Origin of the sequence: Psychrobacillus faecigallinarum (assembly GCF_014836595.1) — a bacterium.
Classification (GTDB): Bacteria; Bacillota; Bacilli; order Bacillales_A; family Planococcaceae; genus Psychrobacillus; species Psychrobacillus faecigallinarum.
Genome location: NZ_JACSQO010000010.1, coordinates 1 through 57,671 on the forward strand (window position 1 = coordinate 1; position 57,671 = coordinate 57,671).

General features: G+C 36.9%; 62 protein-coding genes, 1 rRNA gene, 1 pseudogene and 3 riboswitches. Of the genes and pseudogenes, 21 read left to right on the top strand and 43 right to left on the bottom strand.

Annotation, left to right across the window (positions count from 1 at the left end):
* Positions 1-75: ribosomal RNA gene (locus tag H9650_RS16405) — 16S ribosomal RNA — on the bottom strand; the annotation flags it as partial.
* A gap of 608 nt (positions 76-683) precedes the next feature.
* Here H9650_RS16405 and H9650_RS16410 point away from each other — a divergent pair.
* Both H9650_RS16410 and H9650_RS16415 read left to right on the top strand, forming a co-directional pair.
* Positions 684-1,406 (top strand): MgtC/SapB family protein, encoded by a 723-nt coding sequence (locus H9650_RS16410; RefSeq protein ID WP_144538594.1) that lies wholly within the window; start codon positions 684-686, stop codon positions 1,404-1,406.
* Positions 1,407-1,422: 16 nt separating this feature from the next.
* On the top strand, positions 1,423-2,418 hold the full coding sequence (locus H9650_RS16415) for a cation diffusion facilitator family transporter (protein WP_191697668.1): 996 nt from the start codon (positions 1,423-1,425) through the stop codon (positions 2,416-2,418).
* Positions 2,419-2,570: 152 nt separating this feature from the next.
* On the opposite strand, the gene H9650_RS16420 is transcribed toward H9650_RS16415, so the two are convergent.
* The 4 genes from H9650_RS16420 to pruA form a co-directional block, all read right to left on the bottom strand.
* On the bottom strand, positions 2,571-3,734 hold the full coding sequence (locus H9650_RS16420) for an iron-containing alcohol dehydrogenase (RefSeq protein ID WP_191697669.1): 1,164 nt from the start codon (positions 3,732-3,734) through the stop codon (positions 2,571-2,573).
* 75 nt (positions 3,735-3,809) lie between these two features.
* A complete protein-coding gene (locus H9650_RS16425; RefSeq protein ID WP_144538597.1) occupies positions 3,810-5,054 on the bottom strand; it encodes a Glu/Leu/Phe/Val family dehydrogenase in 1,245 nt (414 codons plus the stop codon).
* A gap of 83 nt (positions 5,055-5,137) precedes the next feature.
* Positions 5,138-6,331: an ornithine--oxo-acid transaminase gene (locus tag H9650_RS16430; protein ID WP_144538598.1), complete on the bottom strand. Its 1,194-nt coding sequence runs from the start codon at positions 6,329-6,331 to the stop codon at positions 5,138-5,140.
* A gap of 76 nt (positions 6,332-6,407) precedes the next feature.
* Positions 6,408-7,952 carry an L-glutamate gamma-semialdehyde dehydrogenase gene (pruA, locus tag H9650_RS16435; RefSeq protein WP_144538599.1) on the bottom strand — a complete coding sequence of 515 codons (1,545 nt, stop codon included), beginning with the start codon at positions 7,950-7,952 and terminating at the stop codon, positions 6,408-6,410.
* A 136-nt stretch (positions 7,953-8,088) separates the two neighbouring features.
* Between pruA and H9650_RS16440 the strand changes: the two genes are divergently transcribed.
* Positions 8,089-9,399 carry a sigma 54-interacting transcriptional regulator gene (locus H9650_RS16440; RefSeq protein WP_191697670.1) on the top strand — a complete coding sequence of 437 codons (1,311 nt, stop codon included), beginning with the start codon at positions 8,089-8,091 and terminating at the stop codon, positions 9,397-9,399.
* A gap of 58 nt (positions 9,400-9,457) precedes the next feature.
* On the opposite strand, the gene yugI is transcribed toward H9650_RS16440, so the two are convergent.
* The 3 genes from yugI to H9650_RS16455 form a co-directional block, all read right to left on the bottom strand.
* Positions 9,458-9,832, bottom strand: coding sequence for a S1 domain-containing post-transcriptional regulator GSP13 (yugI, locus tag H9650_RS16445; protein WP_151113365.1), 375 nt, complete (start codon positions 9,830-9,832; stop codon positions 9,458-9,460).
* Positions 9,833-9,934: 102 nt separating this feature from the next.
* Positions 9,935-11,134 (bottom strand): hypothetical protein, encoded by a 1,200-nt coding sequence (locus tag H9650_RS16450; RefSeq protein WP_191697671.1) that lies wholly within the window; start codon positions 11,132-11,134, stop codon positions 9,935-9,937.
* Positions 11,124-11,681, bottom strand: a complete 558-nt coding sequence (locus H9650_RS16455) for an RNA polymerase sigma factor (protein WP_191697672.1) — start codon at positions 11,679-11,681, stop codon at positions 11,124-11,126. The genes H9650_RS16450 and H9650_RS16455 overlap by 11 nt, the downstream gene beginning before the upstream one ends.
* A gap of 192 nt (positions 11,682-11,873) precedes the next feature.
* Here H9650_RS16455 and H9650_RS16460 point away from each other — a divergent pair, with 192 nt between their 5' ends.
* Positions 11,874-13,211, top strand: coding sequence for a sodium-dependent transporter (locus tag H9650_RS16460; RefSeq protein ID WP_144538604.1), 1,338 nt, complete (start codon positions 11,874-11,876; stop codon positions 13,209-13,211).
* A 132-nt stretch (positions 13,212-13,343) separates the two neighbouring features.
* Entirely contained in the window at positions 13,344-13,556 is a 213-nt protein-coding gene (locus H9650_RS16465) for a helix-turn-helix domain-containing protein (protein WP_144538605.1), read from the top strand.
* An 81-nt stretch (positions 13,557-13,637) separates the two neighbouring features.
* On the opposite strand, the gene H9650_RS16470 is transcribed toward H9650_RS16465, so the two are convergent.
* Positions 13,638-13,898: a DUF1871 family protein gene (locus H9650_RS16470; RefSeq protein ID WP_144538606.1), complete on the bottom strand. Its 261-nt coding sequence runs from the start codon at positions 13,896-13,898 to the stop codon at positions 13,638-13,640.
* 76 nt (positions 13,899-13,974) lie between these two features.
* On the opposite strand from H9650_RS16470, the gene H9650_RS16475 reads away from it, so the two are divergent.
* Complete coding sequence (locus H9650_RS16475; protein WP_225216135.1) at positions 13,975-15,141, top strand: MalY/PatB family protein; 1,167 nt, start codon at positions 13,975-13,977, stop codon at positions 15,139-15,141.
* A 48-nt stretch (positions 15,142-15,189) separates the two neighbouring features.
* Here H9650_RS16475 and H9650_RS16480 read toward each other — a convergent pair whose 3' ends face one another.
* Both H9650_RS16480 and H9650_RS16485 read right to left on the bottom strand, forming a co-directional pair.
* Positions 15,190-15,417, bottom strand: coding sequence for a hypothetical protein (locus tag H9650_RS16480; RefSeq protein ID WP_144538608.1), 228 nt, complete (start codon positions 15,415-15,417; stop codon positions 15,190-15,192).
* An 18-nt stretch (positions 15,418-15,435) separates the two neighbouring features.
* Positions 15,436-16,182 carry a peptidylprolyl isomerase gene (locus tag H9650_RS16485; protein ID WP_154310231.1) on the bottom strand — a complete coding sequence of 249 codons (747 nt, stop codon included), beginning with the start codon at positions 16,180-16,182 and terminating at the stop codon, positions 15,436-15,438.
* Between the two features lie 135 nt (positions 16,183-16,317).
* Here H9650_RS16485 and H9650_RS16490 point away from each other — a divergent pair, with 135 nt between their 5' ends.
* Positions 16,318-17,553, top strand: a complete 1,236-nt coding sequence (locus H9650_RS16490; RefSeq protein ID WP_151113355.1) for an MFS transporter — start codon at positions 16,318-16,320, stop codon at positions 17,551-17,553.
* A 154-nt stretch (positions 17,554-17,707) separates the two neighbouring features.
* Positions 17,708-19,567, top strand: coding sequence for a transglycosylase domain-containing protein (locus H9650_RS16495; RefSeq protein ID WP_144538611.1), 1,860 nt, complete (start codon positions 17,708-17,710; stop codon positions 19,565-19,567).
* Between the two features lie 172 nt (positions 19,568-19,739).
* On the opposite strand, the gene H9650_RS20810 is transcribed toward H9650_RS16495, so the two are convergent.
* On the bottom strand, positions 19,740-20,327 hold the full coding sequence (locus H9650_RS20810; protein WP_154310229.1) for a TetR/AcrR family transcriptional regulator: 588 nt from the start codon (positions 20,325-20,327) through the stop codon (positions 19,740-19,742).
* A 134-nt stretch (positions 20,328-20,461) separates the two neighbouring features.
* Positions 20,462-21,022 carry a DUF5366 family protein gene (locus H9650_RS16505; protein WP_144538613.1) on the bottom strand — a complete coding sequence of 187 codons (561 nt, stop codon included), beginning with the start codon at positions 21,020-21,022 and terminating at the stop codon, positions 20,462-20,464.
* Positions 21,023-21,322: 300 nt separating this feature from the next.
* On the opposite strand from H9650_RS16505, the gene H9650_RS16510 reads away from it, so the two are divergent.
* From H9650_RS16510 to mnhG, 7 genes are read left to right on the top strand one after another with little or no spacing between them, the layout of a single operon-like run.
* Entirely contained in the window at positions 21,323-23,755 is a 2,433-nt protein-coding gene (locus tag H9650_RS16510; RefSeq protein WP_154310226.1) for a Na+/H+ antiporter subunit A, read from the top strand.
* Positions 23,742-24,164: a Na(+)/H(+) antiporter subunit B gene (locus H9650_RS16515; RefSeq protein ID WP_144538615.1), complete on the top strand. Its 423-nt coding sequence runs from the start codon at positions 23,742-23,744 to the stop codon at positions 24,162-24,164. Before H9650_RS16510 ends, H9650_RS16515 begins: the two co-directional genes overlap by 14 nt.
* Entirely contained in the window at positions 24,164-24,505 is a 342-nt protein-coding gene (locus H9650_RS16520) for a Na(+)/H(+) antiporter subunit C (RefSeq protein WP_144538616.1), read from the top strand. Before H9650_RS16515 ends, H9650_RS16520 begins: the two co-directional genes overlap by 1 nt.
* Before the next feature lie 22 nt (positions 24,506-24,527).
* Positions 24,528-25,988, top strand: a complete 1,461-nt coding sequence (locus H9650_RS16525) for a Na+/H+ antiporter subunit D (RefSeq protein WP_404814915.1) — start codon at positions 24,528-24,530, stop codon at positions 25,986-25,988.
* Between the two features lies 1 nt (position 25,989).
* The gene (locus H9650_RS16530) at positions 25,990-26,469 is read left to right on the top strand and encodes a Na+/H+ antiporter subunit E (RefSeq protein ID WP_144538618.1); all 480 of its coding nucleotides are present in this window, start codon (positions 25,990-25,992) and stop codon (positions 26,467-26,469) included.
* A complete protein-coding gene (locus H9650_RS16535) occupies positions 26,466-26,747 on the top strand; it encodes a Na(+)/H(+) antiporter subunit F1 (RefSeq protein ID WP_144538619.1) in 282 nt (93 codons plus the stop codon). The genes H9650_RS16530 and H9650_RS16535 overlap by 4 nt, the downstream gene beginning before the upstream one ends.
* Positions 26,731-27,102 (top strand): monovalent cation/H(+) antiporter subunit G, encoded by a 372-nt coding sequence (mnhG, locus tag H9650_RS16540; protein WP_151113345.1) that lies wholly within the window; start codon positions 26,731-26,733, stop codon positions 27,100-27,102. Before H9650_RS16535 ends, mnhG begins: the two co-directional genes overlap by 17 nt.
* 599 nt (positions 27,103-27,701) lie before the next feature.
* Here the strand turns inward: mnhG and H9650_RS16545 are convergent.
* Positions 27,702-27,950: a hypothetical protein gene (locus H9650_RS16545; protein WP_144538621.1), complete on the bottom strand. Its 249-nt coding sequence runs from the start codon at positions 27,948-27,950 to the stop codon at positions 27,702-27,704.
* A gap of 59 nt (positions 27,951-28,009) precedes the next feature.
* Complete coding sequence (locus H9650_RS16550; protein ID WP_154310223.1) at positions 28,010-29,512, bottom strand: leucyl aminopeptidase; 1,503 nt, start codon at positions 29,510-29,512, stop codon at positions 28,010-28,012.
* Between the two features lie 123 nt (positions 29,513-29,635).
* Here H9650_RS16550 and H9650_RS16555 point away from each other — a divergent pair, with 123 nt between their 5' ends.
* Positions 29,636-30,112, top strand: a complete 477-nt coding sequence (locus H9650_RS16555; protein ID WP_144539156.1) for a divergent PAP2 family protein — start codon at positions 29,636-29,638, stop codon at positions 30,110-30,112.
* Between the two features lie 189 nt (positions 30,113-30,301).
* Here the strand turns inward: H9650_RS16555 and H9650_RS16560 are convergent, their stop codons facing one another.
* The 6 genes from H9650_RS16560 to H9650_RS16585 all read right to left on the bottom strand — a co-directional run bounded on the left by H9650_RS16560 (position 30,302) and on the right by H9650_RS16585 (position 34,554).
* Positions 30,302-30,712 (bottom strand): hypothetical protein, encoded by a 411-nt coding sequence (locus H9650_RS16560; protein ID WP_154310221.1) that lies wholly within the window; start codon positions 30,710-30,712, stop codon positions 30,302-30,304.
* A gap of 164 nt (positions 30,713-30,876) precedes the next feature.
* Entirely contained in the window at positions 30,877-31,206 is a 330-nt protein-coding gene (locus tag H9650_RS16565; protein ID WP_144538624.1) for a YuiB family protein, read from the bottom strand.
* A 78-nt stretch (positions 31,207-31,284) separates the two neighbouring features.
* Positions 31,285-31,422 carry a YuiA family protein gene (locus tag H9650_RS16570; protein WP_186318169.1) on the bottom strand — a complete coding sequence of 46 codons (138 nt, stop codon included), beginning with the start codon at positions 31,420-31,422 and terminating at the stop codon, positions 31,285-31,287.
* 251 nt (positions 31,423-31,673) lie between these two features.
* A complete protein-coding gene (locus tag H9650_RS16575; protein WP_404814916.1) occupies positions 31,674-32,177 on the bottom strand; it encodes an NUDIX domain-containing protein in 504 nt (167 codons plus the stop codon).
* A gap of 86 nt (positions 32,178-32,263) precedes the next feature.
* Complete coding sequence (locus H9650_RS16580; protein WP_144538626.1) at positions 32,264-33,475, bottom strand: NAD(P)/FAD-dependent oxidoreductase; 1,212 nt, start codon at positions 33,473-33,475, stop codon at positions 32,264-32,266.
* A gap of 716 nt (positions 33,476-34,191) precedes the next feature.
* On the bottom strand, positions 34,192-34,554 hold the full coding sequence (locus H9650_RS16585) for a HesB/IscA family protein (RefSeq protein ID WP_151113337.1): 363 nt from the start codon (positions 34,552-34,554) through the stop codon (positions 34,192-34,194).
* A 137-nt stretch (positions 34,555-34,691) separates the two neighbouring features.
* Between H9650_RS16585 and H9650_RS16590 the strand changes: the two genes are divergently transcribed.
* On the top strand, positions 34,692-35,363 hold the full coding sequence (locus tag H9650_RS16590) for a DUF2225 domain-containing protein (protein ID WP_191697673.1): 672 nt from the start codon (positions 34,692-34,694) through the stop codon (positions 35,361-35,363).
* A 44-nt stretch (positions 35,364-35,407) separates the two neighbouring features.
* Here H9650_RS16590 and H9650_RS16595 read toward each other — a convergent pair whose 3' ends face one another.
* On the bottom strand, positions 35,408-35,641 hold the full coding sequence (locus tag H9650_RS16595) for a NifU family protein (protein WP_144538629.1): 234 nt from the start codon (positions 35,639-35,641) through the stop codon (positions 35,408-35,410).
* A 357-nt stretch (positions 35,642-35,998) separates the two neighbouring features.
* Here H9650_RS16595 and H9650_RS16600 point away from each other — a divergent pair, with 357 nt between their 5' ends.
* Positions 35,999-36,538: a hypothetical protein gene (locus tag H9650_RS16600; protein WP_144538630.1), complete on the top strand. Its 540-nt coding sequence runs from the start codon at positions 35,999-36,001 to the stop codon at positions 36,536-36,538.
* A gap of 288 nt (positions 36,539-36,826) precedes the next feature.
* Here the strand turns inward: H9650_RS16600 and ribH are convergent, their stop codons facing one another.
* The 3 genes and pseudogenes from ribH to ribE all read right to left on the bottom strand — a co-directional run bounded on the left by ribH (position 36,827) and on the right by ribE (position 38,567).
* Complete coding sequence (ribH, locus tag H9650_RS16605) at positions 36,827-37,291, bottom strand: 6,7-dimethyl-8-ribityllumazine synthase (protein WP_154310218.1); 465 nt, start codon at positions 37,289-37,291, stop codon at positions 36,827-36,829.
* Positions 37,292-37,332: 41 nt separating this feature from the next.
* Positions 37,333-37,917: pseudogene (gene ribB, locus H9650_RS16610) on the bottom strand (3,4-dihydroxy-2-butanone-4-phosphate synthase); the annotation flags it as partial.
* Between the two features lie 14 nt (positions 37,918-37,931).
* Positions 37,932-38,567: a riboflavin synthase gene (gene ribE, locus H9650_RS16615; RefSeq protein WP_191697675.1), complete on the bottom strand. Its 636-nt coding sequence runs from the start codon at positions 38,565-38,567 to the stop codon at positions 37,932-37,934.
* 123 nt (positions 38,568-38,690) lie between these two features.
* Positions 38,691-38,828, bottom strand: a riboswitch (FMN riboswitch).
* 103 nt (positions 38,829-38,931) lie between these two features.
* Positions 38,932-39,069, bottom strand: a riboswitch (FMN riboswitch).
* Between the two features lie 258 nt (positions 39,070-39,327).
* Here ribE and H9650_RS16620 point away from each other — a divergent pair.
* Positions 39,328-39,654, top strand: coding sequence for a YuzD family protein (locus tag H9650_RS16620; protein WP_144538634.1), 327 nt, complete (start codon positions 39,328-39,330; stop codon positions 39,652-39,654).
* A 131-nt stretch (positions 39,655-39,785) separates the two neighbouring features.
* Here H9650_RS16620 and H9650_RS16625 read toward each other — a convergent pair whose 3' ends face one another.
* Positions 39,786-40,853 (bottom strand): NAD(P)/FAD-dependent oxidoreductase, encoded by a 1,068-nt coding sequence (locus H9650_RS16625; RefSeq protein WP_144538635.1) that lies wholly within the window; start codon positions 40,851-40,853, stop codon positions 39,786-39,788.
* Positions 40,854-40,981: 128 nt separating this feature from the next.
* On the opposite strand from H9650_RS16625, the gene H9650_RS16630 reads away from it, so the two are divergent.
* Complete coding sequence (locus H9650_RS16630) at positions 40,982-41,218, top strand: YuzB family protein (RefSeq protein ID WP_144538636.1); 237 nt, start codon at positions 40,982-40,984, stop codon at positions 41,216-41,218.
* Positions 41,219-41,416: 198 nt separating this feature from the next.
* Here H9650_RS16630 and H9650_RS16635 read toward each other — a convergent pair whose 3' ends face one another.
* Both H9650_RS16635 and H9650_RS16640 read right to left on the bottom strand, forming a co-directional pair.
* On the bottom strand, positions 41,417-42,181 hold the full coding sequence (locus tag H9650_RS16635; protein ID WP_154310212.1) for a TIGR01457 family HAD-type hydrolase: 765 nt from the start codon (positions 42,179-42,181) through the stop codon (positions 41,417-41,419).
* Positions 42,168-42,629, bottom strand: a complete 462-nt coding sequence (locus H9650_RS16640) for a DUF86 domain-containing protein (protein WP_191697677.1) — start codon at positions 42,627-42,629, stop codon at positions 42,168-42,170. Before H9650_RS16640 ends, H9650_RS16635 begins: the two co-directional genes overlap by 14 nt.
* 85 nt (positions 42,630-42,714) lie before the next feature.
* Here H9650_RS16640 and H9650_RS16645 point away from each other — a divergent pair, with 85 nt between their 5' ends.
* Positions 42,715-42,981: a DUF3055 domain-containing protein gene (locus H9650_RS16645; RefSeq protein ID WP_144538639.1), complete on the top strand. Its 267-nt coding sequence runs from the start codon at positions 42,715-42,717 to the stop codon at positions 42,979-42,981.
* A gap of 47 nt (positions 42,982-43,028) precedes the next feature.
* Here H9650_RS16645 and H9650_RS16650 read toward each other — a convergent pair whose 3' ends face one another.
* The 15 genes from H9650_RS16650 to H9650_RS16720 all read right to left on the bottom strand — a co-directional run bounded on the left by H9650_RS16650 (position 43,029) and on the right by H9650_RS16720 (position 57,490).
* Positions 43,029-43,370, bottom strand: coding sequence for a YutD family protein (locus H9650_RS16650; RefSeq protein WP_144538640.1), 342 nt, complete (start codon positions 43,368-43,370; stop codon positions 43,029-43,031).
* Between the two features lie 14 nt (positions 43,371-43,384).
* A complete protein-coding gene (lipA, locus tag H9650_RS16655; protein WP_144538641.1) occupies positions 43,385-44,320 on the bottom strand; it encodes a lipoyl synthase in 936 nt (311 codons plus the stop codon).
* 94 nt (positions 44,321-44,414) lie between these two features.
* Positions 44,415-45,977, bottom strand: a complete 1,563-nt coding sequence (locus H9650_RS16660) for a Na+/H+ antiporter NhaC family protein (protein ID WP_154310210.1) — start codon at positions 45,975-45,977, stop codon at positions 44,415-44,417.
* Positions 45,978-46,061: 84 nt separating this feature from the next.
* A riboswitch (Lysine riboswitch) is annotated at positions 46,062-46,244 on the bottom strand.
* Positions 46,245-46,294: 50 nt separating this feature from the next.
* A complete protein-coding gene (gene yunB, locus H9650_RS16665; protein WP_191697678.1) occupies positions 46,295-47,065 on the bottom strand; it encodes a sporulation protein YunB in 771 nt (256 codons plus the stop codon).
* A 42-nt stretch (positions 47,066-47,107) separates the two neighbouring features.
* Positions 47,108-48,481 carry a bifunctional metallophosphatase/5'-nucleotidase gene (locus tag H9650_RS16670; protein WP_191697679.1) on the bottom strand — a complete coding sequence of 458 codons (1,374 nt, stop codon included), beginning with the start codon at positions 48,479-48,481 and terminating at the stop codon, positions 47,108-47,110.
* A 45-nt stretch (positions 48,482-48,526) separates the two neighbouring features.
* The gene (locus H9650_RS16675) at positions 48,527-49,345 is read right to left on the bottom strand and encodes a sulfite exporter TauE/SafE family protein (RefSeq protein WP_151113314.1); all 819 of its coding nucleotides are present in this window, start codon (positions 49,343-49,345) and stop codon (positions 48,527-48,529) included.
* Positions 49,346-50,197 (bottom strand): DUF72 domain-containing protein, encoded by an 852-nt coding sequence (locus H9650_RS16680; RefSeq protein WP_191697680.1) that lies wholly within the window; start codon positions 50,195-50,197, stop codon positions 49,346-49,348.
* A gap of 442 nt (positions 50,198-50,639) precedes the next feature.
* Positions 50,640-50,909: a hypothetical protein gene (locus H9650_RS16685; RefSeq protein WP_225216136.1), complete on the bottom strand. Its 270-nt coding sequence runs from the start codon at positions 50,907-50,909 to the stop codon at positions 50,640-50,642.
* A 165-nt stretch (positions 50,910-51,074) separates the two neighbouring features.
* Positions 51,075-51,449 carry a hypothetical protein gene (locus H9650_RS16690; RefSeq protein WP_191697682.1) on the bottom strand — a complete coding sequence of 125 codons (375 nt, stop codon included), beginning with the start codon at positions 51,447-51,449 and terminating at the stop codon, positions 51,075-51,077.
* A gap of 354 nt (positions 51,450-51,803) precedes the next feature.
* Entirely contained in the window at positions 51,804-53,201 is a 1,398-nt protein-coding gene (gene sufB / locus H9650_RS16695; protein WP_144538648.1) for a Fe-S cluster assembly protein SufB, read from the bottom strand.
* A 21-nt stretch (positions 53,202-53,222) separates the two neighbouring features.
* Positions 53,223-53,657 (bottom strand): Fe-S cluster assembly sulfur transfer protein SufU, encoded by a 435-nt coding sequence (sufU, locus tag H9650_RS16700; RefSeq protein WP_144538649.1) that lies wholly within the window; start codon positions 53,655-53,657, stop codon positions 53,223-53,225.
* Entirely contained in the window at positions 53,647-54,879 is a 1,233-nt protein-coding gene (locus H9650_RS16705) for a cysteine desulfurase (RefSeq protein WP_144538650.1), read from the bottom strand. Before H9650_RS16705 ends, sufU begins: the two co-directional genes overlap by 11 nt.
* Positions 54,879-56,186, bottom strand: coding sequence for a Fe-S cluster assembly protein SufD (gene sufD / locus H9650_RS16710; RefSeq protein WP_154310200.1), 1,308 nt, complete (start codon positions 56,184-56,186; stop codon positions 54,879-54,881). The genes H9650_RS16705 and sufD overlap by 1 nt, the downstream gene beginning before the upstream one ends.
* 17 nt (positions 56,187-56,203) lie before the next feature.
* Positions 56,204-56,983: a Fe-S cluster assembly ATPase SufC gene (gene sufC, locus H9650_RS16715; RefSeq protein ID WP_144538652.1), complete on the bottom strand. Its 780-nt coding sequence runs from the start codon at positions 56,981-56,983 to the stop codon at positions 56,204-56,206.
* Between the two features lie 333 nt (positions 56,984-57,316).
* On the bottom strand, positions 57,317-57,490 hold the full coding sequence (locus tag H9650_RS16720) for a hypothetical protein (RefSeq protein ID WP_154310199.1): 174 nt from the start codon (positions 57,488-57,490) through the stop codon (positions 57,317-57,319).
* Between the last annotated feature and the right edge of the window lie 181 nt (positions 57,491-57,671).

A 57,671-nucleotide genomic window follows, 5' to 3' on the forward strand; every position in this document is an offset into this window, starting at 1 on the left:
CATCATTCGCTCGACTTGCATGTATTAGGCACGCCGCCAGCGTTCGTCCTGAGCCAGGATCAAACTCTCCATAATAGCTGGCTGGCGATACACAGCGCATTGCGTTGTCAGCTTCGCTTACTCGGTCAGTCACGTACGTTAGTACGCTCCTTCCCTCGCTCACTTGCTTCCTAGCACTGCACTACGTCTCGTCAGCCAGAAAAAATAGAACTAGTTTAAAAGCTCATTTTGTTTTGCTGGCATCATCATTAAATGATGTCAAAATTGTTTTTGCGTCAATCAAACCGAAGTTTGTTGAACGCTGTATTTCTTAACGTTTTGCATGTTCAGTTTTCAATGTTCATCGCGTCGTTTTGTTTTTGACGACTTTATTAGTATAACTCATTTCAGATTCGCTGTCAAACACTTTTTTTATTTTCTTTCAAGTAGTTTGTCGCTTGTTCCGAAGGACAAGTATTAATATACAACGTAGAGAAACAAAAAGCAATACCTTTTTTTATATTTAATATGATTTTTATTGAATTATTTAATAAAGGATAGTTTTAAATAGCTTTAGCCTTACTTACTATAATATTCTTCATTAATTCAGAACAGGGTGATATTAAATAGAAAAATGGGTATGTAAGTATAAGATTTAAATTTCCACATATTCTTTACTAACTTAATAGAAAGGAGGAACATCCTTGGACTGGGTTCCCTATTTAAATGGATATGGCGAGATATTAATAAAATTAAGTTTCGCGGCAATCCTAAGTTTAGTTATTGGGATTGAAAGAGAACTGAAGAAAAAACCCATTGGTCTAAAAACAAGTATCGTTATAGCCACATTTAGTTGCTTGCTCACATACATATCTATCGAATCGGCATATAAGGCTCATACTGGACACGACGGAGTCAATATAACCATGGATCCTTTACGGTTAGCAGCTCAAATTGTTAGCGGAATCGGTTTTTTAGGGGCCGGGGTTATCCTTCGTAAAGGAAATGATAGCATAAGTGGTCTAACAACAGCAGCCATGATTTGGGGAGCTGGGGGAATTGGGATTGCTGTGGGAGCAGGATTTTATTTGGAGGCATCCTTATCTGTTGTGATTGTACTAATAGGTATAGAAGTAATCCCTCCCCTCTTATCTAAAATAGGTCCAAAGCGATTAAGATCGAAAGAGTTATCATTGAAGGTAATTGTTTCAGAGCAAGAAAACATTTCTAAAATGTATTATCACTTAAAAGACCAAGGCTTTTATATTGATAGCATTCGAATAAAAGACATTCCATTAGAGAATGATGAAATCAAGCATGAGCTTCATATTCGTTTGTCTATACTTACTAAAAAGAATACGGTAGAATTTTATCATTCGATAGCAAATTTAGAATTTATCGAAACTCTTGAATTAGAATCTATTTAACAAAAGGAGTAATTATATGGGACAGTTTTTTACTTTATTAAAGGGTGGTAACAAACCATCCTTGATTGCAGCAATTGTAAATACAATAATAGCAGCATTAAAAGGCGGAGCATTTTTTCTAACTGGAAACGTAGCTATGTTTGCAGAAATGATGCATTCCATCGGGGATGCAGCTAACCAGTTTTTTGTGTTTATAGGATCAGCACTTTCTAAAAAGGCGCCAACTCCTAAGTTTCCAAATGGCTTTGGACGATTGGTCAATCTTGTTTGTTTAGGTGCAGTAATACTTGTAGGAATCCTCTCATATGAAACGATCAAAGAAGGATGGCATCATATCCAACATCCTGTAGCATCTGGAGGGCTTGCAATTAGTTTAACCGTTCTTGGGATTGCGATAATCCTTGAATTTGCGGTTTTATACAAAGCAGGAAAAGAAATCTTGCATGAAGTTGGCATAAAAGGATCTATTTTAGCTCCGCTTACTACGAGCTTTGCACATTTAAAAAGAGCAAAACCAGCTACAAAACTTGTATTTATGGAGGATTTAGTTGCAACTTCTGGTGGTATTTTAGCTTTTGTAGCAGTTCTGATCTCTCATTTCACAGGATTTTTACAAGCAGAAGGTATTGCTTCTATCCTTATCGGACTAATGATGTTTTACGTAGTAGGTAAAGTATTCTTAGATAATGCACGAGGCGCTCTTGGGGAAACAGATGAACAAATGCTCGTTCATATTGCGCATCTTGTTTCTGATGTAAAGGAAGTAAAAGATATTCAAGAGCTAGAGGTAATAAAAGAAGGAGAGTTTCTTCACGTTACTCTAGTAGCTGAAATAGACGCTTCGCTATCCTTTGCAACAGTAGATGATATTCATGATGTTTTAAAGGATTTAATACTAAGCCAACAAGGAGTATCCGATGTGACTATCTCCTTTGACGAGGACGACGGAGTTAAAACGTGGAATCATCATAAAGATTCAAAAACAGTTTTAAAAACAAATGACAAGAAATAAATCTTCCATTAAGTATTACTCTTTTATATAAGAGGTGGTATGTCAAGCTATGATTTAACATAATAAAGGCAAGAATGTTGGGTTAACAGCATTCTTGCCTTTTAAAATTCACTTTTTTATTGATGAAAAAAGATAAAAACTCAACCGCAGTCTTACAGACAAGCTGTTAATATAACTTTTGTATCTTCTGCATTTAACTTATTAAAATTGCCATACTCACCACGTGCCATTGCTTTTTCTACCATTAAGTCGATTTGTGAGTCATCAATTTTATAATCAGATAGGTTCACAGGTGCCCCTAACGAAGCCCAGAAAGAAGATAATCTTTCAATACCCTCTAAACCAATTTCCTCCGGCGTCTTACCTGAAGGATCCACATGGAAGACTTTAGTAGCAAGCTTTGCAAAGCGCTCTGGATTTACTTTAAGATTATGTCGCATCCATCTCGGGAAAATAATTGCCAATCCGCCTGCATGGGGAATGTCATACACAGCTGAGACAGCATGTTCAATGTTATGGCTCGCCCAATCACCGTTATAACCCATTTGTAGAAAACCATTTAAGCCTAGAGTTCCCGCAAATAGGATAGTTTCTCTTAATTCATAGTTTTCTAGGTCGGTAATTAGTTTAGGAGCAGCATCTATAACTGTACGTAGAGCGCCCTCAATCATTTCATCTTGAAGAGGTGTGTTAGTCGCGTTATGATAATATTGCTCAAACATATGAGACATCATATCAACAATCCCATAAACCGTTTGGTCTAGAGGAACTGTGAAAGTGTTCACTGGGTCTAATATAGAGAATTTAGGGAAAACTAGCGGGCTCCCCCAGCCGTATTTTTCTAACGTTTCTTCATTTGTAATTACCGAACCTGAGTTCATTTCGGAGCCAGTTGCGGCTAAAGTTAAAACAGTACCAAAAGGTAGTGCTTCTTCTGGGAAGGCTTTACGTGTAACTAAGTCCCATGGATCCCCATCATACTTAGCAGCAGCAACAATAAGCTTCGTGCAGTCTATTACAGACCCACCTCCGACTGCAAGTACTACTTCAATTCCTTCTGCCTTACAAAGATCTGCTCCTCGTTTTGCAGTAGATAGTCTTGGATTTGGCTCTACTCCTGACAGTTCAAAGATTTCCATACCTGCCTCATTTAAATAATTCATTACTTCGTCGTATAAACTATTTTTTTTAATGCTTCCGCCGCCGTATACTACCAATACCTTTTTACCGAATACAGAAAGCTCAGTAGGAAGCTTTGCTAGTTGACCTTTACCAAAAATCAGTTTGACCGGATTATAAAAAGAAAATGCATTCATATGTTAATCCCCTTTCTTTACCTTTTCATCATATAAAAAACCGCTTGTAAAATACAAGCGGTTCAACTTATCGGGTTATACCCATCCACGGAAGCGTGAAGCTTCAGCAGTTCTGCGTACACCAACCATATATGCAGCTAAACGCATATCGATATTACGAGTAGTAGCTACTTCATAAATATTCTCAAATGCATCTACCATTTTCTTCACTAACTTGTCGTTAACTTCTTCTTCTGTCCAGTAGTAGCCTTGGTTATTTTGTACCCACTCAAAGTAAGATACAGTTACCCCACCTGCACTAGCTAATACGTCAGGGACTAATAGGATTCCTCTTTCGTATAGAATTCTAGTAGCTTCTGAAGTAGTTGGACCATTTGCTGCTTCTACTACTATATTAGCTTTGATGTTGTGAGCATTATCAGAAGTAATTTGGTTTTCGATAGCAGCAGGCACTAAAATATCACAATCTAATTCTAATAATTCTTCATTAGAAATAGTATTTTCAAACAAAGTCGTTACAGTTCCAAAGCTATCACGGCGATCTAATAAATAATCTATATCTAAGCCATTAGGGTCATGTAAAGCACCGTAAGCATCAGAAATACCAATTACTTTTGCACCTTGATCGCTCAAGAACTTAGCAAGGAAGCTTCCTGCGTTTCCGAAACCTTGGATAACCACTCTAGCACCCATCATATCAATGCCGCGTTTCTTCGCTGCTTCATTAATAATAATAGTAACACCTTGTGCAGTTGCACGGTCACGACCTTGAGATCCACCAAGAACTAAAGGTTTACCCGTGATAAATCCTGGTGAGTTGAATTGGTCCATACGACTATATTCATCCATCATCCATGCCATAATTTGCGCATTTGTGAAAACGTCTGGAGCAGGGATATCTTTTGTTGGTCCGACAATTTGACTAATTGCACGAACATATCCACGACTTAGGCGTTCGATTTCTCCCATAGACATCTCACGTGGGTCACAAGCAACCCCACCTTTACCTCCACCATACGGAAGGTCAACAATTCCAGCTTTTAATGTCATCCACATAGAAAGTGCTTTCATTTCTTCAGGAGTTACGCCTGGGTGAAAACGAACTCCACCTTTTGTTGGTCCGACTGCATCGTTATGTTGGGAACGGTAACCAGTAAATACTTTAACAGTATTGTCATCCATTCTTACTGGAATTCTTACCTCTAACATACGAAGTGGTTCTTTTAACAAGTCATACATTGCATCGTCGTAGCCTAATTTTTGCAAAGCCTCTTTAATGACAGCCTGCGTTGATGTGAACAGGTTTAGATTTTCAGCCATTTATTATTTCGCCTCTTTAATTCATAATGATTTCATCGGAGATTATTGTAACACAATTCATTTACAAATTGGGAAACAATTAGTTAAATTGTAAATACTTTTTTAATTTTCTCAATTGACCAGTCAAGTTCCTCTTTTGTAATGATTAAAGGTGGTGCGAAACGGATAACTGTATCGTGAGTTTCTTTACATAATAATCCTAGTTCTTTTAGTTCTTCACAATAAGGTCTTGCTGCTTCAGTCAATTCCATACCGATAAACAAACCACGACCACGTACTTCTTTAATAGAAGGATGATTAATGTCTCTTAAAGCATCCATAAAATAATTTCCTAATTCTAATGAACGATCAGCAAGCTTCTCGTCAATCAACACGTCAAGTGCAGCAAGAGAAACAGCACAAGCCATAGGGTTACCACCGAAAGTAGAGCCATGTGAACCTGGATTAAATACTTCTAGAACATCACGGTTAGCTACTATACATGAGATAGGGAATACTCCTCCGCCTAGTGCTTTACCTAAGATGTACATATCCGGATCGATATCTTCCCATTCACATGCAAACATTTTACCTGTGCGGCATAATCCAGCTTGAATTTCATCTGCGATAAATAATACATTATTTTCTCGACATAATTCACGTGCAGCCTTCATAAATCCTTCTGGAGGAATAATGATTCCAGCTTCGCCTTGGATAGGTTCGATTAAGAATGCAGCTGTGTTTGGAGTAATTGCTTGCTTAAGTGCTTCAATATCCCCGTAAGGAATTAGTTTAATCCCTGGAAGCATTGGTCCGAATCCACGTTTGTATTCTGGGTCTGACGATAAAGAAACCGCTCCCATAGTTCTGCCGTGGAAGTTACCGTTACAAGCAATGATTTCTGCTTGATCATCAGCAACACCTTTTACATCATACGCCCATCTGCGAGCAGCCTTAAATGCTGTTTCTACAGCTTCAGCTCCTGTATTCATCGGTAAAACCATTTCTTTTTTCGTTAATTGACTTACTTTTTCATACCATGGACCTAACTGGTCGTTATGGAACGCACGAGAAGTTAAAGTAACACGATCTGCTTGGTCTTTTAACGCTTGAATAATTTTAGGATGACGATGTCCTTGGTTTACAGCTGAGTATGCAGATAGCATATCCATGTATTTATTACCCTCTGGATCCTTTACCCAAACACCTTCAGCTTCAGACACAACGATTGGTAGTGGATTGTAATTGTGTGCACCGTATTTTTCTGTTTGTTCAATTACTTTACTAGATACTGACATTCATTTTCCCCCTATTAAATGAAATGGCCAGACAAACCAGTTGTTTGGCCATTTCATAAGATTTGTTTAAAAAATATTAAAGCATTTCAGAAGTTGTTTTAGCTTGCATATGAAGTTGAATGTAGTCTGGTCCACCAGCTTTAGAGTCAGTTCCAGACATGTTGAATCCACCAAATGGTTGGTATCCAACGATAGCTCCAGTACATCCACGGTTGAAGTATAAGTTACCTACGTGGAAGTCTTCACGCGCTTTTTCTAAGTTCATGCGGTTATTAGTAATAACGGCACCCGTTAAACCATATTCCGTGTTGTTAGCAATTTCAATCGCTTCATCAAAATCTTTTGCTTTAGAAATACCAAGGATTGGTCCAAAAATTTCTTCTTGCATAATGCGAGAAGTTGGAGATAGATCTGCAAATACAGTAGGTTGAATGAAGTAACCTTTTGAATCGTCACCTTCTCCACCAGTGATTAAGCGACCTTCTTCTTTACCAACTGGGATATAGCTCATGATTTTTTTGAATGCAGAAGCATCGATTACTGGACCTACAAAATGCTCATCTTCGTCTGGAATACCTACAGTTAACTCATTCGTTAACTCTTTTACACGATCCACTACTTGGTCATATACATCTTCAAGGATTACAGCACGTGAACCAGCCGAGCATTTTTGTCCGCTAAAACCAAATGCTGATCGTACGATTGATTGAGCAGCTAATTCTAAATCAGCATCTTTATCTACAACGATTGTGTCTTTACCGCCCATTTCAAGAATTGTACGTTTAATCCAGATTTGCTTTTCAGCTAATTTAGCTGATTTTTCTACAATTCCTAAACCAACGTCACGAGATCCTGTAAAGCTGATTAAACGAGTACGTGGGTGTTCAACTAAGAAATCACCAATTTCAGCACCTGAACCAGGGATGAAGTTAACAACGCCCGCTGGCATTCCAGCTTCTTCTAGAACTTCTACAAACTTATAAGCAACAACAGGAGTAGTAGAAGCTGGTTTTAATAATACTGTATTACCAGCAACCATAGCTGCTACAGTAGTACCAGCCATGATAGCAAATGGGAAGTTCCAAGGAGAGATAACAACAGAAACTCCTAATGGAATATAGTCATAACGATTGTATTCACCTGGACGGCTTTCCACAGGTTGGCCTTCTTTAAGACGTAGCATTTGACGTCCATAATATTCTAAGAAGTCAATTCCTTCAGCAACCTCTACATCAGCTTCCACCCATGTTTTCCCTGCTTCTCTTGATAATAAAGCGGAGAATTCAAATTTACGGCGACGAATGATTGCCGCTGCTTTGAAAAGTACATCTGCGCGTACTTCTGGTTTTACTTTTTTCCATGTGTTGAATGTTTCATCAGCAATTTTAAGTGCTTTTTCTGCGATTTCTTGAGAAGCTTTTGATACTTTACCAATTACCTCTTCTTTTTTTGCTGGATTATAAGAAACAATTTTGCTTTCAGTAGTAATTCTTTCTCCACCAACGATTAATGGGAAATCTTGACCTAAATATGCGTCAACAATTTTATATCCTTCTTTTATTGCTTTTTTATTTTCTTCTTTTGAAAAATCTGTAAATGCTTCGTGTTTATAAGGTATCATGTAAATCCTCCTTTAAATGTTAGCGCAAAAAAAATTTGCACTACTAATACTACTTCACTTATAATAATGCAAAAGATTGTTGCGTTTTTCAAGTATAATTAACTAAAATGTTAAATATTTTTTTGAGGTGATTAATTTGACCAGTACTTTTAGTAAGTTGCTCCCCTTTTACAAATTCGCTACAGAGCAAGTCACTGTAGGCATTCATGCAATAGATTTAATGGGAAAAACGATTATATACAATGAAAAAATGAAAGAAATCGAAGGTTTGAATTCGATGGATGTAGAAGATCGTTCTATCCTAGAACTTTTTCAATTCGAACAACATGAAAGTACCTTATTAAAAGTTCTACATAGCGAAAAGCCAGTCCTAAGAGTAAAACAGACCTATTGGAGTAGGAATGGTCAAGAAATCACCACTATTAACGATACATATCCTGTTTTTGAAGATGGTGTCTTAATAGGGGCGATTGAATTTTCACGAGATATCACGGCTCTGGAAAAGCTATTATTTCAGCCTTTAAAGAGATATAACGAGGCAATCACACTTTCCTCTATCACAGCAGAATCTAAAATCATGAAGGACGTAAAGGAACGCTCAATAAAAGCAGCCAATGTACGAATGCCTATCCTGCTTATTGGAGAAGCTGGGACAGGAAAGGATTTAATAGCGGAAGCAATACATCATCAGCTTTCTCCACAAAACGAGCAATTTATAACGCTTTATTGTTATAGTGCGGACGATCAAATAATTTATAAATTCGAACAAGAAATAAAAAGCCTGCATAACTGCACTATATTTTGTGAAAGAATAGATTTATTATCCATCGATTTACAAAATAAATTATTTGAAATTTTAAAAGAAAATAGCTCTAACCACAATCTGTATATCGCTAGTATTGGAGAAGATCCGATTGACCTAGTTTATAATAACCAGTTGGTTAAAGAGCTATATTATTACTTTGCGTCTATTTCTATTAATATTCCGCCGCTTCGTGAACGAACAGAGGATATTATGCCCTTTATACATGATTACTTCCAGCGACATTTGAATCGGTACGCGTCTACTCTTGAAGACATAGATCCACAGGTAATAAAAGCTTTTAAAACCTATGACTGGCCAGGTAACTTAAAGGAATTGGAGCTTTTATTAGACGAAATCACTTCTATGATTACAACAGAGAGAACATTAAGTTTCGATATGCTGCCACTCCATTTCAAATTAAAAATTCAGGATATGGATGGATCAATGAAAAATGCCGAGGACTTTGTCATCTCTCCAGAGAGAGATATCCTTCCTCTAGACGAATACTTAAGAGAAGCGGAAACGTATTATTTACAAAAGGCTTTAGAAAAATACAATAACAATGTCACTAAAGCTGCGGAGGCATTGGGAATGAGTAGGCAGAATCTACAGTACCGATTACGTAAAATAAGAAAAGTTTAAATTTTACATGATAAAAAAAAGGTGGAGAAGGATATGATCCTTCTTCACCTTTCCTTTATTATTGGATGGATTGTTTAATCCACCCTGCTAGCTTTTCCTTCAATGTATTAAAGCCTTCTTCATCATGCTCATCGACACGAGCTTGAAGTGATTTACGTGGCTTATCATCACGTTTCGAAGAGGTTGGTTTTTCTTGAAGTTCTCGAATAGAAAGGCTTATTTTACTTGCTTCCTCATCTATTTCTAGAATTTTCACTTCTACTTCCTGACCAACAGTCAAAAACTCTCCTACTTCCTTAACATAGCCATATGTTATTTCTGATATGTGCACTAGACCTTGTGTTTGTTCATCCAGACTAACGAACGCACCATATGGTTGAATACCCGTCACTTTACCAGTAACCACATCTCCTACCTTAAATGTTTTTGTCATATTGCCGTCCTACTTTCTTATCTACGATATAGTCATGTTAAATTATAACATATCAGAAAGTATATGACCAAAAATCACTGAGGTGGCATGGAAGCATGCACTTTACCAATAACGAAGTGAATCATCAATATCACCGTAATCTAAAGCGTCCCAGCTATCTGAATTTGTCCAACCGCTGTTTTCAAATTCGTTTACTATCGGGTTTAATAAAATAAATATGTTGGAACTATTTGATTCACTGACAATATCCTTCCAAATATCTTGATACTCTTTATTTACAGCTCCACTAATGAATACAGGTTTTTCCTTAGTACCCTTTACAACAGCATAAAAAATTTCTGTATAGTATAACTTCAATAAACTCTTATCAATATATAAATCTGAACTGTTCCCTAGCAACATATCTAGGTGCATTAATATTGCTACCGAATCATTCAAGCTATAGGTTAATTCACCTCCATAAGTAAAAGGTTCCTTTTCGAGAATATAATTATATCCAACAAAAGATGGGGCTAATATATTTTTTAATACCGACAACTGTTCCTCATTCATTTTATATTTTATTTTGGTTTCTTCAGAGCTTTGGAAGAGATTTTCTTTTTTTAATGCTGCTAGTTGTTCATCAGTCATTTTGTCCTTTTTTCCAAAGTACTCCCTCAATTCTTTTACCTTACTAGAATAAGCATTAAAAAATTCAGCTGTATCTTCATCAGATACCTTTTGACCTTTACTTTTGACTTCCTGAATCATTTCAGATGGAAGATAGAGAGAATGGATTAATTCATCATATCTAATATTTAATGATTCACTATCAGAAAAGGATGGGACAGAATAGTATAACGAAAAACTACTTTCTTCTGTATAACGTATATATAGAGCATCTGTTTGTTGTATATAAGGCAATTCCGAAAATTCTTCCTCCGTAAGATGTAGCATTTCTCTCCGCTTTTCTCGTTCTTTCGAGTAATTGTTTTTTAGTCTATTAATAAACTCTTGAGAGGCGTCTGCTAATTGAACCTTGCCCTCTCCGTCAATATTTTCTAACTGAGTTGCTATAGAAGACGGTTTTTCGACCTGGAAGCTTGCTCCTATTAATCCAAAGACAAGAATTGCGGCAGCGCTAACAATCCAAGCAGTAACTCGTTGCCAATTAATATTTTTCTTTTGTGCAGAAATCATTTGTGATGCTGATTTTGGGTTTTCTATTTCTTTAAGTATGTGACTTGTGTTTAAAGAAGTAGGTAGTCGCTCATATGAATCTTTCAATAATTCCAAACGTACTTCCAGTTTTTTATCGTCCATGGTTTTCACCTCCACTAATTTGTAGAGCCGATTTCAAATGTCCCTTTGCTCGTAATAATCGAATTTTAATGGTAGACATTGGAACATTCAGTACATCTGCCATTTGTTCATAAGACATGTCATGAAAATAGAAAAGTATAATGGGATGGCGATATTTTTCATCTAATAATTGTATTGCTCCATGGAGCTCTCGATCCTCCTCAAAAACAAGGACCTTTTCCTCGGCAGACTTCATTATATAGTGGTCAGGCGATACTCCTTGAAGCCTTACCTCTTTTTGCGCTTCCTTCGTTTCCTTGCGGTAATAGTCTCTTGTTGCATTTAATGTAATTTTATATAACCAGGTTGTGAAACGCTCCTTTTGAAATTGATGAAGGAAACGATACAATTTTACAAACACTTCCTGTGTCACATCTGGTATATCTTGAACTCGCACTCCACATTGAAAGGCAAATTTTTCTACTGTTCGATGATGTAAGCGAATGAGTTCCCCGTATGCTTGCTGATCGCCCTGTTGTGCAAGTTCGATCAATTCGTTCTCAACCATTGCTCCACCCCGCTCTCTCTCTTTTGCTATAAGTGATACGAAAGATGCCAGCTAAATGTTACATCTATCTGTATACTTTTATCTTACTTGCACATATTAACAATTCACATTTATAGATTTAGCGTTTATTTTTCATTAACAAAATAGTATACTATCCCTTTAAAGCGTTAAAGCGTTGAAGGAGGAATACATATGAAAACTCGAGATCACTTCGGGTCGAAAATTGGATTTATATTGGCTGCGGCCGGAAGTGCCATTGGATTAGGGGCGATTTGGAAGTTTCCCTATATGGCAGGAACTAATGGTGGTGGCGTCTTTGTATTGCTCTTCATCCTATGTACACTTCTTATTGGATTACCAATTTTACTAGCTGAATTTATCATAGGAAGAAAGGGACAGGCAGATGCAGTAACTGGATTTAAAAAATTGGCACCTAAAAAGCCATGGTTTTTAATCGGATGGTCTGGCTTCTTCTTTTCGTTTATAATACTCTCATTTTATAGTGTAGTTGGTGGCTGGATTTTATCTTACTTGTTCCGTTCTATTACTCTTAGCTTAAACGGGAGTGCAGATAATTTCTATGAGGACTTATTTAATACGGTCATATCAAATCCTTGGGAAGTGTTAATTGGACAAGGAGTATTTATACTCTTAACTTTGTGGATTGTTTCAGGAGGCATCAAGGGAGGAATTGAGAAAGCTAGTAAGTGGATGATGCCCTTACTTCTCATCTTCTTTGTGGTTCTAGCCATACGTTCACTGACTCTTGATGGAGCTATTGAAGGAGTTAAGTTTTTATTAATACCGGATTGGTCTTATTTTACGTGGGAAACTGCCCTGCTTGCATTGGGTCAGGCATTCTTTTCTCTCAGTGTCGGTGTTTCTGGGATGATTACCTATGCATCCTACTTACCAAAGGGAACTAATTTAGGAAATTCGGCTCTTAGTGTTTCCTTACTGAATATAGGTATTTCTATCATGGCAGGTCTCGTAATATTCCCTGCAGTTTTCGCTTTGGGTTTTTCTCCAGACGCTGGTCCTGGATTAGTATTCATCATTCTACCAGCAGTGTTTGAACAAATTATTTTCGGGCAATTCTTTTTAATAATATTCTTTATCCTGTTATTATTTGCCACGTTAACGTCTTCCATCAGTATGTTAGAGATCGTTGTGTCCATTGGTATTAAGTCGAATTATGATCGAAGAAAACGTGCTGCTTGGATCTCGGGCTTTTTAATTTTCCTTGTTGGAATTCCAAGTGCTCTTTCTTTTGGTGTTCTTCAAGATATTAAAATCCTAGACTTGTCGATTTTTGATTTTGCTGATTTCCTGACTAGTAGCATTGGTTTACCTTTAGGGGCACTTTTTATATCAATTTTTGCTGGATTCCACTTCTCTAAAGATGACATTTCCAAGGAGATTGGTTCTAGAGCTGTTCTTTTAAACGGTTGGAGAATTATTGTACGCTATGCTGCACCAGTAGCAATTTTAATTGTATTTATTCAAGGGGTTATGAATGTTCTTAAATAGGACAAATATCCTTTAGGCTAGTAAATTAAAAATTGTACTTTTTCTGACAATACATTAAAACAGGTTCCAAAAAAAAATGTGCTATAATATGATATAAGATGTGAAGAATTTTTAAAGAGGTGGACAGAAATCATGAAAAAAGAATTGCATAAGCAGTTGCGACAACTAAGAGAAGAACGCAATATTTCTTTAGAAACACTTTCCTTAAAAACAAGAATCGGCGCTGGAAAATTGGAAGCGTACGAGTCTGGTAGTGAAATTCCTTCAACACAAACTATTTTAAAGCTATCTAACGCATTAGAAGTACCTGCATCCAACTTAATGGACGGCCTGCAAGAAGTGTAAAATAAAAGCTTTCGATTCATTGGAATCGAAAGCTTTTTCTTGTTATTACTCTTTTTATCTAGCATTATAGGAAGTGAGTAATTAAATAATACACTTCATTTCATATTTTAAAGCAATAAGTTTGTAAGAGATCTCCACGCATTTTTCTAGTGGAATCCATTGTTCAAAGGAATGCTCGTAAACTTCTTGAATTTTTCTAGCAAGCTCTGAAGGATGGTCGATATCGTGCAGAGAAGCTACAACATCGGCGATCTCTGTTTCGTAAGCATCAATTCCGAACTTGAAAGGATCCCACTCTTGAAGTAACCAAACTGCTTTTCTATTCATCTCTATAGTATCCATTATTTTTTCACCTTACTACTTTTATTAGTTAGGGTTATAATAACACAATAAGTTAAAAATGAAAGGGGATTTTATTTTGTCAGATTTTTCTACTATTTTTAATCGTCGTAACACTTTTTCCGTGAAATGGGATATGTTAAAACAAGTATATGCTATTGAGGATGATGCGGATGTACTTCCAATGTGGGTAGCAGATATGGATTTTAGTTTAGCACCAGTAATACAGCAAGCCATACATAAGCGTCTAGAGCATCCTGTTTTTGGATACTCAATTACCCCTGAAGCAGTGAAGGATGCATTATCTTCTTGGGTATATACTAAACACCAACTAGAAATAGAAAACGAATGGATTCTCTTACGTCATGGGGTTATTCCAGGAATGGCCGAAGTGGTTGAGGCTTTCTCAGAAATAGGAGATAAAGTACTTGTACACACTCCAATTTATCCTCCCTTTAAAGGTATACCGAATACTTTAGAAAGAGAGGTTGTTACTTGTCGCTTAAAGGAAAAAGGTAACTCCTTTGAATTGGATTGGGATGCTTTTGAAGAATGCTTACAGCAGGATATAAAAATATTTATACTTTGCAACCCACATAACCCAGGAGGAAAAGTGTGGAGCAAGGAAGATTTAACTAAGATGGCTTCACTATGTAAAATGCATAATGTATTAATACTTTCAGACGAGATACACTCAGATCTTGTCTTTAAACCAAATAAACATGTTCCTCTACTTGTTGCAGCAGAAGAAATCGATCATATTATTACTTTCTTTGCACCAACTAAAACGTTTAACTTAGCTGGAATTCAAGGTGCTGCTACCATCGTACCTAATGATGAATTGCGAAAAGCATTAGAAAATAGTGCTGCAAGACGTGGAGACATGGGACTGAATGTCTTCTCCTTAACTGCTATGCAAGCGGCATATGAACACGGAGCTCCATGGCTTGAAGAGTTAATAGATGTTATAGAAGGTAATATGGAGTATGTCATTAAACAATTATCAATTATAGAAGGCATTAAGATTTCTAAACCAGAAGGTAGTTATTTACTATGGATTGATTATCGTGGGACAGGCTTGAATGAGAAAGATATGATGAATCTATTATTAACTAAGGGAAAACTTGCATTAGAGCCTGGAACTAAATATGGAGAAGGCGGAGATGGATTCCTTCGAATGAACGTGGCATGTCCTAGAGCAACAGTAGAAGAAGGAGTTTCGAGATTCAAACATGCATTGTCCTAGCACTAGAGCAAAATAAGCTATGTACTAATATATAAAAAGAAGGTGCCTTCACTCAGAAGGCACCTTCTTTTCCATTTCTTCTTTTCTTGCTTGTAATACTCGTTCTTCTATTTCTTTCGCTTTTGCAGCGTCTCTAGCGGATTTCTTTTTAAACCAACGGAATAATAGCACACATAGAATAAATACTATTATAAACTCTAATACTACTGGTATATATTCGGTTTTATCCTCTGGAAAGTATAAATACAAAAAGCCTAATGAAAGAAAGTTTAACATAGTCTACACTTCCTAACTTTATTTTTGGATAACTTCTATAGACTGAATAAGGACATCTTCTACTGGTTTATCGTTTGCACCAGTTTCTACTTTAGCTATTTCATCGACTACATCCATACCTTCAATAACCTGTCCAAACACCGTATGTTTTTGATCTAAATGCGGTGTTCCGCCATTTTGTTCGTAAGCATTAATAATTTCCTCCGGCCATCCGCCTTTTCTAAGCTGTTCAACGATTCCTTCTTGTAGAGGAGCTTGGACGATAAAAAACTGACTTCCGTTAGTGTTCGGCTGACCCGTGTTCGCCATAGAAAGTGCACCTTTTAAATTGAATAGATTATTAGCAAATTCATCCTCGAATGATTCACCATAAATGCTTTCTCCTCCTGCTCCTGTCCCAGTAGGATCTCCGGTTTGAATCATAAAGTTTTCGATGACCCGATGGAAAATAACGCCTTCATAATATCCTTCTTCTGCTTTAGTTAAAAAGTTTTCCACTGTTTTTGGTGCTTCTTCTGGGAATAGTTTGATTTTTATCGTTCCTAAAGAAGTGTTCATTTGGACTAAAGCTTCATTTTCAGCAACTTCTGTTGAAAGTTGCGGATATGTGATTATTTCTCCCTCTTGTTGGGTATCAGTAGTAACAGCAGTTTCTTGTTCTGCTGTCTCTTTAGTAGCGTCTTTTTCTTTATCGGATGAGTCGCTTCCACAAGCTGTTATAAAAAGTAGTGTAAATAAATTCAATAAAATTATTTTTTTCAACATAATCACCCCAAAACAGTTTAACATAACTAAAAGTAGTTTTCAGTGACAAAGTTTCTAACAATCAACTTTCTTAGTCACCCGAAATGTTTTATACTAAAAGACAGTAGTATGCGACAAGAGAAAGAAGGGATTCCGATGAGCATACAAAAACGAAATTTTATAATCATGTGGTTTTCTATTTTTCTTGTATCCAGTACGATGACAATGATCATGCCTTTCCTTTCATTGTATATTAATACAATGGGTGACTTTACAGACGCCTATGTCCAAAAATGGGCAGGCCTTGTTTTTGGAGCAACCTTTGTATCAGCACTTATTATGTCGCCTATTTGGGGAAGAATAGCAGACAAGTATGGCTACAAACCAATCCTTGTCATAAATGGTTTTGGTATTGCCATAAGTGTCTTTTTAATGGGCTTTATCAACTCAGTCGAGGCATTTTTTGTCCTACGTTTATTCATGGGAGTAGTTACCGGCTTTATCCCTACCTCTTTAGCATTTATCAGCTCTCAAACACCAAAAGAAGTTGCTGGTAAAACAATGGGGACGTTACAAATGGGAAGCGTGTCTGGTACGTTATTCGGTCCTGTAATAGGTGGGTTTATGGCTGATACGTTTGGATTTCAATATACGTTCGTCATTACAGCAACTGCTGTATCTATAGCCGCATTCATGGTTATTTTAGGAATTAGAGAGATGCGACGAGTAAAACCCAAGGATGAGCATGAATATTCAAGAAAGATTGTTGTATCCGGCATTTTTCATCACCGATTAATGTTGAACGTGCTGATGATTAGTTCCCTTATTCAAATTGGGCTTTTTAGTATTCAGCCTCTTCTTTCTTTATACGTCTCTCACTTAACCGATTCAAATGAAGTTGCATTATTGGCAGGAATTACCTTCAGTGCGACAGGTGTAGGAAGTCTGTTATTTGCGAGAATATGGGGTAAGCTAGGAGATTCCATTGGATACGAAAAAGTTTTGTCTACTCTCTTACTAATTGCTTTTATATTTATCGTTCCACAAGCTTTTGTTACAGAGCTGTGGCAACTGATGGTGCTCCGCTTCCTATTTGGTATTGCATCCGGTGGTCTAATACCGATTACCACTGCCTTAATACGTCGGGAGGCGCCAATTGAAGTACAAGGCGAGTTAATGGGCTACAATACAAGCTTCCGATTCCTCGGTAATATCATTGGTCCAATGTTTGGGGGCTTTATTAGTGGTTTTATCGGTATTTCTTCGGTATTTTACGTTACTGGTGCCCTCTTCCTATTGGCATTCTTCATCATCTATTTCGCAAGTAAGAAACCAGTTCAAGATTTTGAAGAAGTGCTCCATGAAGAGGAACTCCATGCAAAAGCACACTGATTACCAAAAGACTTTCGAATTAATCAATTCGAAAGTCTTTTTTTGTAGCTTCCTGTAGATATTCACTAGGTGTTTACTTAGAAAAATTAGCACACTTTTCCAGCGAGATATGTGCTATTCTTTTATGGAGATAACTTGAACTGGAGTGCAAATTATGCGACAAGGTACTGGATTTATTATCATATTATTATGCTTTCCTCTCCTTTGGATTTTATATTCCTTTATCCATACTGAGGTGCTTTCAGCTGCTTCTTTTAATGATGACTTAGAACATTCTATTCAGCTTTCTAACCCTACAATAACTTCTCCAGTTGTCCTCTTAGATAAACAAGGTGAAATATTTTCTGAGGACTATGTGGAATGGAGAGAACCGATAGAGTTAGAAACTATTCCTCTATTTGTTCAGGAGCTATTTATACAGAGTGAGGATGTAGAATTTTATAATCATATTGGCTTTAATTTTACCGCAATCTTCCGAGCAGTTTTTGCAAATGCTTCTTCTCAGGAACGAGAACAAGGAGCTAGCACCATCACTCAGCAGCTAGTCCGCCTACGCTACTTGTCTACTGAAAAAACATATGAAAGAAAGCTAACAGAGTTGCTATATGCACATGAAATGGAAAAACAAACTACTAAAGAAGAAATACTAACTAATTATTTAAATGAGATTTACTTCAGCAACCAGGTATATGGAATTGGGGCAGCTGCCACCTTCTACTTCGGCCGCCCAATAGAAGAATTGAGGGAATCAGAGCTTGCCTTTATCAGTGCTATCCCGAATAATCCAACCATTTATAATCCACTCACTAACTTTGAAGCTACTAAAAAGAGACAAGAGCTTCTAATAGATGTCATGGTCAAAAATGGACGGCTCACTGCCGAGAATGGAGAAAAAATAAAGAAGGAATCAATTGTTCTTTCGACGAAGTTAAAAAAACAACTATACCCTGCCTATAGCACGTTTGTTTTACATGAGCTTGAAAACCTTATAGCACACAACGAGGGATTTAAAGAAAGAATCGCTAACTCACAAAATGAACAGCAAAGGCAATTCCTAGAAAGTGAATTAAAAACCCGTGTCAATGAAGTAATCGCTGGAGGGATAACTATCTCTACAGCTTTGGATCAATCTAAACAAGATTATGATGAACGTTACATTAATAGCCTTTTAAGCAAAACTCCAGAATTACAAGCTGCGTCTGTAGTGATTAACAATGAATCTAGAGAAATTGTAAGTGTATATGGAGGTAAGGATTATAGGAAAATGGATTTTCATCGCGCCTATCAGGCAGTTCGACAACCTGGCTCTGCCTTTAAGCCCTTGCTAGTATACGCTCCATTATTTGAGACAACTACTTATACTCCTGCCAACTCTGTTAATGCAGGTAAGTTATGTATTGGATCCTATTGCCCACAAAATTACGGAGGAGTAGTATATGGAGATGTGACGATTCAAGATGCATTTCGTTTAAGCCATAATACCCCTGCTGTAAGATTATTGGATAAGGTCGGTATTGAAAATGCTTTTGCAAGGTTATCTCCTTTTCAATTTGAATATATACAAAAAGAGGATTATACGTATTCTGCCGCACTAGGAGGATTAACACATGGCGTTACGATAGCAGAAATGGCAGATGCTTATACAAGCTTCATCAACGGAACATATAAACCAGTGCATTCAATAAGAAAAGTTGAAGACAAGCAAGGAAATGTTCTGTATCGATGGGATGAGGATTTTCAAGAAGCTTGGTCGTATAAGACAGCCCAAACGATGAGAGGTTTACTTCAACAGGTGGTCACAAACGGGACTGGAAAAGGAATTCATATTAACTCTTCGTACGTGGGAGCTAAGACAGGCACTACAAATGAATATTATGATTATTGGCTAGCCGGCCTTACAGACACTTATACCTCTGCAGTATGGATTGGATACGATAAACCTAAAAACATGAAATCTATAGAGTCTAACAAAATCCATCATCGTATTTTTAATCAAATTATGAAAACAGATTGAGCTGGGATTTAAGTAGTTTCGTAACACGTAAAAAGAAAAATTGCGACATGCAATTTCACTTTTTGCGTGTTATTTTTGAATTCATCGCCATCGCTCCGTACAACGGCTAGGAAATAGCTTACGAAAAACGAAGCCTTGAATTCTCTAAGGGAGTTTTGTTGTCCCTGCCTAGTCAGATCATTTTGATAAACTTCAATATTTTCCTGTATAAATGTGCGAGTTCTTCAGGCGTTTCACGTTCGTTTTGAGAGAGCCAATGCTCAACCAGTCCTAAAATGGATGATGAAGCAAACGCCGAAAGATAATCTGTTGGAATAGAAGAATCTATGGAGGATAAATCGGTAGCGTAATAGTTATCTTCAAACTGTTCGATAAAGAAGCTTTTTAAGCGAAGATGAAAGCCCGACGTATTGTTTTTAGATAATAGAACAATAAATTGTTCTTTGTACATTTCAATGTATCTAAATACCTCCATAGAAAAACCAGCGACCTCTAATAGTTGTTCCTTCTCCAGGCTGTCTTTTTTATTAATATTCGCAATATGTACTCGAAGCCCATCAAGAAGCTCAATCTCGACTTTTTCTAATAAATCATATTTATCGAGATAATGTAGATAGAAGGTTCCACGGTTAATGGAAGCATTAACTGTTATGTCTTTAATCGATATTTTCACAAATTCTTTCTCTTTAAGTAACTTGAGAAATACATCTTGAATTTTCTTCTTTGTACGAGAATTCATCTCATCAAAAACGTTTCCCACCTTCCATTCACCCCTCTCATATATTTTCTAGTATTTCTCTAATATACTGCACCCCGAAAGCTAATATTAAGCTTCTACTAGCTAAATGACTGTCTATAGCTTGCACATCTTGTAATCTCCTGTGAGTTAATAGGCTATAGGAAAGGCAGACTCGCGATAATTCCGTTATACAGCTTGATGACTACATATATGACTAAAGCTAAGAATAAGCTCCATACGATAATTTCAAACATGATTAGTCCTAATGTTCCTATCATGGACATAGAGTTGCTTAGTTTGAATACAACATAAATAAAATAAATAAAAGCAGTAGCTAAAAATATAAGAAGAAGAATTTTGATTGATTGGAAGCCTACTGCTGAAATGATAGCACCTGCAAAAAAAATAACATACCCACCGCGCGCTAGTGCCATTGTTTTTCCTTCAAAATCCTTAGAAAAGAATAGCATTCCTAATTCGTGAATAGTTTCTGCAATCAATTTTAACGCAGAAAAGAGCATGAAATAAATAAGGGCAAAAATAATTAGCACAAATAATCTTATCTCAAAATCAGAAAGAAACTCTTTCATCCCGCTATACACGCCAATGACTTTAAACAGATCGATTGCTTTAAACATTGTATACGTGGAAAAGCTCAAGCTAAATAAAATAATGGTTATCAATGGCAAAAAGCCAAATACATAAGGGTTTTTCATGATCGTTCCTCTAATCTTGATAAATTTGATTCTATAGTTCATATCGGAGTAAATTGGCCTTTTACAAGAGTCTATCATATAGATTTAACTTTTAACGCTAGTTACTAATAATTGATTTATAAATCTTGGCATAAATAAGCCTAACTTTTACTTTTTGGAGGACAAATTTAAGCACCCCTTTATTTGATTAAAAATGCATTTACTTATATATAGGAAGGAAGTGATAAGCCATGCAAACACATATTATTTGGGGTATAATTTTATTATATACTTAAATATATTGTCGGAAGGAGGATCCCTATGTCCATGGTTTTTGCAATATTCTTGCCTATTATTTTAGCTGTTTTTATACCTTTTTTGTATAAAAGAGCAAAAAGTATCCATACTGGATGGTTTGTCTTGATTGCCCCTGTTCTTTTGGTAATCTTTTATGCAATGTATATCCCATCGGTAATGGATGGAGAAACTTTTATTAACGAAATGCCTTGGATTCCATCACTTGATATTTCACTCGTCTCGTACATAGATGGCCTTAGCTTACTTTTTTCGTTATTAATAACCGGGATAGGATCTCTAGTCGTTCTTTACTCTATCTTCTATTTAGATAAGGATAAAGAAAAGCTAGGTAACTTTTACGTATACTTATTAATTTTTATGACTGCCATGTTGGGAGTTGTACAATCTGACCACTTAATCGGACTGTATTTCTTTTGGGAGTTAACTTCCATTTCATCATTCTTGCTCATTGGCTACTGGTATACGCGAGATCGTTCGCGTTTTGGTGCATTGAAGTCAATGATGATTACCGTCTTTGGTGGCTTAATGATGCTTGGTGGATTCTTATTATTAGGAATTATGGGGGAAAGCTTCTCCATTCGTGAGTTAATCGCACAAGCATCCTCTATTGCAGAGCACGACCTGTTCATATGGGCGTTAGTATTGGTACTTCTAGGGGCCTTTACAAAATCTGCTCAGTTTCCCTTCTACATTTGGCTACCCGATGCGATGGAAGCTCCAACACCTGTTAGCGCATATTTACATTCAGCAACTATGGTTAAAGCAGGACTATATTTAGTCGCAAGATTTACACCAATCTTTGCATTATCCGAGGTCTGGGTGTGGCTAGTAACAGGAGTCGGTATTCTCACTTTGTTCTGGGGATCTTTCTTCGCAGTAAAACAAACAGATTTGAAAGCAATTTTAGCCTTTTCAACGGTCAGCCAGCTTGGTTTGATCATGTCACTGCTTGGAATTGGTTCTATCGCCTATCATGTTACAGGCGATTTAGTGTCAACATACACAATTGCAACTTTTGCGGCAATATTCCATCTCCTAAACCATGCAACCTTTAAAGGTAGTTTGTTTATGATTGCTGGGATAGTTGATCATGAAACTGGTACACGAGATATCCGCAAGCTCGGTGGGTTAATGAGTTTAATGCCTATTAGCTTTACAATCGCAATGATCGGCAGTTTATCGATGGCTGGCGTACCGCTATTCAATGGCTTTTTGAGCAAAGAAATGTTTTTAGAAGCCACACTTTCCTTACAGCATTTTAACCTCTATGCAATGGATACTTGGTGGATTTTAATACCAGTAGTTGCATGGATTGCAAGCGTATTTACATTTGTATATAGCTTGTACTTTGTCTTACATACATTCCGAGGAAAGCACAAACCCGAGCTGCTTCCTAAAAAAGCACATGAAGCTCCAATTGGAATGCTCGTTTCACCAGGTATATTAGCAACATTAGTCATAGTTATTTTCTTTATACCAAATGTTTTTGGTAGTACTTTTATAAAGCCGGCAGTAGTTGCTATTCATCCAGGAGCCTATGCACTTCCTTCTGAGATAGGAGTCAAGATAAAAGCATGGCATGGATTTGATTCGCCCGCTCTATATATGACGTTAGGAATTTTCCTAGTCGGCTATCTTCTATATAAAACATTGCCAAAATGGAGTGTAGGTTATGAGAAGATGCCAGCTAAAGTTTCATTGAACGGTATTTATGATTGGTTAATGATGCTTTCAGAAGGTGGAGCTAATAGCGTTTCTTCTCTTTACATGAAGGGTTCTATTCGTTCTTACTTAATCTACATGTTCTCAGCTATTATCTTCCTGCTTGCTAGCACCATGTGGGTTAAGGATGCCTTTGTAATAGACTTTGATAATTTAGCACCTATCAAGTTCTTTGAAATACTTTTATCACTCATTGTTATTATTGGGACGATTACGATCCTAGTTACAAAATCCCGCCTTACAGCAATCATTGCTTTAGGAGCTGTAGGATATACTGTGGCTTTGTTCTACATCATTTTTAAAGCGCCTGATCTAGCTTTAACTCAGTTAGTAATAGAAACAGTTTCGGTTGCTCTATTCCTTGGAGCTTTTTATCACCTGCCAAAACTAAATAAGCACGAAAAAGGCAAGGAAGACCGTAAATTCCGTTTAACTAACTTTATCATTGCACTAGGTGTTGGAGTGATGGTTACATTAATAGCTATTTCCTCCCACTCTCAAAAATTAGTAACATCTATCTCTCAATACTATAAAGATACTGTATACACAGAAGCTGGCGGTGGAAATATTGTAAACGTTATCTTAGTTGATTATCGTGGATTTGATACTTTATTTGAAATCAGTGTACTAACTATTGCTTCTCTAGGCATCATAGGAATGATCACACTACGACTTGCTAAAAAGAAAGGAGATAGAAAAGTTGAAAACAAATGATTTAATTATTCAAACGACAACGAAAGTAGTCTTTTTCATCATCTTTCTATTCTCCATTCATATTTTTTTCGCAGGTCATTATACACCAGGAGGAGGATTTGTTGGTGGCCTATTAATGTCAAGTGCAATCGTCCTTCTTTTACTTGCATTCGATTTAAAAACAGTACAAGATATGCTACCTATAAACTATACGGTTGTAACAGCAATCGGGCTTATAATATCTTTAGCAACTGCAGCCGGGTCTATCTTTTTTAATGTTCCTTTCTTTACCCACGTATATGATTATTTCAATCTTCCCTTGTTAGGGAAAACGTCTATCCATACTGCAATGTTTTTTGATACCGGCGTATATCTTGTTGTAGTGGGAGTAACAATGACAATTATTCAAATGATAGGAGGAGATGAATAATGGAAATTATGATGTCCATTTTAATCGGCTTTCTATTTATGGCTGCAGTCTATTTAATCCTCTCTCGCAGCTTGCTTAGGATTATTATTGGAACGGGCTTACTGAGTCATGGGACACATTTGCTCCTACTAACCATGGGTGGACTTGGGGGAAAATCTGCTCCCGTATTAGCTGACGGAGTGACAGATTATGTCGATCCACTACCACAGGCTCTAATTTTAACCGCCATCGTTATTAGCTTTGGCGTAACGGCATTTTCACTTGTACTTGCCTATCGTACCTATAAAGAAGTCGGTACAGATAATATGGAACTTATGAAAGGAACTGAAGACAATGATTAACTTATTATTATTCCCAGTCCTCATCCCTTTCTTATTCGCTGCGGTTCTTTTATTATTTCCCAAGAAATTAAAAGCACAGCGAATAGTTACTATTATTGGATTGTTGTTAGCACTAGCATCTGCCTTTACATTGCTGTACAAAGTAAAGATAGATGGTGTACAAACCCTTACACTCGGGAGCTGGGCACCTCCATTTGGAATCACAATGGTTTCAGATATGTTCTCAGCGTTACTAGTAACTTCATCTCTAATCATTGCTCTATTTGTTATATGGTATAGCTTTTCTTACATGGATGAAGCTAGAGAAAAATCATTTTACTATCCAGCTATTCTATTTATGTTAACAGGAGTCAATGGTGCTTTTACAACGGGAGATATATTTAACTTATTTGTATTTTTTGAAGTATTATTAATGTCTTCCTATGTATTGATTGTTTTAGGTGGAGAAAGAATACAATTAAAAGAATCTATTAAATACATAATAGTCAATATTGTCTCTTCATCCCTATTTGTAATTACAGTAGGATACTTGTATTCAGTAGTTGGAACATTAAATATGGCCGATATCTCAGTTAAATTGGCCGAGCTTGGTGAGGTAGGAATTGTAACTGTAATTGCTGTGTTGTTTTTAATTGTTTTTGGTATTAAGGGTGGTATTTTTCCTCTCTTCTTCTGGTTACCAGGTTCTTATGCAGCACCCCCAGTTCCAATACTAGCCCTGTTCGGTGCACTTCTCACTAAAGTTGGAGTGTATGCGATTATGCGGACATACACGTTATTCTTTACGACAGATGTAGGTTTCACGCATGAGTTGCTTATGATTCTCGCGATAATTACCATCGTCGTTGGGTGTATTGGCGCGTTGGCTTACTTTGATTTAAAACAAATTATTATTTATAACATCGTCATTGCAGTAGGAGTTATATTGTTCGGTGCTTCTGTAATGAATGAAAATGGAATGATGGGTTCTGTATTTTATTTGATTCATGATATTTTGATAAAGGGAGCATTGTTCTTACTTATCGGTATTGTCATTAAAATTACAGGCACCTCCGATTTACGTAAAATGGGAGGTCTGATGAAAAAGTATCCTGTTTTAGCCTGGAGTTATTTGATTGCAGCATTTGGATTAGCTGGTATTCCACCCTTAAGTGGCTTCATCGGTAAAATGCTAATCGTACAAGGGGGCTTTGAAGGTGAATTACTCTGGCAGAGTGTTTTTATATTAGCTTCGAGTCTAATTGTCCTACTTTCGGCAATTCGAATTTTCATCTATGCTTTCTGGGGTGAGCCAAAAGGTGAATCTACTCTTTTAGGACCTAAATCATATCGACGACTGTTAACACCTACTATCGTTTTGGTAGCCATAACAGTATTCTATGGTGTTGGAGCAGAATTCTTAGTCCCATTTATGACGGATGCTTCTGATTTGTTGCTAGATCCTTCTATTTACGTCGATGCTGTATTTGAAGGGGTGAAATAATATGGCGTTTCAAATTTTGTTAAATGTTTTCATTGCCCTGACCTGGATGTTTTTATCGGTATCCTTTAAGCCTACTACCTTCATCGTGGGATATCTGCTAGGCTTACTAATGCTTTTCATACTAAGAAAATCCTTTAAATCACGGTTTTATATGGATCGAGTATGGGCGGTTATAAAATTGGCTGTCTTATTTTTAAAGGAGCTAATACTTTCTAACTTCTCGGTATTAAAGTTAATCGTAAAGCCTGAAATGCCCATCCGTCCTGCCATATTTGCCTTGGAAACGGTTTTAACCGAGGACTGGGAAATAACGTTGTTATCCAGCCTTATAACTTTAACACCTGGTACGGTAGTTATTGATGTTTCGGATGACAATAAAACGTTATATATTCATTCTATTGAGTTTAGTAATATTGACGAAGCGGTTAACTCCATACGCGATACTTTTGAGAAAGCAATTTTGGAGGTGAGTAGATCATGATAACTTTTTTATGGGTGATTGTCGTGTTAATAAGCGCCGCTTTACTAGGCTTCTTATACCGACTTGTAAAGGGTCCGACTACTCCCGATCGCGTAATAGCCTTAGATGCAATTGGAGTGGGTCTAATCTCTTTAATTGGTCTAATATCAATTCTGTTTGACACTCCATTCTTCTTAGAGGTCATTCTATTGTTAGCTGTTCTTTCCTTTATAGGAACAGTAGCGTTTTCTAAATTCACGGAGAAGGGAGAAATCATTCAACGTGACCGTAATAGCTAATATATTTATCGTAGGTACTATTTCCTTTGGAACTATTTTTATCTTGGTTACTGCAATTGGCTTGTTCCGACTACCAGACGTCTATACAAGAGCACATGCAGCTTCCAAGAGTGCTACACTTGGGGTTATGAGCATTTTAATAGGTGTGTTTCTTCACTTTTGGTTAATCGAGGGGACGTTTAATTCTCGTATTTTGCTTGGCATTCTGTTTCTTTTCATCACTGGACCTGTAGGTGGACACATGATGGGAAGAGCTGCCTATTACTCTGGTGTGGAATGCTGCGACCTCACAGTTCGAGATGATTTAGAAGAGGTAGTGGAAGAAAAAAGAAAGAACATGAAAATCAAAGTTTGATGCTAATTTACTTTAGTGTGTAGGCAGAGTGTTTTATCACTTTGTCTACACTTTTTTATTGGAAAAACTAATATCAAATGTCATTCGTACTTAAAATAACTGACACATTAGACAGGATTGCGTTTTTCAAAAGTAAATGGTTAGTTTTCTTCACTTACAATGAAAGGAATGAAGTACGATTAGGTCAAATAAAAAATTAGGTAAACATCTCAATATAAAAATTAATAATCGCAAAGTGAAAATTCTAAATTACAAAAGAAGCAGTCATTTTGACGAATATAAAAATCAAGAGATATTTACCATTTAATTAATAACGAAAATTTATAATGAAGTGCTAGATAACAAAGCTGTAAAAATAGAACTCAATGAAAAAGAAATTATAAATGCTGAATGGATATTATGTTTTAGACAGCCAAATATATATAGATTTACTTATAAGATAATTAATACAATATCGGTGAATAAATCAAACGGGGAATGCCAAAAAAATTGCATTCGATATTCTTCAGAAGGAAAATCAATATCAAAATTTAACAGAACCAAATTTAAAAAAAGCTATTACCTTCCCTGATATATCAAGGAATGGCAATAGCTCTTTTTTAGTAGTACGGGTAATACGGTGTAAAATTGTTGTAGTAAGGATACGGTTGGTATGGATATGGCTGATAAGGATAAGGTTGTCTGGCACCAAAGCCAACAATGGAAGAACCTAAAAGACCTCCTACAAAGCCTCCTAATAATGGCGCTCCAAAACCACCGAAACCTCCACCAAATCCACCATAGCCTCCATAGCCTCCTGGGCCACCCGGACCTCTACCTCCATAACCACCGCGTTGATATCTAGGCATAATGTTCCTCCTTTCAACACAGTGTATGCTATATGGGATAAGTGTCCTGTGCGTATACCCTACTCTTCTTCAGCCATTCTTTCGATAAGAGTAGCCAATGTTCGTACCATTACACCGGTACCACCTTTTGGTCCAAAATCATAGGCAGATTTAGAGTCAGATGTTCCAGCTATGTCTAAGTGAATCCATGGTGTTTCCTCCACGAACTCTCCAACAAAACCGCCTCCAAATATCATATGACCATCTCCTCCAGGAGAATTATTCAAGTCAGCCACATCACTCTTGCGGATACGTTTTTTATCGTTTTCTGTTAAAGGCAATCTCCATACAAACTCGCCAGTTTCTAAAGAGGATTCCATAAAGGTTTCAAAAAACTCCTCGTCATTTGTAAGTGCACCTGTCTTGTCATATCCAAGAGCTGTAATAACGCCACCTGTTAAAGTAGCAACGTCTACGATATAGTTAGCTCCTTGTTGTTTTGCATAAGTAACCGCATCTGCTAGAACAAGACGGCCTTCTGCATCCGTGTTTAAAATTTCAATTGTTTTTCCACTCATCGAAGTGATGACGTCATCAGGCTTGAAGGCATTACCAGAAATCATATTGTCTGTGGAAGGTATAACTGCAATAACATTTTTATTTGGACGAAGCTCTCCAATAATTTGCATTGCGCCTAATACTGCTGCAGCACCTCCCATATCGCCCTTCATCCCAACGATACCTGCCTTCGTTTTGAGAGAGTAACCACCTGTATCAAAAGTAATTCCTTTACCAACAAGTGCCACTACATCATCCCAGTTTTCTGTTGCCTGATATTTCAAAGCGATTAATCGCGGTTCTTCAACAGATCCTTGATTTACTGCAAGTAATGCTCCCATCCCAAGTTCTTCTATTTCTTTCTTACCTAAAATTTCTGTTTCAAAGCCATATGTTTCTCCAAGCTCTCTTGCATACTCACCTAGCTGTGTAGAAGTTAATACGTTTCCTGGTGTGTTTACTAAAATTCTTGCTTCATTTACTGCATCTGCATAAATACTTCCTACCTCAAAATAAGTAGCAGCTTCGTCCGGATCAGTGTCAGTTAATAGCTCGATGGCAGGTAAATAGTAATCAGGGACATTAGAGGATGTTTTGTAGCCTTCATAAACGAATGCACCCATTCCAATTCCTTCGGCTGCTAAATACGCTACATCGGCTTCTGTAGCTGTTTCTGATGTAAATGATGGTATCCAAACTGCTAAAGACTCTGGCTTACTCGAAAGAAGTTCTTTGCCTACTAAGCCAAATGCCTCACGAATGTTCTCTTGAGTTAACTTTTTGCGGTCACCAAGCCCGACAAAAAGAATTCTTTTTACAGTTTCCTGATTAGCAACTGGTACTTTTACTAGTTTTTTTAAATCTGATGAAATGTCTCCGCTTTTTACCCATTCTAGGATGTGGTCTCCAAAAGCATTTAACAATGCATCCCACTTCTCTGTGTTTTCAGGATGCTTTGGAATGCCCACCACTAGTGTTTCTGATTGCACTTCTTCGAATAATACTTCATTAGTATTTATAATCATTATTTTTCCCCCTAGATAATTTGGATACATTATCATTATATAGCAACAAGTTTGATTTTTCGAATAGTAGTAATATGTTATACTAGTACTAACTAAAGTTTTCCTTGAAAGGCTGTGTCTACTCTGACAATCCTCCAAAATACTCCATTACTAGCTGCTCTATTTTCTATTTTCTTTGCTCAGTTCGTGAAAATACCTATTCATTTTTTGGTCACCAAAAAGGTTGATTGGAAGTTATTTACTTCTACTGGTGGAATGCCTAGTTCCCACTCTGCGGCTGTAACTTCTCTTTGCACAGCTATTGCTTTTGAGACAGGTTTAGACTCACCTCTCTTTGCAGTTGCTACTGTATTTGCAGTTATAGTGATGTTCGATGCAACTGGTGTCAGATTCCAGGCTGGCCAGCAAGCCATTATTATCAATCAAATGCGTGTAGATTTTCAGGCATTTGTGGATCAGACAAAAGGTTGGGGACAAAAGAAAAGTGAAGAAAAGCTAGAAGAATTAAAAACGTTGCTTGGTCATAAACCAATAGAGGTATTTATGGGTGCCCTAACTGGGATTATGATATCTATCATTATTTACACCGTGATTTTATAGCTTTTTACAAGTTAAGAGTTAAATCAAATGTAGTTTATATATACATTCCTCTTGCCCACAACTACTGTGCATTATTCTCTAAATAACAGGTACTGTTAAACTTGTTTAGTATTTTATTATCTCTAGAAGCGTATTCGCCTTAAATCGAATGCGCTTCTTGTTTTTTCCTAATTGGACTCTATTTGTTGTTTATCCTTCAACTAATTGATAATAGTATTTTAATTCATCATTGTACTTAGTAATAAGTACATCATTACGTTCTTTAGCTTTAAATATTTCAGTACCAATGGGCAGAATATTTGCTGTAGAATCTTTAAAATCCATTGGATTAGAAATGTTATACTCAATTTTCCCTACTAAATCACCTTCTGTTAAGACAAGTTCGTTAACCCACTCAATATTCGTACTATAGATTATACTATCCCACTGAAAAATATCAGCTTTTGAATCAATTTCCAGAATTTCTTGTGCAGTAGGATTACCAATGGTTACTTCTGTTGTAGTGTTTTGGTCTATTGAACTGTTGCTTGATTCATCCGAGCATCCCCATAACAATAGATTCCCTAGCATCATTACTGTTATAATCACATACTTTTTCAATACCACCCCTCCTTTTCTAATACATTAGTCGATTGATACTTAATATTCGTTTCTTTTTCCCATACCTTTCTATACAGTTACCGTGAGGCTAAGTATGTACTTCGGAATTATGCATATGCTTTTTCTTACCAATAAAAAAAAGATGGCTATAAGGCCATCCCTTTTTAGAACATTTGATATCCACTTTTCCGAAGCATTTTAATAACGATCCCCGCAATAATTGCTCCTACAAAACCACTTGTTAAAATTACGATATCTGCCATATGCAAAGAAACAAACTTATCTCCAAGAGCAGAGAATGAAGAACCCGGGTTAGTGAAATAATCAAAGAACCCTACCTCATCAATGATAAATACCACAATTAGTGGATATAAAATAGCCACAAACCAGGACATTCTTAGTAACATATTTAATAAGAAGGCGATTCCAAAAAACATAACTAGAAAAATTAGTACTGAAAGAATCATCTGTGTAATTGTAAAATTCATAATCATATACCTCCGTAGTATCTCTAAATAGTTTACCTTAACGGAGGCATGGATTCAATGTACTTGTTTCTTTTCACATTTTTGTCAAATAATCTTCTTATTACTTTTTCCAGAGCCATTACAGCAGCCACACGTTTCTGATCCACCAAGTCTAAGTTGGAAATATCCTTCACCTTTACAATAAGGACAAGACTTTGCAGTTTCTGTTTTAAATTTAATCATATAATACGCCTCCTTGAATATTTATTTTAATATTCAGATAATATATCACGGATTAATATATTTGTAAATAAAAAACAAAATATATTTGATACGTGTTTTAAAAGTGCTTAAGTATAGAAAAATAGACTGTCTTATGAAAAATGCTTTGTTTCATAAGACTTTTTATCGAAGTTCTATAAGCTAACCACTATTAGTAGAGCTAGTCACAGTTGAATTTTTAATGACATGAATTTAGTCTATTTATGTTCGGATTATTTTATGAATAATTTATAGCTAGTATACCCAAATATGTCTCCAGGATTTATCCCTTCGATAGTTGGAAAGCCAATTTCTAAAGACGCAGCTGCTAATTCATGCAGCATTACAGAAGCGTTCTCATCTTCCAGTAAATCACTTGGAAGTATCCATTTGGCCTCATATAGCTCAGAAAGCTGCACTTGAATAATCGGTTCCTCTTCAATTGGTTTAAGAAGAAAAATGGCCATATTATCACTGATTTTTCCCTGTAAGACCCCACTTCTAAAACCGATCATATTTTTAACTGTACAATCTACCGCAGTTTCTTCCTTAACTTCACGTACGGCAGCCTGTTCAATTGTTTCATCACCATTTACAAAGCCTGCAGGTAAAGACCATCTTCCTTCTAAGCCACCATATCGTTTTTTAACAACTAGCCATTCACCCTTGTTGTTTAAAACTAATCCTGCAGCTCCCAACCAGACATTTCCTCGTTTATCCTTCGACAAATAATCCATCTCCTTTAACAAAAACATACTTACCTTTTATACTTTAAAAAAGCTCCCACTGAGAGTTACAGTGGGAGCCATTTATTGTTTTTCTTTTATAATTTAAATTTACCTTTTTTAAGCACTAATGGAACTCCACCGATCATGAAAAGAGCACGGTTATCAATAACCTTTTTCATGATGGATGCTTTAGTACCAGTAAGTTTTCTACCCATTACATCTCCAATTGCATCATGCTCACCAAGAGAACAAACTGTTCCTTTTAGTTCAGGAACAAATTCCTTTGTATTTTCGCCTTTCATTAGGGCTACGATATTTTTAGCAACTGTTACAGCTTGTTGCATAGCAATTTGAGCAGTAGGTGGGTATGGACGATTTGTTTCTTCATTAATCATTAGAGCACAATCACCAACGATGAATACGTCTGGGAATCCAGGTGCACGCATATCTTTTTCAACTTTAACGCGAGCACGCATATTTTCGATACCAGAAGTTTCGATTAAGCGGTTTCCACGAACTCCAGCAGCCCATACTACAGTACCAGCTTTGATGAATTCAAATTCTTCTTCGCCTTTTTTAATTTTAACGCCTTCAGGAGTAGCTTCTACTACTGGTGTACCTATAGAGAACTCGATTCCTTTTGCTTCTAATTGACGAACAGCATATTCAACTAGCTCAGGATCAAAACCAGGTAATACCATAGGAGCAGCTTCTACGCAGACAACGCGTACTTTTTCTTTTGGTACATCGTATTCTTCACAAAGCTCAGGAATACGATTACCTAATTCACCTAAAAATTCAATACCAGAGAAGCCAGCTCCTCCTACTACAATAGTTAAACGAGCATCGTCTCTGTTTTCTTCTGTAGACCATGTAGCAAATTGGTATTCGATATGATCACGGATTTGACGAGCAGCATTTACATTTGCAATTGATAGTGCATATTTATCTAAACCAGTGATTCCAAATGTTTCACCTTCAAAGCCTAAACCGATTACTAAATAATCATATGTGTATTCTCCAGCACTTGTTGCTACCTTCTTAGTATTAACATCAATGCCTTCGACAGTTGCTTTTACAAATTGTACCTTGCTTTTATTTATAACACCTTGAATATCATAACGCACTTGGTCTGGACGTAAAGTTCCAGCTGAAGCCTCATGTAACCAAGTAGACTCGTAGTGATAGTCATTTTTATTTACTAAAATAATATCTGCTTCATCGGTACCTACTAATTTTTGAAGGTTCACTACAGTAGATAATCCACCATAACCTGCACCTAATACTAGAATTGTTGGTCTTTTCACGAAGATCGCAACCACCTTTTTATATTTTTTATGAATCTAATGATACGAATAATTCACAATTAGAAATGGACTTTGTCATTTTTCCGACAAATTTTTCACTACATCCTATTTTAGACCTTTTAGAATAGGATTTCAACACTATTTAACAACATTGCAAACGTGGGAATATACAGACAATTAGCCCATGAGAAAAGCGCAAGCGCCTAGATCTGTCCCGACAAGCAAATGGGGGAAAGCGAGGAGGCAGTTCTTCAGCCACCGCAGCTTTTTCCCATTTGACCTCGAGGGGCAAGGCGCTGGAGCTAGACAACAAGAAAAGCGCAAGCGCCTAGATCTGCTCCGACAAGCAAATGGGGGAAAGCGAGGAGGCAGTTCTTCAGCCACCGCAGCTTTTTCCCATTTAACCTCGAGGGGCAAGGCGCTGGAGCTAGACAACAAGAAAAGCGCAAGCGCCTAGATCTGCTCCGGCAAGCAAATGGGGGAAAGCGAGGAGGCAGTCCTTCAGCCACCGCAGCTTTTTCCCATTTGACCTCGAGGGGCAAGGTGCTGGAGCTAGACAACAAGAAAAGCGCAAGCGCCTAGAGATCTGTCCCGACAAGCAAATGGGGGAAAGCGAGAGCAACCAGTTAGATCCTCTTTGACTTCCATACGTAATTTACTTTCTTATCCTTTAAAAAAGAACATTTTCTTAAGTAAGAAAATGTTCTTTCGAATATTTAGCAGCTTTCCGGTGTGCCTTCTTTTTTAGCAGTTCTAAATGATGAACCACAGCCACAGGATGCAATTGCATTAGGGTTATCGATGGTAAAGCCTCCACCCATCAACGATTCTTTGTAATCGATGACTGTACCTTGGAGAATAGAAGCATCTTCACTAGATATAATTATTTCTAAATCATGCTGATGTAAAACTATATCGTCTTCATTTTTCTCTTTTTCAAATCCCATACCGTAAGAAAGACCGCTACATCCGCCACCGTTAACAGATACACGGAGAAGTGAACCTTCTTCCTCGTTGTGAACCATCATCTCTTTGACGCGGTAAGCTGCCGCTTCAGACAAATTAACTACTTCTGTCATCTGAATCACATTCCTTCCTTATTTATATAATATCAATTTAATCACAATCTATACAAGGAAAACTACTTAAGTTACCTCGCTTTCGAAATATTTTTACAGTATAATAAAACCAAGAACGAGAATAAGGAGAAGATAAAATGGAAATACCTCCATATTACCAAAAAGATATCGAATGCTTACACTGTAAAAACAAATTTAAATCAACCAAGATACGTTCAAAATTTATAAAAGTCGAATCTCATGAAACAGACTTTCAACCAATATATCAAAATAAAGATATCAACCCGTTATTATATAATGTATTTGTCTGTGAGCATTGTGGCTTTTCTTTTACCGATGACTTCACCAAGTATTTTGCACCTGGACTTAAAGAAATCGTTAAAGAGAAAATATCGACTAATTGGACACCACGTTCCTATGGCGACGTCCGATCGACACAAGACGGGATCACTACATATAAATTAGGTATACTGTGTGGAACGTTAAAAAAAGAAAAATTTGTCTCTATTGCTGGCTTAGCACTTCGTACTGCTTGGCTCTACCGCATGATGGAAAACAAAGAAGATGAAAATAGATTTCTAGAAATAGCCAGAGATCGTTACTCAGACTCCTATTCTAGCGAAGATTACAATGGAACTCAAATGTCCGAGACACGAATTATATATATGATAGCAGAGCTTTCTAGAAGAATAGGTGACCGAGAATTAGCAACGCGTTATTTTTCCAAAGTAATCGAAAAACAAAGTACCTCTATAGAACCCAAGCTAATTGAAATGGCAAAAGAGCGTTGGCAGGAAATGCGAGGGTGAAAAAAAGAAGCCTCATTCAGGCTTCTTTTTTATATGTGTTGGTATTAAAATACTTGTTCTACTTCTACTATTCCAGGTACTTCCTCTAATAAAGCGCGTTCAATACCAGCTTTTAACGTGATAGTAGAACTTGGGCAGCTCCCGCATGCTCCTAAAAGGCGTAATTTTACAATACCATCTTCAACGTCAACAAGCTCGCAGTCTCCGCCGTCACGTAGTAAGAATGGACGCAATTTATCTAAAACTTCTTGTACTTGTTCGTTAATTGTATCAGTCATATATGTCGACTCCTTTCGCTATAATCATTATAGAATAATTGTTGGTTAAATGGAAGTGTTTACTCCCCACAAAACACACCGTGATAAGAGTGTTCCCTAAGATTCATAAAATAATTATTTACCCTGTTTTATTCTTAAATACAAATCATTTTTACGATGATTTGTATATAGACTATTTACTTAATATTAATAATAAATAGCTAGAATCGTGTTACTTCAGGCTTTTATTCCCCAATATATCTTTCCAAAATAAATTTATTTTCAATTCTAGTCTATTAGACTAGCTTCCTCTACTAAAAGTTCATATGTTACAGTATGCCATTTGTTGGCAAATAAACTTCGAGGAGGTGTTTTTTTATGGTTTTAACCTTACAAGCATTTACAACTCCAGCAAATACTCAAGTCATTGCTGATACAGCTGCTTTACCAGGTACTCTTCCAACACCAGCAGTACCAACCGCACCAGCTATGTTGTCTCCTTTAATTGATGGCAGCAGCGCTTATATCTGGTCACCGAATACAGCATCCAACCAAACGGTTACATTCCAAAGCATTTTCGACATTGGAACTTTACCAATTCTAGGACTTGCTTTGCCACTTAGCGCGTTTTATGCGTATGCAGGTAACGAGACTGTCTCAGTAACTGCAACTTTAGAGGTAGTAAATCTTTTAGGAATTGTTATAGCAACTATTCCTTTATTTACCGATGCTAACTCTGGTAGCTCTCAGGACGTAGCAATTGCATCTGGAGATGCTCTTTTAGCAGTTGGTTTATTAGGAAATACAGGTCGTATTGTCATCAATGCTACTGTTACTTCCCCAACAGTAATAGGATATTCTGCAAATCCCGGCAGATATCTTGGACAACTTACCGTTCGTAGTCTTATAGCTGTTTAACAGCAGCTCCTCTTAAGGATGGCGTCTATACAATTTACAAGTTTCCCTCAATCTAGTAAATAACTTAGGCTAATTCACTGAAAACGTAAGCATCTCTGTACATGTACAAATAAACCAGTACATGTTTCAGAGGTGCTTTAAATATACTATTGGAAAAGTGAGAATAGGTAATTCTCAATAAGAATTGCTAAAAAAATTTGTCGGTTAATTTCATAAATAGCACTTTGCCAGTATTCACAGCCAACCAATTATATTATATTCAATGTCATGTGTATCGATTCTCTTTTCTTAAAATAAACGATTTAAATTCGCCATTTCAATTGCAGAAACCGCACTGTCATAGCCTTTGTTTCCAGCTTTTGTTCCTGCACGTTCAATTGCTTGTTCAATATTTTCCGTTGTCACTATACCAAAAATAACAGGTATACCCGTATCTAGGCCTGCTTTTGCAATGCCTTTTGCTGCTTCATTACATACATAGTCATAGTGCGTAGTAGATCCACGTATTACAGTACCTAAGCCGATTATTGCATCGTAGTTTTTCGTATTTGCCATTTTCTTTGCGATAAATGGTACTTCAAATGCTCCTGGCACCCAAGCGATATCAATATTTCCTTCCTCAACTCCGTGACGTTTTAAACCGTCTAGTGCACCGCTTAATAATTTGTCATTAATAAACTCATTAAATCTTCCTACTACAATTCCTATTTTTAAATCTGTACCGACTAGCTGTGCCTCAAAAATTTGTCCCATGCTCATTCTCCTTTTACGTAAGCTTTATAATTCGCTTCTGTGTATTTCACTAAATCTTCTATCGTAATAAACTTCATTTGAAATTTTTCTGCAATTTTTTCAAGTTGTGGTATGCGTGCCATTGTACCGTCCTCGTTCATAATCTCACAAATAACAGCGACTTCTTTTGAACCACATAATTTAGCTAGTTCTACACCTGCTTCTGTATGACCACGACGCTCTATAACTCCCCCTTTTTTTGCGATAAGAGGGAATACATGTCCTGGACGGTTGAAATCTGTTGCTACAGCTTGATTATTTAATAGTGCAAGAATTGTATAAGATCGTTCAAATGCACTAATGCCTGTTGTTGTTGATTTATGATCAATACTAATGGTAAAGGCTGTTTGATGTGAATCCGTGTTCTTATTTACCATTGGGTCTAATGACAATCTTTCTGCAATTTCATTTGAAATGGGTGTGCATATTAAGCCACGACCATGCACTGCCATAAAATTAATGTTTTCAGGTGTTGCATACTCACCTATTACGACAAAATCACCTTCATTTTCTCGATTTACATCATCGACTACAATGATGATTTCACCTTGCTTTAATGCAACGATTGCTTCGTCTATAGTATTCATTTCATTCCACTCCTTTAGAATCCGGCTTTTTGTAAGAAATCAACAGTCACTTTTCCTGTATTTTGATTGGCTAGATGCTTTGCTACATACTTGCCAATTAAATCCGTTTCAATATTGACAATTTCTCCAGTCTGTTTTAAGCCAAGCACAGTTTCCTTGAATGTATGTGGTATTAAAGAAACAGTAATTATAGAATCTGTTACATTAAAAATCGTCAGGCTTGTACCATCAATGGTGATTGAGCCCTTCATTAAACAGTTAAAAAGCAATTCTTTTGGCATTGCTAAGTCGATATATACTGCATTGGAAGCTGGTCTCTTTCGAAGAATCGTTGCAACACCATCGACATGTCCAGAAACAATATGACCGCCGAATCTGCCATTTGCAGACATTGCTCTTTCTAAATTCACTGTTGAACCTTTTTTAAGTTGCTGTAAGCTTGTCGATTTAACCGTTTCAGGCATCACATCTGCCACAAACAGATCATTCGTAAACTTTTTAACAGTTAGACACACACCATTTACAGCAATGCTATCGCCAAGCTGTACATCTTCTAAAATTTTGCTAGCTCCAATGGAAATTTCCATCGATTGAGTAGACATATTCATCTGCTGAACAGCCCCTAGCTCCTCAATAATCCCTGTAAACATCTTCCTCACCTCTTTCTCAAAATAAAAAACCCCGAACATTTTTTGTCGGAGTTTCGATGAGAGGTAAATTTGGCTTCGTCAAATAAGACTAGTGAATATGTATTTTCAAAAGTCTACTTGCGTTGCTTCCTTCTCCCATCCAGACTATAACTGTCGGCTTTGGACTTGCACCAAATCCTGCACACTAAAAGTGGCTCACGGGCTTAGAGATACAATCTCAACACCGTCGATTGGGAATTTCACCCGACCCCGAAGGAATAATATAAAATTGTTGTAAAATAAAAAAATTCCCAACACGGTTGTGATGGGATGAAAGTGCATAGCAAAAAATACATTTTAAAATTGCAATTTTAAAATGTTTTGCTTACTCCTTCTCCCATCCAGACTATAACTGTCGGCTTTGGACTCGCACCAAATCCTGCACACTAAAAGCGGCTCACGGGCTTAGAGATATAATCTCAACACCGTCGATTGGGAATTTCACCCGACCCCGAAGGAAATTATTCTATTTGATTAGTATTGTATCATAAAAATTCGACGTAGAGGCTTTCTTCGTATTACCACCTTTTAGTTGATTTGCATTCCTGGACTTTCAGACTAACTAAATCAACAACCGTTAGTGCATGAAACAATCATGACTAAAGCTATCATATTAAAACTCTATCATTTAAAGGATATTCGCTTTTTGACAGTATTTCCGTATCCCCTTTATAATATAGATGGGTAAAATAATATATAAGTTAAAGGGGACAAGTATTTTATGGCACAAGAAAAACTCACTGTTGAAATTTACGGTGCCGATATAGTATGTGCAAGCTGTGTGAATGCTCCTTCTTCTAAGGACACGTATGAATGGTTAGAAGCTGCAATTACCAGAAAATTTCCTGGACATCAAATAACATTTTTATATATTGATATAGAAAAGCCAATAGAAGACGAAAAACAACTGTCAATTGCCAATCAAATTGCAAATGATGAGTTTTTCTACCCATTAATAATGATAAACGAGGAAGTTATAGGGGAAGGTTATATTCAGTTAAAGCCTGTATTCTCTGCCCTCGAAAAGTACGGTTATATAGCAGAATAACGTTAAGTATCATTTCAAAAAGTACTCAAATAAGCTTATTAAGTAAAATGCTTTTTCCCAGAGAAAGCATTTTATAAAAAAATAAAAAGCTTGGGAACGCGTTTAACTCCACGTTTCCAAGCTTTTTTAATTTATCCGTTATGGCGTTTATACATCCAAAGTAAACCTGATTTCATCAATCTTGCAATACGTCCAGTAACAGAGATATCTGCCAAATAAGCAAAGCCTTGCTTTTTACCTAGAGATCCCATAAAGCCTTTAAGCTTAATATCTGGCATTTTTTCTGGTAGTGGCTGACCCTTCCAGCGTGCTTGCAGTACTTTCACAATCTGCTCTGCCTGTTCCTCTGCTAGCTGTGCACTTGGAGCAAACGGCAAGGATGCACAATCACCAACTACAAAGACATTATCGTAACTTGGTAGATCATGATATTGAGTAAGGATGATGCGACCAGTTTTGTCCTTCTCTCCAGGTAAAGCACGAACAGGAGCAGCTGGCTGAATACCGGCTGTCCAAACTACAACATCTACCGGAATTATTTCATCATGATTATATAATTTGTTTGGTTCCACTTTTGTGATATTCGAATTGCTTATCACGTCTACATCATTTGTATCAAACCATTTTTGTACAAAATTACTTAAGCGTTCTGGAAAGTCTCTTAATACTCGAGGGCTACGGTCAAATAATTTAATTTTTAAATCTGGTCTACTTTCACGAAGCTCACTCGCAAGCTCGATTCCACTTAGACCTGCCCCCACGATTCCTACAACAGAACCTGCTGGTAATCCACCAATCTTATTGTATGTGTCTCTAGAGCGCCCAATTGTTTGAATGCTATAAGTAAATTCATCCGCTCCTGGAACATTATGATACTTATCTTCGCAGCCAAGTCCAATTACTAAATCATCGTATGGAATTATTTTTTCATCTTGTAGAATTACTTGTTTGTTTTCTACATCAATTTTCTCAATTTCTCCATAAGTAATTTTTAACTTGTCACTCTCTGGAAAAGCCACTCTAATTTCATGATCAGATGATGTGCCTGCTGCCAACGCGTAAAATTCTGTTTTTAAACTATGAAATGGTGTACGATCTATTAATGTGAGTTCTACATCATCTGGCAAATTATTTGGTAATAGGCGTAGTAATACGCGCATATTCCCATATCCTCCACCTAACAATACTAATTTTCGCATAAATATTCTCCCTTTTGTTTCAATGTCTCCTCAAATTATAAATGATTGTGACACATTTCACAATAAAACTTCACAATTGACCTTTATAAAAAAATAGAGTAGCATGACGATGTAGTGAGGTGACAGCTATGAATCCAATGGTTGAATTTTGTATAAGCAACCTTGCAAATGGTTCACAAGAAGCTTTTGATATATTAGAACAGGATCCTGATTTAGATGTGTTAGAATATGGCTGTCTTAGCTATTGTTCCCTATGTTCCGAAACACTTTTCGCCATAGTGAACGGTGATGTGGTAGAGGGTGAATCTTCCGAAGATCTTGTAGCCAAAATATATAAATACATTGAAGAAAATCCATTATTTTAAAAGGTATCGAGAAGATATTCTCTCGATACCTTTTATATATTTTAATCTATTAAATCAATTTCATACATTCATTCCATAAATAGCATTACTCCATTTATGAGTGAGAAAAAGAAATAAGGTATTCTCTGTTCTAAGCTCAACAGGAATACCTTATTTAATACAGTTATTATATTGTTCTTCCAAACAATGAATGGTGTTTTATTTTATCCAGTCATGTAAAGTTTCTAAAAAATGAGTCGGTTTTTGAAGGAACATTTGAACTTCTTCCGTTCTATTAACTCCAGTATTGACGTGAGCAGTATCAATTCCCATGTGAATGCCGGTTAATATGTCTGTTTGATAATTGTCTCCAATCATCACCATCTCTTCTTTTTTAAACCCATACTTTTTTTGAATAAACTCAAGCATAAACGGTTGCGGCTTTCCAGTAAAAATAGGTTCAACACCTGTAGAATGCTCTACTAATTTGGTGAACGCTCCATTCCCTGGAAGATAGCCTCTTTCACTTGGGAAAGCGTGGTCGCTATTTGTAGAGATAAACGCCGCTCCAGCCCTAATTGACAAACAAGCTTGTGCGAGCTTTTCGTAATTGACTTTATGGTCTATTCCCATGACAACCACCTCTGCTAAGTCATCCGTTGGCTCAATTCCTACAGAACATAAAGCATCCTCCAAGCCCTTCTCTCCAATCATAAAAACGCTTTTTGCAGGATAATGCTCGGCAATGTAATTAGCAGCTGCAATCGATGAAGAGATAATTTGCTCCTCAGTAGTATGTATGTCCATCTTCGCTAGCTTCGCTTGTAGCTGCTTTTGAGTCATAGAAGAGTTGTTAGTAACGAAAAAAGGTTCAATCCCATTGTTTTGCAAATAATGTACAAAATCTACAGATTCCTGAATTGGTGTTAGTCCCTTATATACAGTTCCATCTAAATCTAAAAAGTATCCTTTATAGGCGGACATCGGAGTCTTCCGGTAAAAATGCTGAAACTGGCCCAAGCTCATTAATTAAATAATTTTCTACTCTTTCTGGAAACTGTTGTAAATAAGGGAGATTTTTCACTAGAACACTTTCTAATTGCTTATGGTCTACGGAAAAGAAATGTCTCACAAGCTCTTTTCTCATTTCAATAACAGCTTTTAAAGGCGCATCCATCTCAGCTGTAATTACTTTTTCATCAGTCAAAATATCAATTATGTCATCATAGCCACCTGGATCCCTCATGATGAAGCCATCAATCATTGAGTTACCTACATCTATAATGGACTCAATCATATTTTGTCCCACTCGCTCTAATGCAAGTTTCGTTATATTATTTTCATTCCAATCTTTTTTACTATCTATTAAGTCAAGCAATTCTCTCATATGCTTCAATGTCATTGCAATACTTTTACGGTCCACAAAATACATTGTACAGCCTCCTAATTCTTGGTCAGTTGATATATAGTTCTATTCTATAGTACCATAATTCATAGGTAAGGAAGGAGTGTCAAGGGTGGAACGATTTTTCTTGTATGATGACGTCGAAGATACAAAAACAAGATTCGTTGGATTTACTGGAGAAAGCCAGCGATATGATTTAGCAATTGTCCAGAGTTCTCGATTTTTCGGTAAGGTACTTGTGATGGACATTCAATACAATCGATCAGCTATTATTGGGTCGGATGATGTGGAAGAACCTGGCTACTTAGAGCATGTTTTTAATAGATCTGAAGCTGAAGCAACGGAGCTAAGAGATTATCTAAGAGAATTACTGAGCTAAAGTGGAATATTGTATAGATTTTTATAAAAAGAAAAACCTTGAGCAGATCATAATTGATCTTGCTCAAGGTTTTCTTTCTTATCTTTTACTAGTTCGAGTGGGACCGTTTTTGGTGCTACCCCTGTTTTTTTAACAATAAAGTAAGCACACCCAAAGTTACAATACTCGTATAAGTAATCCTTCATAGTGCTAATTTTCGTATCAAATGTTGCTTTATGATTTCGATCCTCGAAAAAGCCCTTTAGACGAAGCTGACCGTAGCCCCAGTCGCCCATTATATAATCATACTTCGTTAAAATCTCACTATAACGCTCTATAAATGCTTCTTCTTTAAAAGCCTCTCGAAAATCCTCAATCACTTCATAAGTGAAACCTTCAGCAATAATCATTCGCTCACCATCCATTAGCTATTTTGAATAGCTAGTAATTCCTCACCTTGCAGTTGTCGTTGCTTCGCTGCTGCATTTACCTGTTCATCCGCATGATAACTACTTCTAACTAGTGGTCCTGCCTCACAATGAGAGAAGCCCTTGCTCATGGCAATTTTACGTAATTCTCCAAACTCAGCTGGTGAATAATATTTTTGTACTTTAAGATGTTTTTTTGTTGGTTGTAAGTATTGGCCAATAGTCATGATATCTACATCGTGAGCACGTAAATCATCCATAACCTCTATAATTTCTTCAAATGTTTCCCCTAGACCTAGCATTAACGAAGACTTCGTAGGAATAGTCGGTTGCATTTCCTTAGCACGTTTTAATAACTCTAAAGATCGGTCATATTGAGCACGCGCTCTAACTCTTGGAGTTAAACGTCGTACTGTTTCAATATTATGATTTAGAATATCCGGCTTAGCATCCATTATATTACGAATGTTTTGCTCAATACCACCCATATCTGAAGGCAATACTTCAATAGTTGTAAAAGGATTTTTTCGACGAATTGCTCGAATTGTCTCTGCAAAGACCTCCGAACCACCATCCTTTAAATCATCACGGGCTACCGCTGTTACAACTACGTGTTTTAGATTCATAATGACAACTGAATCTGCTACTCGCTCTGGTTCTGCTAAGTCTAACTCGTTAGGAAGACCTGTCTTTACAGCACAAAAACGACAAGCTCTTGTACACACAGCTCCTAAAATCATGAATGTCGCAGTACGTCGCGATCCCCAGCATTCATGAATGTTTGGACATCTTGCTTCTTCACAAACTGTATTTAAATTATTTTCACGCATTAATTTTTTTAAGCCTTTATAATCCTCATTGGTATTTAACTTTATTTTTAGCCAGTCAGGCTTGCGTTCATGCTGTTCTTTTGGTGGTTTACACGCTGTCACGATTCCATACCCCATTCCCATTAATCTGACTTTACTGATGTCAATGTACCATATTATTAGAATTCAAACAACCTTCTAAAATCAACGGGCAGAACTATTGAACCACTCTTTTGCTTCTAATCGACCAAAAGGCAAACAACAAAACAATTATAATTATAACTGTTATTAACCCTATCAAGACAGAGCTTGTTAAGCCTAGTACCAAGTAACCTACTGCTGCAATAATTGCGCTAATAATAGCATAGGGCAGCTGAGTCATTACGTGGTCAATTACATTAACACCTGCTCCTGTGGCAGACATAATAGTCGTATCGGAGATTGGTGAGCAATGGTCTCCAAAAACTGCTCCTGCTAAAACAGCAGCTAAGACTGGAAGCAATAATTGAGGCTCAATCGCCATGATGATACTCGCTCCAATAGGAAGTAAGATACCAAAAGAACCCCAAGATGATCCAGTTGCAAAAGCCATAAATGCTGTTAACACAAACATTAATACAGGTATCACACCTACTGGTACATTGTTTTCCGTAACTAAAGTAGCTAAAAATGCTCCAGTTTCTAAAGCTGTGATTAAATAAGACAACGACCAAGCAAACACTAATATCAAAATAGCTGGAAGCATAGATTTAACACCTGTGCATATGGCTTTCCACACGTAAGTCATGTTTGCCTCTGGGTTCGTTTTAAATTGACGCATATATAAAATCATTGCGATTATACTAGCTGTCAGTCCCCCTATAAATAACGAAAGAGGTACATCTGTATGTTCAAAGATTATAAAGATGTCTAAAACTTTTCCTGAAAGGCTATAACCCGTCCAAAACATACTTCCTAAAGTGACAACCACTAAAGAAATAATAGGAAGTAATAAATCAATCACCTTACCATAATTATTTTCCGGGAAATCACCCTCTAAATCTCCAGGATTTGTTTTCTCCGGGTCAAAAAGTACGCCTGTATCCATCGCTCGTCTTTCATGCTTTTTCATCTCAAACAAATCAAAGTCAGTCCAAGCTGTGAAAAAGACCAATGCTAATGTTGCAATTACATAGAAGTTCATCGGTGCCATTAACACAAATGCCTCCAGCGGTGTATAATCAGTCACCGCATGTGTAGCAAAAATTACACCAAGCTGACTGATTAGGAAAGCTCCCCAACTAGAGACTGGAGACACTACACAAACTGGTGCAGAGGTGGAATCGATAAAATAAGCAAGCTTTGCACGAGAAACTTTATGAGAGTCTGTAATAGGTCTTGCGATTTGCCCAACTGCTAATGCATTAAAATAATCATCCACAAAAATGATAATCCCCAAAAAAGCAGTTAAAAGTTTAGATCCTCTTTTTGTTTTGATTCTTTTGATAGCCCAAGCAGCAAATGCTGTGCTACCACCGGAAAGACTAACGAAAGCTGTTACTACTCCTAATAATAATATAAAAGCTAAAATATATATGTTATATACGTTTAACCCACCATCCCAAAAGGAAACTTTAAATGAGTCCCATAACAAAAGAAAAGATTGTACTGGGTTAAAATTCTCCACAAGTAATGCGGCGGAAAGAATCCCCGCTCCCAATGAAAGTAAAACCCTTTTAGTCACTAAAACCATAATAATTGCCAATAACGGTGGCACTAACGAAAAAATAGTATTTTCCAAAACTGTTCCTCCTTAAAAATCGAAAAGCCAACCTATAAATATATATAGGTTGGCTTGATTATGAAATATAAGCTAAATACTTACTTCATTTGTAGCTCCCCATCTATACTGGCGTATAAATGACAGTGTTATTTTTGTTCAAAATAACCCCAACTAAATATCTTATGACTATCAATACTTAGCTTCGGCAAAGCTTCCTTTCATCTACGATCAACGGTGTCAACCTCCTGTAAATTACTCTTAAGCCTCGCAGCCTCTACCTATTCATTATTCATTTCTTTCTATTCTAACAGGGTTTTATAAAAAACGCCTTTTTTTTAATCTTTCGGCAATGGTATTGGCACCTCTACTGATGGAGCAGCAGACCCATCTCCTCCGGTGTAAATATGAGGCACCTGACCCTGTACTAAGCCCATTGCAACAGGGATATTTTGTTCAACTACACTCATCTTACTTGCCAGCGGTACAATGATTTGTACATTTACTTTAATATGAATACTAATTTCTACATAAGCATTATTTATTCCAAACTCTGTTATGGTAGGCACTACATTGGACTGAACATTACCTATTACATGGAAACGAATTGGAATTTTCGGCCCTAAGTTTCCGATTAGAGGTATATTTGTAGCCTGCCCCATCGGCACAAAGAATACTACCCCACCTTGATCTTCCATCGTATGCTTATCATATTCAATATCATCCAAGTAGGGAAGGCTAGAAAGATTACCTTTTTCTGCCTGCTCCAAATGAGATTGCACTAAACTATTTGTATCAGAAAGTACTCGGTTGATAATCTCCGTATTAAACTTAGTCGTCACCATATTTTTACTATCTGAAGGAACTTCTTCAATAATATCGTTTACGTCTAATACATTTGCCGTACGTGAATTAATCGCTTTACTAATTACCATAGAGGCAATCTTATTAGTTTGTACTTCTGCATAATCTAAATAAGTTGGAGTCAGTTGGGCATTTATGTAATAAAACACCCAAGCTACCGACAATAGAAAGCATGTCAAAAAGATAGCTAATTTACGTTGAGTGCTAAAAAATATAAAACGTTTCTTCTTTTTTCGATAAAACAACGAAAAAACCTCCTCATTACTTTTATGTAACAAGAAGGTCTTTTATGCCCTGCACTTATGCTCTTCCTTTATTCCGTACCATTTCACAACGTCTCGAATTGTTTCTGGCATAATATATTGTTTTTTTGCTGTTTTAAAGGAAGGAAAGAAATATCCAAATGTGAACATATCCAAAGTTGCCAGCCGGTAGGTGTCCTGAATAATTAACGGACTTCCCTGTATTAAGATAACACCATCTTCTCTTTCAACTATTTGTTCAAATAATACATTACCTAAGAATTTACCACGAAAGCCTAATCCTTTTACCTCGAGGTGAGGCCATTTATCATTTTTTGATTGCTCAATGATCTCTAGTAAATCTGCTCCACTTAATGTAATGATACAAGGATTAATAGGATGAGGAAGACATTGATGTAAGTCTCCTGCAGTTACAGGTCCCTCCGGTAAATCTTTTAAAAATATACCCGCTGGGAACATTGCACAATCAGCACCTGTATATTCGAGCAACCCTTTCCCAAAAAATTTAGCGAGCTCAGATTCATGAAACCATTCTTTTTCAAGCTTTACTGGATTATTAAATACAGTATGAGAAAGCTGGACTTTTCCTTCATACTCCCAACGCATTTGGAGTTGGCTTGCATATTCAGGTACGGGTAGCTCGTCGGTCGGATATACCTTAGCCTCTTTAGAAACAATCTTCTTGCTAATATGATCAAACTCTAATATTACACGTCCAATATACATACCAAATTTGCCTGTAGCAGCCTGCAAAGTGTTCCCTAACCATTTCCCCTCCTCGAACAAATGATGGGTGTGAGCGCCTAAAATAAGATCCAATGAGGGTATTTGTTCAATCAGAATTTCATCCTGTGATTTTCCCAAATGTGACATACATATTAGAATATCTACTTGTGAGGAAATTTCCTTACACACATTTTTTAATCGTGGTATAGGGTCCTGTACATGCCAACCAAGTTTTTCATAGTAAACGCCATAATCTGCAGTGGCAGCAACAATTCCAATTTTAATGCCAGAGGGGGTTTGATGAATTTTGTAAGGCTTTACCCAATTAGGAATCTCTCCATCCAAGTTAGTAAAATTTGAAACAATTACTTCAAAATTTGCTTCTGTATATAAAGAGTCTAATTCCTCATGACTAAGCGTTATCCCTTCGTTATTACCAATTGTCACATAGTCATACTTTGCCTCGTTTAAAAGCTTTACATTGCCCTTCCCCAGAGTTCCTTCTGTATAAATATTGGAGCGATCCACGTGATCCCCGATATCTAAAATAAGATAGGAATCCTTCTTTTCATGCATCTTTCTTTTATTTGAAAGAAAGTGATGGATTGAAGGCCAATTTTCCAAATGACTGTGCAAGTCATTTGTATGATAAATATAAATCGTCTCTTTCACCCTCTCCACCTCTTTCATATGTTTTAACCATTTTATAATTTTCTTTTAAAATAGCCCATCAATAATGGAGCGGATTCCAAGTAACAGTAACACTATCCGTAAGGCAGTTACTAGTGTTTCCGAGTTCAACTTTTTGTTCAGCTTTGCACCGATCTTAGCACCAATATATGCAGCAGGGATAACGGGTATGGTATATAGCCATGGAACATTTCCTAATGATATATGGGTTGCCGAATTGACAATAGACGATAAAAACACCATAAACATGGAAGTACCCACTGCAACATGTGGAGGAAAAAGAAATAACAAAATCATAGCAGGTACAATCATCGATCCTCCACCGATTCCAAATAACCCTGAGGCAAAGCCAATTACAAACGTTAAGGAAACGGCAAACCAAATCGGAAAACCATATACATATGTATTTTCTCCATCCTCAAACGTCCGCTGCTTACCGTGATTAACAAACCATTGAACTGGCTTCAAATACTTACGAACAAGCAATAGAATAGATAGGACAACGAGTAATATACCAAAGTATAGGTTAAATGATGGGAGGTCTAATCCTTTATTAACCCAAGCACCTAAAATAGTACCCGGAATACTGCCAATAAAAAATATAAATCCACTTCTAAAATCTACTGTTTTAGACTTCATATAGGATAGAGTAGAAGACAGGCCAATAAAGATCATCATGACAACCGAAAGACCCACCACACTTTGTGGTGTAATATTTGGTATCAAATCAAGCGTAGTACCAAGAAAAAGTACTGCGGGCACTAAAATAACGCCGCCTCCTAGCCCTACCAAGGCACCTATCACCCCGGAAAAAAGACCGCTAAGCACTAATAAAAACCACTCCATTTAAAATTCTCCTTCGAAAAGATTTAGTTGCTTTGGAGCAAGTCCGTCAAATTCAATATCTAACATGTGTTGAAAGGATTTAGCATTTTTAGCCGCATGACCGCCTGAATTGTTATTAAATAACACAAGCACCTCCGAAGCCTGCTTTGATAGAGTTTGACATATCTGTTGAATATATTGGAGCTCCTGTTCATTATAATCATATAAATAGCGGACCTCTCTCCACTTTTCATTGTTCCCAGGATTCTTCCATCCGTAAAAGTTTCTGCCGTGAAGACGAACCAATACTTTATCAGAAGTTGCAATCGGAACTACAGGTATACTCCCTTCCCCATTTTGCGGCTCATCACAAACGCTATGATGAAAATTATTTTCCTTCAAAAATTGGATAGTCGACTCCTTATATTCTGGAAGATACCAGGATTGATGGCGAAACTCGATTACCACCTCAAAATCCTTTAGCTCTTCCCGTATTCTCCTCATATATTGAACATTTTCCTTCTCACACTGAAACCAAGGCGGAAATTGAACAAGTACCACCGCCAGCTTCCCCGCCTCCTTCAGAGGACGAAGCATCTGTCGGTAGCTCTCAAACATTTCCTCTGAAGTTTTAAAAGGGTCTTCTCCTCTGAGATGACCCGTTATTCCTTGATAGGCCTTTACGATAAATTGAAAATTATCAGGTGTCTCTCGGATCCATTTTTCTATATTCCGTTGTGGTTGAATCGCATAAAAGGACGCATCAAGCTCTACAATTGGAAAATGTGCACTATAATCTTGCAGTTTCTCCTTAGGCGACGAAACGTATAAATCTGGGTGATCCCCCCAACCAGTTAAACCAATCTTAATCATCAAACCACCTCTTTATTAATACTTAGTATCATATCATTTCCCTAACCAATCAGACAAAAAAATAGACCAAACATCCACTTTTCTAACAATTATTAAATAAGTTTTGTGGGCAGCAGGTGAAGTGTTTTGAAAAAATTGTTGCAGTAACAGGCCAAAGCGTTGCGAGAAAACAAAGTGTTGCGGATATCAGGGGAAGTGTTGCGCAGAGCGAGACAACTGTTGCGTGAGAGCACCCAAGTGTTGCAGTAACCAGCCAAAGCATTGCGTAAAAGACCCAAAGTGTTGCGAGAATCTTACTTCTCACTGCCTGAGTCCCCTCCTGTTGCTAAATATCTTTACCCTGTTACCTATTTCTTGACACTTACTCGGATGTTGTAATTTACATGCCATTGCTGGAGCTTTTATATAGACAAAATATTTTTTTAGTGGTTGTTCCTAAAATTTAAATTTCCTTTGCGAAAACCTTTCTTGCAAATTCTAAAAAGGTCTTTTCTTCTCTTGGGAAAATTGTTAAGTCCTCGTGCCAAATTTCAACAATTGACCAATTCTCCGTAGGCAAAAATCCAATCGCATCACCTGAAAAGTTGTCTCCGAATAATAAAACCTTTTTTATTTCAGGATTATTGGCTACATCATATATTTCTTCTGCTTCAATTAATCCACCATAGAACATAAAATATCCATCAGCTACAGATCCAAACCCTACTTCCATTAAAAAATCTCTATAATCCTGCGGTATATCACCATATATTAAATTCTCGTCTACTTTAGATTTTGATAACTTCCTAAACCCATGATTGAGTTATTTCTTTGAGAATTTTACTGTAGTTCTCCACCTTTTATTCTTCCTCCTATTAATAACTACCTTAGAAAATATCTAAATGCGTCTTTGAATTTGTCTGTTTAAAAGTTTATATACACCTGGATAACTTTCATTTGTAATAATATTTACCGTCTCATTGTGCTCCAATTCCCCTACTTCAAGTAAATATGATAATGTCTGTGCCAAACATTTTTTGGCATCAAAGTTTTTTGGCATTCTCCAATATGGATTTTCTAATAGTTTTTTATAACGTTCTTTATGCTGACATCTTAATAGCAACTTATACAAATTTTCATAATTTCCTTCACTGATAAACCTTTGAATTACAGCTTCATACATTTTCAACTCACCTATTTTTATCAGAAGTTTTATCGCAAGTGCTAAACAAGTTTCTTCATTAAAATTAGTTGGCTTATTAATTTTTTTCACCTCATCTTTTTTAATCTGTGTTCTAGTAATTTCTTATTCTCTCTTTGTAATTACGTCAATTTGTTTGCTCACTTTTATATTCAACTTTTACGAGTCCAAGTCGCCTCCTGTCGTTCCAATTAACAGAGATTTAACTTGCCTAAATATATTATATATTTAATTCCATAATTATACAATTTAATGAAATATAATTAACCTCTTTAAGGTAGCTATAATTTTTCCCCATTTTAAATAAAAAAAAGAAGACGAACTTAAAAGTTCGCCTCCTACACTTTAGGAAAATTCACATCGATCCAATATTGGTTCGATTAATTTTCATTATACATTTATTATTGAATCAAAGTTAATAAAATATTAACCGATAGATCCTTCCATCTCGAACTTGATGAGACGGTTCATTTCTACCGCATATTCCATTGGAAGTTCTTTTGTGAATGGCTCAATGAAGCCCATTACGATCATTTCAGTTGCTTCTTCTTCGCTTAGTCCACGACTCATCAAGTAGAATAACTGTTCCTCTGATACTTTAGAAACTTTCGCTTCATGCTCTAGAGAAATGTTATCGTTCAAGATTTCGTTGTATGGGATTGTATCAGAAGTAGACTGATTATCCATGATTAATGTATCACATTCGATATTAGCACGAGCTCCAGTAGCTTTACGTCCAAAATGAACGATACCACGGTATGTTACTTTACCACCTTGTTTAGAAATAGATTTCGAAACAATCGTAGAAGAAGTATTTGGAGCTAAATGCATCATTTTAGCACCAGCATCTTGGTGTTGACCTTTACCAGCGATAGCGATAGAAAGAGTCATACCACGTGCACCCTCACCTTTAAGGATAACAGCTGGATATTTCATAGTAAGCTTAGAACCGATGTTACCATCAATCCATTCCATCGTTGCGTTAGCATCACAAACAGCACGTTTTGTAACTAAGTTATACACGTTGTTTGCCCAGTTTTGGATTGTTGTGTAACGGCAATAAGCGTCTTTTTTGATGATGATTTCAACTACCGCACTGTGAAGTGAGTTAGTTGTGTAAACAGGAGCTGTACATCCTTCAACATAATGTACAGAAGCGCCTTCATCTACAATGATAAGCGTACGTTCGAATTGCCCCATGTTTTCTGAGTTAATACGGAAGTATGCTTGAAGTGGAGTATCCACTTTTACACCTGGTGGTACATAGATAAATGATCCGCCTGACCAAACTGCTGAGTTAAGAGCAGAGAATTTGTTGTCAGAAGAAGGGATTACTGTACCCCAGTGTTTTTTGAAGATGTCTTCATTTTCACGAAGTGCAGAGTCTGTATCTTTAAATACAATTCCCATATCTTCAAGTTCTTGCTTCATGTTGTGGTAAACAACCTCAGATTCATACTGTGCAGAAACACCTGCAAGGTATTTTTGTTCTGCTTCAGGAATACCTAATTTATCAAAAGTAGCTTTAATTTCTTCAGGTACTTCATCCCATGATTTTTCTGTTTGTTCTGATGGTTTTACATAATAAGTGATTTCATCGAAATTTAATGAACCTAGATCTCCACCCCATTGTGGCATTGGTTTAGAGTAGAAAATTTCTAATGCTTTTAAGCGATAGTCTAACATCCATTGTGGTTCATTCTTCATACGGGAAATTTCTTCAACGATTTCTTTCGTTAAACCACGTTTTGAACGGAAAATGGATACGTCTTTATCGTGGAAGCCATATTTGTAATCACCAATTTCAGGCATTTTTTTTGCCATCGTATTTCCTCCGTTCTATTATTATTTCTTTTCCTCTGAAACGCCTTTTTCCATTGCTTTCCATGCAAGAGTTGCACATTTGATACGTGCTGGGAATTTGGATACGCCATTTAATGCCTCGATATCTCCAAGGTCAATAGAGTCGTCATATTCTTTTCCAAGCATCATATCCGAAAAGATATGGGAAAGCTGTAGCGCCTCATCTATATTTCTTCCTTTGATCGCTTGCGTCATCATGGATGCAGAAGACATAGAGATGGAACATCCTTCTCCATCAAATTTTGCATCTTGTACAACGCCGCCTTCCACTTGAATAGTCAAGTGAATGCGATCTCCGCAGGTCGGGTTATTCATATCTATTGTCAACGCGCCATCCTCAATACTACCTTTATTGCGAGGATTTTTGTAATGGTCCATAATGACCTGGCGATATAATTGGTCTAAATTAGAAGACATCTCCAAAATACTCCTTAGCAGTGCGTAGGCCGGCAACGAGAAGATCTACATCTTCTTCAGAGTTATAAACGTAGAAGCTTGCTCTAGCAGTTGCAGTAGCTTTTAACCACTTCATGAGTGGCTGCGCACAGTGATGTCCTGCACGAATAGCAATACCATTCATATCTAGGACTGTTGCGACATCGTGAGGATGTACTTCATCTAAATTAAATGTTACAATTCCAGCTCGTTTCGACGGATCTTGTGGTCCGTAAATAGTTAAGCCTTCAATTGTTGACATTTTGTCCATGGCATAAGCCGCAAGCTCATGCTCATGTTTTTCAATCTCTGATAAACCGATTTCTTCTAGGAAATCAATTGCAGCAGCTAAACCGATTGCTCCAGCAATGATTGGAGTTCCACCTTCAAACTTCCAAGGTAGCTCCTTCCATGTTGATTCTTGCAAGCCAACAAAATCGATCATTTCTCCACCGAACTCAATCGGCTCCATTGCATCAAGTAGTGCCTCTTTTCCGTAAAGAACCCCGATACCGGTTGGACCACACATTTTGTGTCCAGAGAATGCTAGGAAATCACAATCTAAATCTTGCACATCGAGCTTTAAGTGAGGAGCAGCCTGTGCTCCATCCACTACCATAACAGCTCCATGTTCATGTGCAATTTTTGTAATTTCTTTAATAGGATTCATCGTGCCTAATACATTTGATACGTACACGACAGATACTATTTTAGTTTTCTCTGTAATTGTTTCACGGACTTTTTCCAAAGATAGTGTACCATCTTCTTCTAAGTCAATATATTTAAGCGTAGCTCCAGTTTCCTTCGCTAATTGCTGCCAAGGAATAATATTGGAATGATGCTCCATATACGTGATTACAATTTCATCGCCTTCTTTTACGTTTGCAAGGCCATAGCTTTTTGCAACGGTATTAATACCAGTTGTTGTTCCACGAGTGAAAATTACTTCTTTAGTAGATTTCGCATTGATAAACTCACGAACCTTTTCGCGTGCACCTTCATAACTTTCCGTTGCACGGTTACCAAGTGTATGAACACCACGGTGAACGTTTGAATTATCAAATTCGTAGTACTTTTTAATAGCTTCAATTACTTGAATTGGCTTCTGAGAAGTAGCGCCGCTATCTAAATATACAAGTGGATGACCATTAACTTCTTGGTTAAGAATTGGAAAATAGCTTCGAATCTCTTTTGTATTGAGCATTAGCGAACTTTCCTTTCAATTACCTCCGTCAGCTGTTTCTTCACGCCTTCGATTGGTAGTTCATTTACTACTGGTGCAAGGAATCCATGAATTACAAGACGCTCTGCATTTTGTTTAGAAATACCACGACTCATCAAGTAGTACAGCTGAAGTGGATCAACGCGTCCAACAGATGCTGCATGACCTGCTGTTACATCGTCCTCGTCGATTAATAAAATCGGGTTAGCATCTCCGCGAGCTTTTTCACTTAACATCAGAACACGAGATTCTTGTTCAGCGTTTGCTTTTGTAGCACCGAATTCGATTTTACCGATACCGTTGAAAATAGAAGAAGCAGCATCTTTCATAACACCATGCTTAAGAATTTGTCCTTCTGTATGTTTACCCCAGTGAATAACTTTTGTTGTAAAGTTTTGTTTTTGATTTCCGCGACCTACAACAACCATTTTCACATGACCTTCTGAGTTATCCCCAACTAAGTGAGTGACATTTTCAGAAATAGTATCACTGTCATTCATCATTCCAAGTGCCCATTCGATTACAGCATCACGACTAGTTATACCACGACGGTTAACATAAGTAGTAAATCCTTCTGCAAGAACGTCCACTGTTCCAAAAGTAACTTTCGCATTATCCTTCACAATTACTTCTGAAATAATGTTTGCTAGACCGTTCGATTTTTCAACTGTAGACAAATAATTCTCCACATAAGTTACTGAACTGTTTTCATCCGCCACAAGCAGTGTGTGATTGAATAAAGAAGCAGTTTCGTTATCATGTAAGTAAATTACTTGAACAGGTTCTTCAATTACTACATTTTTCGGTACGTATACAAATACCCCACCGTTTAATAATGCAGCATGAAGGGCAGTTAATTTGTGTTCATTAACTTTGACTCCATCAGTCATGAAATATTTTTGTACTAGCTCGCTATGTTCACGCGCTGCAGTATAAATATCTGTAATGATAACACCTTGAGCTTTTAAATTATCCGTAACTGATAAGTAAGCTGGTGTGTTGTTATGTTGAATATATATATTTTTTTGCTCGTCTGCATGAACAAGTGCTTGCACCTCTTCAGGAAGTTCATCCAATGAAGAAAATGTAGTGCTTTCTACAGTATGAGCAGGAAATTCAGTGAAATTCCAATTTGTAATTTTTGTTTTATCTGGTGTTGGCATTGGAAGTGTTTCCACTTGACCTAAAGCAGAAAGACGAAGTTCCGTCATCCAGCTTGGTTCTTGGTGACCTTCTGAAAAGGAGCGAATATCCTGTTCGGTTAATGCCAATTTCGTTTCAACCGTCATGTCATGCGTCCCCTTTCTTATGCTTCTTGTCCAACTGTCTCGTCTTCGATTCCTAATTCTTCTTTAATCCAGTCATAACCTTGAGCTTCTAATTTTTGAGCTAGCTCAGGGCCACCAGATTTAACAACGCGACCTTGCATCATAACATGTACATGGTCTGGAGTGATGTAGTTAAGTAAGCGTTGGTAGTGAGTGATGATTAAGCTACCAAATCCTTCTCCACGCATTTCATTGATACCTTTAGATACAACTTTAAGTGCATCGATATCTAAACCTGAGTCAATTTCATCTAAAATAGCAAATTTAGGTTTAAGCATCATTAACTGAAGAATTTCGTTACGTTTTTTCTCTCCACCTGAGAATCCTTCATTTAAATAGCGTTGCGCCATGTCAACGTCCATTTCTAAGAATTCCATTTTGCTGTCTAATTCGCGGATGAATTTCATAAGTGAAATTTCATCACCTTCTTCACGGCGAGAGTTGATTGCCGAACGTAAGAAGTCTGCGTTAGTTACTCCAGTGATCTCACTTGGATATTGCATTGCAAGGAACAAACCAGCTTGTGCGCGCTCATCCACTTCCATTTCCAATACATCTTCACCATCTAGTTCTACAGAACCAGAAGTAACTTCATATTTAGGATGACCCATGATAGCTGAAGCCAAAGTAGACTTACCAGTACCGTTTGGACCCATGATAGCGTGAATTTCATTTGTGTTAAGAGACAAATTAACACCTTTTAAAATCTCTTTACCGTCGATAGCAACGTGTAAATCCTTAATAACTAAAGTCGACATTTAATAACCTCCATTAAGTAACTATGAATGTGTAACCATTCTAATTTATTATCATTCTAATCTTAACCCAAACTGAAGTCCCTTGCAAATCTTTTGAAACACTTTCTCATTGATAATATATAACATTTTTAATAGAAGAAAGAGGTTGATATTTATAGTACTTTATGATGCTACCATTTTCAATAAGAAGCACCTAATTGAGAATGCATATCACTACCAGCATAGTGTTAACTTAAAAAGGAAGAAAATAAATATCGTTTCCTTCACTCTTTTATCCTAGAAATAAAAAATCCACACAGATTAATCTGCATGGATTTTTGTCTTATATTTAAATTAACCTCGGAAAGCACGAGCATCGAGCTTAGCAGCAAGCTGCATACTTTTTTCGTGATCGGCTTGACGACGTTTTTCAACTTTCGCTCTCAATCTTTGACTATTTCGTAATTCATCGTAGCCGAAACCATGTACTCCTCTAAACGCGTGGTCCATTTGTTCTGTATACGGCAACTCTTCCGAACTGATAATAAATCATTCCTTTCAATTTTTATGGTTTCTATACTACACTACATACCACCTCATGTTAAGTTCAAACATCCTTTTTATTCTGATAATTGTCTACGATAAAAAAGGAATTGCTACATATGTCACATATATATGTTTCTTCCTGTTGCTTTACGTAATCCTGTTA

What these genes read in the sequence shown, in the direction of transcription:
- H9650_RS16415 (WP_191697668.1), top strand. Translation starts at nt 1,423, where the DNA reads ATGGGACAGTTTTTTACTTTATTAAAGGGTGGTAACAAACCATCCTTG.
- H9650_RS16420 (WP_191697669.1), bottom strand. Translation starts at nt 3,734, where the DNA reads ATGAATGCATTTTCTTTTTATAATCCGGTCAAACTGATTTTTGGTAAA.
- H9650_RS16425 (WP_144538597.1), bottom strand. Translation starts at nt 5,054, where the DNA reads ATGGCTGAAAATCTAAACCTGTTCACATCAACGCAGGCTGTCATTAAA.
- H9650_RS16430 (WP_144538598.1), bottom strand. Translation starts at nt 6,331, where the DNA reads ATGTCAGTATCTAGTAAAGTAATTGAACAAACAGAAAAATACGGTGCA.
- pruA (WP_144538599.1), bottom strand. Translation starts at nt 7,952, where the DNA reads ATGATACCTTATAAACACGAAGCATTTACAGATTTTTCAAAAGAAGAA.
- yugI (WP_151113365.1), bottom strand. Translation starts at nt 9,832, where the DNA reads ATGACAAAAACATTTAAGGTAGGAGATGTGGTTACTGGTAAAGTGACG.
- H9650_RS16450 (WP_191697671.1), bottom strand. Translation starts at nt 11,134, where the DNA reads ATGGACGATAAAAAACTGGAAGTACGTTTGGAATTATTGAAAGATTCA.
- H9650_RS16455 (WP_191697672.1), bottom strand. Translation starts at nt 11,681, where the DNA reads ATGGTTGAGAACGAATTGATCGAACTTGCACAACAGGGCGATCAGCAA.
- H9650_RS16460 (WP_144538604.1), top strand. Translation starts at nt 11,874, where the DNA reads ATGAAAACTCGAGATCACTTCGGGTCGAAAATTGGATTTATATTGGCT.
- H9650_RS16465 (WP_144538605.1), top strand. Translation starts at nt 13,344, where the DNA reads ATGAAAAAAGAATTGCATAAGCAGTTGCGACAACTAAGAGAAGAACGC.
- H9650_RS16470 (WP_144538606.1), bottom strand. Translation starts at nt 13,898, where the DNA reads ATGGATACTATAGAGATGAATAGAAAAGCAGTTTGGTTACTTCAAGAG.
- H9650_RS16480 (WP_144538608.1), bottom strand. Translation starts at nt 15,417, where the DNA reads ATGTTAAACTTTCTTTCATTAGGCTTTTTGTATTTATACTTTCCAGAG.
- H9650_RS16485 (WP_154310231.1), bottom strand. Translation starts at nt 16,182, where the DNA reads ATGTTGAAAAAAATAATTTTATTGAATTTATTTACACTACTTTTTATA.
- H9650_RS16490 (WP_151113355.1), top strand. Translation starts at nt 16,318, where the DNA reads ATGAGCATACAAAAACGAAATTTTATAATCATGTGGTTTTCTATTTTT.
- H9650_RS16495 (WP_144538611.1), top strand. Translation starts at nt 17,708, where the DNA reads ATGCGACAAGGTACTGGATTTATTATCATATTATTATGCTTTCCTCTC.
- H9650_RS16505 (WP_144538613.1), bottom strand. Translation starts at nt 21,022, where the DNA reads ATGAAAAACCCTTATGTATTTGGCTTTTTGCCATTGATAACCATTATT.
- H9650_RS16510 (WP_154310226.1), top strand. Translation starts at nt 21,323, where the DNA reads ATGTCCATGGTTTTTGCAATATTCTTGCCTATTATTTTAGCTGTTTTT.
- H9650_RS16520 (WP_144538616.1), top strand. Translation starts at nt 24,164, where the DNA reads ATGGAAATTATGATGTCCATTTTAATCGGCTTTCTATTTATGGCTGCA.
- H9650_RS16530 (WP_144538618.1), top strand. Translation starts at nt 25,990, where the DNA reads ATGGCGTTTCAAATTTTGTTAAATGTTTTCATTGCCCTGACCTGGATG.
- H9650_RS16535 (WP_144538619.1), top strand. Translation starts at nt 26,466, where the DNA reads ATGATAACTTTTTTATGGGTGATTGTCGTGTTAATAAGCGCCGCTTTA.
- H9650_RS16545 (WP_144538621.1), bottom strand. Translation starts at nt 27,950, where the DNA reads ATGCCTAGATATCAACGCGGTGGTTATGGAGGTAGAGGTCCGGGTGGC.
- H9650_RS16550 (WP_154310223.1), bottom strand. Translation starts at nt 29,512, where the DNA reads ATGATTATAAATACTAATGAAGTATTATTCGAAGAAGTGCAATCAGAA.
- H9650_RS16565 (WP_144538624.1), bottom strand. Translation starts at nt 31,206, where the DNA reads ATGATTATGAATTTTACAATTACACAGATGATTCTTTCAGTACTAATT.
- H9650_RS16570 (WP_186318169.1), bottom strand. Translation starts at nt 31,422, where the DNA reads ATGATTAAATTTAAAACAGAAACTGCAAAGTCTTGTCCTTATTGTAAA.
- H9650_RS16575 (WP_404814916.1), bottom strand. Translation starts at nt 32,177, where the DNA reads ATGGATTATTTGTCGAAGGATAAACGAGGAAATGTCTGGTTGGGAGCT.
- H9650_RS16585 (WP_151113337.1), bottom strand. Translation starts at nt 34,554, where the DNA reads ATGACAGAAGTAGTTAATTTGTCTGAAGCGGCAGCTTACCGCGTCAAA.
- H9650_RS16590 (WP_191697673.1), top strand. Translation starts at nt 34,692, where the DNA reads ATGGAAATACCTCCATATTACCAAAAAGATATCGAATGCTTACACTGT.
- H9650_RS16595 (WP_144538629.1), bottom strand. Translation starts at nt 35,641, where the DNA reads ATGACTGATACAATTAACGAACAAGTACAAGAAGTTTTAGATAAATTG.
- H9650_RS16600 (WP_144538630.1), top strand. Translation starts at nt 35,999, where the DNA reads ATGGTTTTAACCTTACAAGCATTTACAACTCCAGCAAATACTCAAGTC.
- ribH (WP_154310218.1), bottom strand. Translation starts at nt 37,291, where the DNA reads ATGGGACAAATTTTTGAGGCACAGCTAGTCGGTACAGATTTAAAAATA.
- ribE (WP_191697675.1), bottom strand. Translation starts at nt 38,567, where the DNA reads ATGTTTACAGGGATTATTGAGGAGCTAGGGGCTGTTCAGCAGATGAAT.
- H9650_RS16620 (WP_144538634.1), top strand. Translation starts at nt 39,328, where the DNA reads ATGGCACAAGAAAAACTCACTGTTGAAATTTACGGTGCCGATATAGTA.
- H9650_RS16625 (WP_144538635.1), bottom strand. Translation starts at nt 40,853, where the DNA reads ATGCGAAAATTAGTATTGTTAGGTGGAGGATATGGGAATATGCGCGTA.
- H9650_RS16630 (WP_144538636.1), top strand. Translation starts at nt 40,982, where the DNA reads ATGAATCCAATGGTTGAATTTTGTATAAGCAACCTTGCAAATGGTTCA.
- H9650_RS16635 (WP_154310212.1), bottom strand. Translation starts at nt 42,181, where the DNA reads ATGTCCGCCTATAAAGGATACTTTTTAGATTTAGATGGAACTGTATAT.
- H9650_RS16640 (WP_191697677.1), bottom strand. Translation starts at nt 42,629, where the DNA reads ATGTATTTTGTGGACCGTAAAAGTATTGCAATGACATTGAAGCATATG.
- H9650_RS16650 (WP_144538640.1), bottom strand. Translation starts at nt 43,370, where the DNA reads ATGATTATTGCTGAAGGTTTCACTTATGAAGTGATTGAGGATTTTCGA.
- H9650_RS16675 (WP_151113314.1), bottom strand. Translation starts at nt 49,345, where the DNA reads ATGGAGTGGTTTTTATTAGTGCTTAGCGGTCTTTTTTCCGGGGTGATA.
- H9650_RS16680 (WP_191697680.1), bottom strand. Translation starts at nt 50,197, where the DNA reads ATGATTAAGATTGGTTTAACTGGTTGGGGGGATCACCCAGATTTATAC.
- H9650_RS16685 (WP_225216136.1), bottom strand. Translation starts at nt 50,909, where the DNA reads ATGGAAGTAGGGTTTGGATCTGTAGCTGATGGATATTTTATGTTCTAT.
- sufB (WP_144538648.1), bottom strand. Translation starts at nt 53,201, where the DNA reads ATGGCAAAAAAAATGCCTGAAATTGGTGATTACAAATATGGCTTCCAC.
- sufU (WP_144538649.1), bottom strand. Translation starts at nt 53,657, where the DNA reads ATGTCTTCTAATTTAGACCAATTATATCGCCAGGTCATTATGGACCAT.
- H9650_RS16705 (WP_144538650.1), bottom strand. Translation starts at nt 54,879, where the DNA reads ATGCTCAATACAAAAGAGATTCGAAGCTATTTTCCAATTCTTAACCAA.
- sufD (WP_154310200.1), bottom strand. Translation starts at nt 56,186, where the DNA reads ATGACGGTTGAAACGAAATTGGCATTAACCGAACAGGATATTCGCTCC.
- sufC (WP_144538652.1), bottom strand. Translation starts at nt 56,983, where the DNA reads ATGTCGACTTTAGTTATTAAGGATTTACACGTTGCTATCGACGGTAAA.